Source organism: Pedobacter sp. AJM (assembly GCF_002197755.1).
Taxonomy (GTDB): domain Bacteria; phylum Bacteroidota; class Bacteroidia; order Sphingobacteriales; family Sphingobacteriaceae; genus Pedobacter.
The window spans coordinates 1-57,671 of record NZ_NHOT01000009.1 but is presented as its reverse complement, the minus strand read 5'-3'; the positions used below and the strand labels follow the sequence as shown (position 1 = coordinate 57,671).

The 57,671-nt window shown below is 39.7% G+C and carries 40 protein-coding genes and 1 tRNA gene (1 of these 41 running past the window's edge); 18 read left to right on the top strand and 23 right to left on the bottom strand.

Annotated elements, in window-relative coordinates; all coding sequences use genetic code 11:
• The 4 genes from CBW18_RS15970 to CBW18_RS15955 form a co-directional block, all read right to left on the bottom strand.
• On the bottom strand, positions 1–67 hold the 5' portion of the coding sequence (locus CBW18_RS15970) for a PleD family two-component system response regulator (RefSeq protein WP_088302320.1). 290 nt of this gene lie to the left of the window's left edge; the window shows 67 of its 357 coding nt (coding positions 1–67); it begins with the start codon at positions 65–67; the stop codon falls past the left edge of the window.
• Between the two features lie 174 nt (positions 68–241).
• Positions 242–823, bottom strand: coding sequence for a hypothetical protein (locus tag CBW18_RS15965; RefSeq protein ID WP_088302319.1), 582 nt, complete (start codon positions 821–823; stop codon positions 242–244).
• A gap of 250 nt (positions 824–1,073) precedes the next feature.
• Positions 1,074–1,673: a hypothetical protein gene (locus CBW18_RS15960; RefSeq protein ID WP_088302318.1), complete on the bottom strand. Its 600-nt coding sequence runs from the start codon at positions 1,671–1,673 to the stop codon at positions 1,074–1,076.
• Between the two features lie 199 nt (positions 1,674–1,872).
• Positions 1,873–2,937 carry a response regulator gene (locus CBW18_RS15955; RefSeq protein ID WP_088302317.1) on the bottom strand — a complete coding sequence of 355 codons (1,065 nt, stop codon included), beginning with the start codon at positions 2,935–2,937 and terminating at the stop codon, positions 1,873–1,875.
• A 1,096-nt stretch (positions 2,938–4,033) separates the two neighbouring features.
• On the opposite strand from CBW18_RS15955, the gene CBW18_RS15945 reads away from it, so the two are divergent.
• On the top strand, positions 4,034–5,152 hold the full coding sequence (locus CBW18_RS15945; RefSeq protein WP_088302315.1) for a Gfo/Idh/MocA family protein: 1,119 nt from the start codon (positions 4,034–4,036) through the stop codon (positions 5,150–5,152).
• Positions 5,153–5,212: 60 nt separating this feature from the next.
• Here CBW18_RS15945 and CBW18_RS15940 read toward each other — a convergent pair whose 3' ends face one another.
• Both CBW18_RS15940 and CBW18_RS15935 read right to left on the bottom strand, forming a co-directional pair.
• Positions 5,213–6,997 carry an ABC transporter ATP-binding protein gene (locus CBW18_RS15940; RefSeq protein WP_088302314.1) on the bottom strand — a complete coding sequence of 595 codons (1,785 nt, stop codon included), beginning with the start codon at positions 6,995–6,997 and terminating at the stop codon, positions 5,213–5,215.
• A gap of 561 nt (positions 6,998–7,558) precedes the next feature.
• Positions 7,559–7,632 (bottom strand) — tRNA-His (locus CBW18_RS15935).
• A 176-nt stretch (positions 7,633–7,808) separates the two neighbouring features.
• Between CBW18_RS15935 and rnhA the strand changes: the two genes are divergently transcribed.
• Positions 7,809–8,282 (top strand): ribonuclease HI, encoded by a 474-nt coding sequence (rnhA, locus tag CBW18_RS15930; RefSeq protein ID WP_088302313.1) that lies wholly within the window; start codon positions 7,809–7,811, stop codon positions 8,280–8,282.
• Here the strand turns inward: rnhA and fbp are convergent.
• The 4 genes from fbp to CBW18_RS15910 all read right to left on the bottom strand — a co-directional run bounded on the left by fbp (position 8,279) and on the right by CBW18_RS15910 (position 11,105).
• Positions 8,279–9,358 carry a class 1 fructose-bisphosphatase gene (gene fbp / locus CBW18_RS15925; protein WP_088302312.1) on the bottom strand — a complete coding sequence of 360 codons (1,080 nt, stop codon included), beginning with the start codon at positions 9,356–9,358 and terminating at the stop codon, positions 8,279–8,281. The genes rnhA and fbp overlap by 4 nt on opposite strands.
• A gap of 19 nt (positions 9,359–9,377) precedes the next feature.
• Positions 9,378–9,869 (bottom strand): metallophosphoesterase, encoded by a 492-nt coding sequence (locus CBW18_RS15920; RefSeq protein WP_088302311.1) that lies wholly within the window; start codon positions 9,867–9,869, stop codon positions 9,378–9,380.
• Positions 9,870–9,972: 103 nt separating this feature from the next.
• Complete coding sequence (locus tag CBW18_RS15915; protein ID WP_088302310.1) at positions 9,973–10,674, bottom strand: tRNA1(Val) (adenine(37)-N6)-methyltransferase; 702 nt, start codon at positions 10,672–10,674, stop codon at positions 9,973–9,975.
• Between the two features lie 47 nt (positions 10,675–10,721).
• Positions 10,722–11,105 carry a VOC family protein gene (locus CBW18_RS15910; RefSeq protein WP_088302309.1) on the bottom strand — a complete coding sequence of 128 codons (384 nt, stop codon included), beginning with the start codon at positions 11,103–11,105 and terminating at the stop codon, positions 10,722–10,724.
• A gap of 290 nt (positions 11,106–11,395) precedes the next feature.
• On the opposite strand from CBW18_RS15910, the gene purL reads away from it, so the two are divergent.
• A complete protein-coding gene (purL, locus tag CBW18_RS15905) occupies positions 11,396–15,106 on the top strand; it encodes a phosphoribosylformylglycinamidine synthase (RefSeq protein ID WP_256387669.1) in 3,711 nt (1,236 codons plus the stop codon).
• Between the two features lie 227 nt (positions 15,107–15,333).
• On the opposite strand, the gene CBW18_RS15900 is transcribed toward purL, so the two are convergent.
• Complete coding sequence (locus tag CBW18_RS15900; RefSeq protein WP_088302307.1) at positions 15,334–16,167, bottom strand: energy transducer TonB; 834 nt, start codon at positions 16,165–16,167, stop codon at positions 15,334–15,336.
• A gap of 202 nt (positions 16,168–16,369) precedes the next feature.
• Here CBW18_RS15900 and CBW18_RS15895 point away from each other — a divergent pair, with 202 nt between their 5' ends.
• The 3 genes from CBW18_RS15895 to CBW18_RS15885 all read left to right on the top strand — a co-directional run bounded on the left by CBW18_RS15895 (position 16,370) and on the right by CBW18_RS15885 (position 21,319).
• Positions 16,370–18,544: a glutamine synthetase III gene (locus CBW18_RS15895; protein ID WP_088302306.1), complete on the top strand. Its 2,175-nt coding sequence runs from the start codon at positions 16,370–16,372 to the stop codon at positions 18,542–18,544.
• Between the two features lie 675 nt (positions 18,545–19,219).
• A complete protein-coding gene (locus CBW18_RS15890; protein WP_088302305.1) occupies positions 19,220–20,401 on the top strand; it encodes an AIR synthase related protein in 1,182 nt (393 codons plus the stop codon).
• A gap of 123 nt (positions 20,402–20,524) precedes the next feature.
• On the top strand, positions 20,525–21,319 hold the full coding sequence (locus tag CBW18_RS15885; protein ID WP_088302304.1) for a S1/P1 nuclease: 795 nt from the start codon (positions 20,525–20,527) through the stop codon (positions 21,317–21,319).
• A 186-nt stretch (positions 21,320–21,505) separates the two neighbouring features.
• Here CBW18_RS15885 and CBW18_RS15880 read toward each other — a convergent pair whose 3' ends face one another.
• Positions 21,506–22,093, bottom strand: coding sequence for a hypothetical protein (locus tag CBW18_RS15880; RefSeq protein ID WP_140418699.1), 588 nt, complete (start codon positions 22,091–22,093; stop codon positions 21,506–21,508).
• Positions 22,094–22,118: 25 nt separating this feature from the next.
• Positions 22,119–25,463: a TonB-dependent receptor gene (locus CBW18_RS15875; protein ID WP_088302302.1), complete on the bottom strand. Its 3,345-nt coding sequence runs from the start codon at positions 25,461–25,463 to the stop codon at positions 22,119–22,121.
• Positions 25,464–26,263: 800 nt separating this feature from the next.
• On the opposite strand from CBW18_RS15875, the gene lpdA reads away from it, so the two are divergent.
• The 3 genes from lpdA to CBW18_RS15860 all read left to right on the top strand — a co-directional run bounded on the left by lpdA (position 26,264) and on the right by CBW18_RS15860 (position 29,171).
• Positions 26,264–27,652, top strand: coding sequence for a dihydrolipoyl dehydrogenase (gene lpdA / locus CBW18_RS15870; protein ID WP_088302301.1), 1,389 nt, complete (start codon positions 26,264–26,266; stop codon positions 27,650–27,652).
• A gap of 118 nt (positions 27,653–27,770) precedes the next feature.
• On the top strand, positions 27,771–28,610 hold the full coding sequence (locus CBW18_RS15865) for an MBL fold metallo-hydrolase (protein ID WP_088302300.1): 840 nt from the start codon (positions 27,771–27,773) through the stop codon (positions 28,608–28,610).
• Positions 28,611–29,171, top strand: coding sequence for a GNAT family N-acetyltransferase (locus CBW18_RS15860; RefSeq protein ID WP_088302299.1), 561 nt, complete (start codon positions 28,611–28,613; stop codon positions 29,169–29,171).
• Between the two features lie 111 nt (positions 29,172–29,282).
• Here the strand turns inward: CBW18_RS15860 and CBW18_RS15855 are convergent, their stop codons facing one another.
• The 8 genes from CBW18_RS15855 to CBW18_RS15820 form a co-directional block, all read right to left on the bottom strand.
• Positions 29,283–29,843, bottom strand: a complete 561-nt coding sequence (locus CBW18_RS15855; RefSeq protein WP_088302298.1) for a biliverdin-producing heme oxygenase — start codon at positions 29,841–29,843, stop codon at positions 29,283–29,285.
• A 34-nt stretch (positions 29,844–29,877) separates the two neighbouring features.
• Positions 29,878–32,241, bottom strand: a complete 2,364-nt coding sequence (locus CBW18_RS15850) for a TonB-dependent receptor (protein WP_088302297.1) — start codon at positions 32,239–32,241, stop codon at positions 29,878–29,880.
• A gap of 45 nt (positions 32,242–32,286) precedes the next feature.
• Positions 32,287–33,570, bottom strand: coding sequence for a S41 family peptidase (locus CBW18_RS15845; protein ID WP_088302296.1), 1,284 nt, complete (start codon positions 33,568–33,570; stop codon positions 32,287–32,289).
• Between the two features lie 3 nt (positions 33,571–33,573).
• On the bottom strand, positions 33,574–34,437 hold the full coding sequence (locus tag CBW18_RS15840) for a hypothetical protein (RefSeq protein ID WP_140418698.1): 864 nt from the start codon (positions 34,435–34,437) through the stop codon (positions 33,574–33,576).
• 277 nt (positions 34,438–34,714) lie between these two features.
• Positions 34,715–35,326 (bottom strand): hypothetical protein, encoded by a 612-nt coding sequence (locus CBW18_RS15835; RefSeq protein ID WP_088302294.1) that lies wholly within the window; start codon positions 35,324–35,326, stop codon positions 34,715–34,717.
• 269 nt (positions 35,327–35,595) lie between these two features.
• Positions 35,596–36,546, bottom strand: coding sequence for a hypothetical protein (locus tag CBW18_RS15830; RefSeq protein WP_140418697.1), 951 nt, complete (start codon positions 36,544–36,546; stop codon positions 35,596–35,598).
• Positions 36,547–36,556: 10 nt separating this feature from the next.
• Positions 36,557–37,351, bottom strand: a complete 795-nt coding sequence (locus tag CBW18_RS15825; RefSeq protein ID WP_140418696.1) for an HmuY family protein — start codon at positions 37,349–37,351, stop codon at positions 36,557–36,559.
• A 3-nt stretch (positions 37,352–37,354) separates the two neighbouring features.
• Positions 37,355–38,077 carry an HmuY family protein gene (locus CBW18_RS15820; RefSeq protein ID WP_088302375.1) on the bottom strand — a complete coding sequence of 241 codons (723 nt, stop codon included), beginning with the start codon at positions 38,075–38,077 and terminating at the stop codon, positions 37,355–37,357.
• A gap of 388 nt (positions 38,078–38,465) precedes the next feature.
• On the opposite strand from CBW18_RS15820, the gene CBW18_RS15815 reads away from it, so the two are divergent.
• Genes CBW18_RS15815 through CBW18_RS15805 form a run of 3 tightly spaced genes read left to right on the top strand, consistent with a single transcriptional unit; the run spans position 38,466 to position 41,245 of the window.
• On the top strand, positions 38,466–39,281 hold the full coding sequence (locus tag CBW18_RS15815; RefSeq protein ID WP_088302374.1) for a hemin ABC transporter substrate-binding protein: 816 nt from the start codon (positions 38,466–38,468) through the stop codon (positions 39,279–39,281).
• A 1-nt stretch (position 39,282) separates the two neighbouring features.
• Positions 39,283–40,323: an iron ABC transporter permease gene (locus tag CBW18_RS15810; protein ID WP_088302373.1), complete on the top strand. Its 1,041-nt coding sequence runs from the start codon at positions 39,283–39,285 to the stop codon at positions 40,321–40,323.
• Positions 40,324–40,327: 4 nt separating this feature from the next.
• Positions 40,328–41,245 (top strand): heme ABC transporter ATP-binding protein, encoded by a 918-nt coding sequence (locus CBW18_RS15805; protein ID WP_253249064.1) that lies wholly within the window; start codon positions 40,328–40,330, stop codon positions 41,243–41,245.
• 153 nt (positions 41,246–41,398) lie between these two features.
• On the opposite strand, the gene CBW18_RS15800 is transcribed toward CBW18_RS15805, so the two are convergent.
• Positions 41,399–42,376, bottom strand: coding sequence for a helix-turn-helix transcriptional regulator (locus CBW18_RS15800; protein WP_088302290.1), 978 nt, complete (start codon positions 42,374–42,376; stop codon positions 41,399–41,401).
• Positions 42,377–42,605: 229 nt separating this feature from the next.
• Between CBW18_RS15800 and CBW18_RS15795 the strand changes: the two genes are divergently transcribed.
• The 3 genes from CBW18_RS15795 (at position 42,606) to asnS (ending at position 46,030) form a co-directional block, all read left to right on the top strand.
• Positions 42,606–42,965: a hypothetical protein gene (locus CBW18_RS15795; protein ID WP_088302289.1), complete on the top strand. Its 360-nt coding sequence runs from the start codon at positions 42,606–42,608 to the stop codon at positions 42,963–42,965.
• Between the two features lie 278 nt (positions 42,966–43,243).
• Positions 43,244–43,771 carry a ferritin gene (locus tag CBW18_RS15790; RefSeq protein WP_029284960.1) on the top strand — a complete coding sequence of 176 codons (528 nt, stop codon included), beginning with the start codon at positions 43,244–43,246 and terminating at the stop codon, positions 43,769–43,771.
• Between the two features lie 810 nt (positions 43,772–44,581).
• Complete coding sequence (asnS, locus tag CBW18_RS15785; protein ID WP_088302288.1) at positions 44,582–46,030, top strand: asparagine--tRNA ligase; 1,449 nt, start codon at positions 44,582–44,584, stop codon at positions 46,028–46,030.
• A 786-nt stretch (positions 46,031–46,816) separates the two neighbouring features.
• Here asnS and CBW18_RS15780 read toward each other — a convergent pair.
• Positions 46,817–48,478 (bottom strand): FMN-binding glutamate synthase family protein, encoded by a 1,662-nt coding sequence (locus CBW18_RS15780; RefSeq protein ID WP_088302287.1) that lies wholly within the window; start codon positions 48,476–48,478, stop codon positions 46,817–46,819.
• 83 nt (positions 48,479–48,561) lie between these two features.
• On the opposite strand from CBW18_RS15780, the gene CBW18_RS15775 reads away from it, so the two are divergent.
• The 3 genes from CBW18_RS15775 to CBW18_RS15755 all read left to right on the top strand — a co-directional run bounded on the left by CBW18_RS15775 (position 48,562) and on the right by CBW18_RS15755 (position 56,553).
• A complete protein-coding gene (locus CBW18_RS15775; protein ID WP_088302286.1) occupies positions 48,562–49,182 on the top strand; it encodes an L-threonylcarbamoyladenylate synthase in 621 nt (206 codons plus the stop codon).
• A gap of 163 nt (positions 49,183–49,345) precedes the next feature.
• A complete protein-coding gene (locus tag CBW18_RS21575; protein WP_216359254.1) occupies positions 49,346–55,624 on the top strand; it encodes a lamin tail domain-containing protein in 6,279 nt (2,092 codons plus the stop codon).
• A gap of 8 nt (positions 55,625–55,632) precedes the next feature.
• Positions 55,633–56,553: a type IX secretion system membrane protein PorP/SprF gene (locus CBW18_RS15755; protein WP_088302285.1), complete on the top strand. Its 921-nt coding sequence runs from the start codon at positions 55,633–55,635 to the stop codon at positions 56,551–56,553.
• The last annotated feature ends 1,118 nt before the right edge of the window (positions 56,554–57,671 follow it).

The window sequence follows — 57,671 nt, the reverse complement described above, 5'->3', positions numbered from 1 at the left end:
CCAACAATAGTTCGAGTGAGTCCAGCACAGACTGATCATCATCAATAACCAAAATTTTATAAATCATTACTATCGTATATTAAGAGGTACCAAGGTATAAATTATGGATAAAGCACATCATAACAGTTCAAAATATGCTGTATTAATCAAGCACGAAGGCTTTAAATTATTGATTTTAAAATGATACAAAACAGCTATTTAAATATATCTATAAATCAGGAATTTCTTTTAACATTATGGCTTATTTCCGTTCTATGAGTGCCCTGTGGCTAAATGGATCATAATAAAAATTAAATTCGGCGCAATCACCGATATACAAGTCTGTTGAGTGACTTTCTGATACTGAATGAGGTGCTGAAGCTTGCCCTGAAACCAAACAACTTGCTACGTTTGAATCAACTCCTGTAAGCATCATAAAACCGGTAATAACACAGCTTATCCCAAAGAAGTGAAAACATAGATATCCTATTTCAAACCGACTGGTATGAAACACAACGATCCACAGCAATACACAAAGCAGCATAGTGATGAATACTATTGGCAATATAATTACAGGACGAATTGCATTAATGTTGAAAGCTAAGATTAAAAATGGTAAAATACCACTAAGAAATGACACAAACTGGAAAAAACTTTTTGACCTGGTTTCTTTAATCCAGTTAGCCATTATAAAGATGATACACACCAGAAGCGGAATGACTACTGCAATTATGGCCTGCTGCCAAAAAGTAAAATATCTTTGTGAAAACAACAACTCTTTTATTTCAGCAAGGCTAAATATTGCTATTCCGAACCTTTCAAAGTAATAGATTTCGCCATACATATTTAATAGCAGCAGGAAAATGATGGAAAATACAAAGTATATGGTATAACACTTAATCATCATGGTATAAAAAAAACCATATGCGCCATGCAGATCCTATTACGATCCGGCTTATGGCAGGGAAATAAAAAGTATAGTTTATTCATCCTTAAAACACACACCATTTTTTCTCTGAGAAGAAATGAGTGAATAAAATTTAATATGTTATGAGAAGTATGTAGAAAAAACATCAGCAGGAATAAAAATTAAATTAGAGCAACTGTCCGCTGGCATATGTATTATATATTCTTTTTGGAACACGTTCAAATAAGCCCGGGTATGCTTTCATAAAGTAGTTGAGTTTTTCACCTGTTGAATCTAACTTATTTAGTAAGGTATGATGATCAAGTCCCATAATGGCATTAGGAAAAATCAGGTGGGTAAAAAGCCGGTGCAGGAGTGGAAAATCCTGAGTAGCAGATTCCAGTTGCGCCTGAGAAATAAGCAACAGTATGGTAGGTTCTATAGCTTCTAAATTTATTAATGTTGGGTTTCCATTGACACTTTTGTAAATAAATACACCTTTATGCTCCGCCAGCCAGATATCACACCTGTGCCCCATCGGAGAAAGAATATAACCGCTTACCAATCCTTTCATGATAATAATAATATTATCTCCATTTCCCATAAGACTTGCTGCAGGTTGCTCATCCCTTTCCGAAAGTTGAATAAATTTCGAATGGTTGTAGAGATACCTTAAGCTCGCTTTATAATCGCCTTTTAAAATCGGAGCAAAGAGTTTAAGAAATGCTTTTCGCTCAGAAATGGTTCTATGACCAAGGCAATTTTGATCAATATGATTTAATTTCATAAATATCTGTTTTTAATTGAGCGATTATAAACCATGTCCAGGATCCCTACCTGAAAATATCTGTAAGAAAGAACGAGGTTAAATCGCTTTAAAATTCCCAATCCTCAAGCACAATAAATATAATTTCGGACAACATGTTTATTGATTTTTTTCAAAGCATACGCTTTAATCAAATTTCAAAAACGACTATATTAATTAACTAAGTTTCAGATGTAACAGTTTTCGTATGCTCAAGCTTTTTCAAAACAATGGCATTCCCGTCCTTTTCAATCAGATCTTCCTTGGCAAAATCACCCAAAATCCTACTTAATGTTTCGGCTGCAATGCCAATTAAACCGGCCAGGTCGTTTCTGGTGAGGTTAACACGCTTTTTTTCAGCAGGACTCTTCCCCTCTCCCGCCAGCCTGATTATAGTTTTAGATACTCTTTGTTTAACGGTACTGTATGCCAGCTCCAGTGCCTTGATATCCTTTTTATTCGCAGTATCAGCTAATTTTTTCACGAAAAAACCCAGGGTTTCGGGATGTTCAACTACTATTTTATTAACCTCATTTAAAGGAATGGCAATTATTTCGGAATCATCAATTGCTTTCACCGTATTAAATGCAGCGGTGCCAAGAGCGAAATCCTGTATTCCAAAATAATCTCCTGCGGTGTAGAGGTCGGTAATCAGTTCATGTCCGGACGTATTGGAAATGAATGATTTTACTTTGCCGGAGAGCACATAATAGAGTCCCCCCCGTGATTCTCCTTTGTAATAAACCACCTGGTTTTTTTTAAAAAACCTGGCTGTGAGCTTCGCACGGTGAACATCTAACCAAAATAATTCTCCTGAATGAGACGGAATTTTTTGCTGAAAATGTTGTTTTAAAAAAAATTCAACCTGGAGTCGTTTTTTCCTCAGGCGTACCTCTACCTGATTCAAAAGCTCTGCATCATCAAAATCCCCCATAAGATACCCTTCTGCCCCAATTTCCATGGTTCGCCGCACGCCATTGTGATCTCCTTTTTTTAGCAACATCACGATAGGAATATTTGCGGTATCAATAAATTTATTCACCATACGAAGCACACCATAACCATCAACGCCGTACAAATCAATTCCACAAATGATCAGATCTGGTGGATGGCCTCTAACAATTTCTATGGCTGTTTTGCCATTATCTGTAGACTCAACAACATATTTGCTGATGCGGAGTATATCGGAAATCTTTGACCTTGTCTCCGAATCCTTAAGTATAATCAAGATCTTGGATCCTTCCATTCAAATCGTATTTTGCCTCACCTTAAACGCCTCCTGCTTTAACCGGAAATTAATAAGTGCTTGAATAAAACAATTTCAGCAATCCATTATTATCTGATAAACAATTCTTTTAAGGAAGACGATATCATTCCGGTACTTATGAGATATGCAATTAATATAACGCCTAAAATAAGTAGGTGGTTGCCGGCTACTGCAGCCCGGATCCACCTATAAGTTTTATACAAATTCAGAAAAGTATCTTCCAGAAGAATTTTGATAACGCTCAGGATATGCTTCATTTTATTTTCTCCATTGCAGGATACTTAAATCTCCGGAGAATTATCATATAAGGTAACTCTATATCTTTTGGATATTTCATCCTATGTATACTTAATGGTTTGGAACAGACGTTTTTATTAAAGAATTCTAGATTCTCGAATCCGGCTTTAGATCACCTTTCCCAAAGGTTGTAAAAATAAGCAAAAAAGTGATTGACTTTTGTCAATCTAATATTTGACCATGATCAATAGGTGTTTGACGAGTTTAAAATCTACCATTTATCAAAACCATAAATCATTTCTATATTTATAAGATATAGAAATGCTATCCTTGAGAATAGAAATAAATAACTTACAACAAAAACCCCAAAATTGTATTATTGAATATACAAATATAGGATTTTTTGTTAACATTTAATAAGATTTATTACATCTCCCTACCCTGTAACGCTCCATAAATTTTAAAATCAGTTAAGCAAACTCTTCCTTTAAAAATCAGCTGACAATAGTTTAACTAAGGTTTACAATAACCAATACAAGCCGTTAGGCCCATCATCTAATAACCATATTACTTTCATCACGGCCATAAACTCAATTCGAAGCGTCCAGTGTTTTTGGAGCATATAGGCTGTCCTGAAAGCATCAGTACTAAAAAGAGTCGGGAAGTTTATTATGTAGTTATCAGGAAGTCAAGACCAGCTCCAAATATATTTTGAAAACCAAATGTAACAGGCCGGTGTTAAATTTATAGGGTAAATCTAGAAGTTAAGCGGTATAAATGCGTGATTAAATGTATTGCTTAATATTTTGTTGAACGGATACATAGCTATAGAACACATATGAATACTAGAAGAGATTTTCTACAAAAAATGGGCGCATCAGCATTGATGTTGCAATTGAGTTCAGTAATTACATTTGCAAACACTCCCAACCAAATCGAACAACCCTATGATGGTAAGGTACTCCGGGTTGCCATCATGGGTTTAGGTGGATATGCCACTCGTGTAGCAGAAGCAATGAAAGCCTGTACTAAAGCAAAGCTGGTAGGCGTAATTAGTGGTACGCCCTCAAAGGTTAAAGACTGGCAAATGAAGTACAAAATCGCTGAAAAGAACTGCTATAACTATGATACCTTCGATCAGGTAAAAAACAATCCTGATATTGATGCAATTTATGTGATTACGCCGAACGCACTTCACCACAGTCATGTTATCCGTGTAGCGAAAGCCGGGAAACATGTCATCTGCGAGAAACCAATGGCATTGAATACCAAAGAGGGACAAGAGATGATCGATGCCTGTAAAAAGGCAAAAGTCAGGCTACTGGTCGGCTATAGGATGCACTTCGAACCCCAAACGCTGGAGGTAATTCGAATGCGGAATGCAGGTGACTTTGGTAAGATCATGTTTTTTCAGGGACAATGTGGTTTTAAAATAGGCGATCCTAAGCAATGGCGATTAAACAAAGCACTTGCAGGCGGAGGATCAATGATGGATATTGGTATCTATGCCATCAACGGGGCAAGGTATATGGTTGGCGAAGAGCCGGTTTGGGTGACGGCTCAGGAAACCAAGACTAACCCGGCGATCTTTAAAGAAGGTGTAGATGAGACCATCCAATTTCAACTGGGTTTTCCAAGCGGTGCGGTCGCCTCCTGCTTGTCTAGTTATAATATCAATCACCTGGATAGGTTTTATGTGAGTGGCGACAAAGGATTTGCAGAAATGCAACCTTCTACCGGTTATGGTCCAATTAAGGGCAGAACGCACAAAGGTGAACTCACACAGCCCATAACCACTCACCAGACTACACAAATGGATAAAATGGCCACTATTATATTTGAAGATGACAAACCAGTGGTGCCTGTAGATGGTGAGGAAGGCTTGAAAGATCTTAGAATTATTGAGGCCATCTACCAGGCTGTAAAAACTGGAGAAAAGGTTAAGTTAACGGCTTAGCTAAACAAGGTTTAAAGCGGGATAACCCCGCTTTAAACCTTAAATTTTGAGCACACTTCATCAATTGAGTAACAATTCATCAAGTTTATTCATTTCTTCAACGAGTTTACGCCTGCCTATCTGCTGGCGCCACATGGCGTAATAAAGCCCTTTTTGCTCAATTAATTCTTCATGATTACCACTCTCGACAATTTCGCCATTTTCCAAAACATAAATTCGGTTAGCATGCATGATTGTTGATAAGCGGTGGGCGATGATCAGGGTAATATGATCTTTAAGTTCAGATAACTTATTTACCGTTTTGGTAATTTCTTCTTCTGTCAGGGAATCTAACGCCGAGGTGGCTTCGTCAAACAACAAAATATTGGGCTTTCTTAATAATGCCCTCGCTATGGATAACCTTTGCTTTTCGCCACCAGAAACTTTTACACCGCTCTCTCCAATCAGCGTATCAAGGCCATCTTCCGCTCTCGACAACAATGACTGGCAAGCAGCTTTTTTAAGTGCTTCCATACACTCCTCATCCGTCGCATCAGGCCTAACAAACCTAAGGTTGTCTCTGATATTGCCGGAAAACAGCTGTGTATCCTGAGTCACAAAACCGATCTTTCTTCTCAGCTCATCAAGATGGATTTCGTCTGTATGCGTCTTATTATAAAATACATCTCCTTTGAATGGTTTGTACAAGCCAACTAATAATTTAATCAATGTGGTTTTCCCTGATCCGGAAGGCCCTACAAATGCAACTGTTTCCCCTTCTTCAGCATGGAACGAGATGCCATTCAAGGCATTGCGATTGCTGTTTTTATATTTAAAGAACACGTTCTTAAATTCGATATGATCAATTTTATGCAATGAGGTTGGGTCCTCGGGTATGGCTTCCACAGGCATATCCATAATACGCTTGAAATTACCGAAAGATATCTGAGCTTCCCGCCAGGTTAAAGCCATATGTCCGAATTCCTGTAATGGCCCGAACAGGAAATAAGAGTATAATAAAAAACTAAAGTATTGGCCTGCTGAAAGTTCCTTGTCAAAAATCAGCATGAGCATCACTACAATCATTACACTCCTCACAATATTAACTGTACTACCCTGAATAAAACTCAGCATCCGCAAAATTTTGGTTTTTACAATTTCCAGGTTTAGAATCTTATAAGTTGCTGTATTTAAACGATTAATTTCCTGTTCGCCTAAGCCGTGACTTTTTACCAGTTCGATATTTCGAAGTGACTCTGTGGAACGTCCTGCCAAAACTGACGTCTTGGATATAATTGCCCGGTGAATAACCTTTACCTTCTCAGAGAGCTTCCAGCTTAAATAAGTGATAATCGGGACGGAAGCGACGAAAACCAGTGTAACTTTATAGCTGATTAAAGCAGAATATACGCTTACAAATATGATCCCAAACAAAGCCATAAAGGTGACATTGATGGAAGATTTTATAAAGTTCTCCGAGTCGCTTCTCACCCTGCCCAGCATGTCTAGCTTTGCTCCGCTTCTTTGCTCCTCAAAAACATAGTATGGCATATCCAAAGAATGTTTCATTCCGTCGGCATACATTTCAGCCCCGGTTTTCTGAGCAATGGTGATGGTAAAAAAATCCTGAAAATTATTGGCAATTCGAGATATTAGCGCTGCGCCTATCCCCAAACCAATTAAAGTCATAATTCCGGTAAAATATTCATGCCTGGTGAGTAAATCTCTTTTATTGATGTAATCATCAACAAGTTTTCCAGTGATTAATGGCTCAACGAGCGAAAAGCCCTGATTAATTGCTGTCATCAACAATGCCAATAAGACAATATACTTGTGTTTTTTAAGGTAACTTAACAAAATCTTCATAGGTTCGGCAAATTTAACGAGATATTTATAACGAAATAAAACTTATTTTATGATTTCATTTTAAAATTATCAAAAACTATTCTTTTTTTTAATCATCAATGGCCATATAAACAGTCTTATATCTTTTCTCGCCTTTCTACCACAATCAATTGGTATTTTTCAATAACGTTCTTGGCTTCTAGGGATAAGTATAGCCAATGCTGCGCAGATCAATGTGAACGGCATCTTCACGCTGATAAAAGCGGACTGGCTAATCTGATTTTCTTTTTCAGTTTGGAAATTCAGATTAACTGAGCTCAACAATCAAAAACAGAACAGTACTGAACATTTGCCAATGCAGGTACAGCAATTAAGAATTTAGCGAATCTTAATTTATTTTATGAAAACTCCAGTATAGAAGGCAAAAGATACCTGGTAAGCTGCCTTTTTCCTTAAAAAAATGGCATATGATATCAAACACTTTTGGTTAATGAAATCGCAGAATTCGTACCATATAATCGATTGCTATGCCTGGCACACAACAAAAAAAGCAGCTCTTTTCAGAACTGCTCTTAAAACCTGGGTGGCTGATGGGGCTCGAACCCACGACCCTCGGCACCACAAACCAATACTCTAACCAACTGAGCTACAGCCACCGTATTTTTTAGTGTCACAAAAGTACGACTTTTAATATTCCTTGCAAATATTTTTTCCAAAGTTTTCACAACTAATTTTTAATTCCTTAACATTCAATAATTTGAAATTGAAAAAAAAATTCACCAATAGATAAAACAAGCTATTTTAAACCTAAAAACATAACTTTACCCCGTTTATGATCGAGATTTACACAGACGGAGCAGCTAGCGGAAACCCCGGACCAGGGGGTTATGGTACAATTTTAAGGGCAGGCCAGCATTATAAAGAACTCAGCGGCGGCTTCAGGATGACCACCAACAATAGAATGGAATTATTGGCTGTTATTAAAGGACTGGAAGCTCTGAAAAGTTTAAATCAGCAGGTAACCGTTTATTCTGATTCAAAATATGTAGTAGATGCCGTTGAAAAAAAATGGGTTTTCGGCTGGGTAAGCAAAGGTTTTAAGGACAAAAAAAATAAAGACCTCTGGATGCGTTTCCTCGAATTGTATAAGCTTCACCAGGTAAAATTCATCTGGATTAAAGGCCACAACGACCATCCGGAGAATGAGCGTTGCGACCGTTTAGCTGTTTTCGCTTCTCAAGACAAGCAAAATCTGGCGATAGATACTTTTTTTGAAGCAGAAAGAAATAAAGCAAACCTGTTTTAATCAATCCCGCCAATTACATTTAGATCTTCCAGTTTCGCTGCTACATGAGCATCAATTGAAATCGATTTTGCCGTGTGGAGCAGCATCATTTCTTCTGCCTTTTCTACCATTTTTCTGGAACCAATAAAAATCGGCACCCTCTGGTGTAATTCGGCAGGGACAATATCCAGGATGCGCTCAAAACCGGTACTTGCCTTTCCACCGGCCTGCTCGATTATAAAAGCCATCGGGTTGCACTCATATAACAATCTCAATTTCCCGTTAGGAGAGCGCGAAGTGGTCGGATAAATATAAATCCCGCCTTTAATTAAATTACGGTGAATATCTCCTACCATCGAGCCGATATAGCGTGAGGTATAAGGCCTGTGGGTAGCTTCATCCTCTACCTGGCAATATTTGATGTATTTTTTTACGCCTTCAGGAAAGTGCACATAATTCCCTTCATTAACCGAGTACAGATAACCCTCTTCAGGGATTTTCATCTGCGGATGCGAAAGGCAAAACTCGCCTATGGATGGATCCAATGTAAATCCATTTACACCCTTTCCGGTGGTGTAAACCATCATGGTAGAAGAACCATAAATTACATAACCTGCGGCAACCTGTTCCGTCCCTTTCTGTAAAACATCTGTCAGACTTGCTTTTCCATTAGTCGACTTTCTCCTATAAATGGAAAATATAGTCCCAACCGCCACATTTACATCGGTGTTTGAAGAACCATCCAAAGGATCGATGCAAACAATATATTTAGCGTTATTGGAAACCGGAGATTCGATATGAATGATCTCGTCTTCCTCTTCAGTTGCCACCATACAGCATTCGCCACCACTGGTTAGTGCGGCAATAAACTGTTTATCGGCATAAACATCTAATTTTTTTTGTTCTTCTCCCTGGATATTGGTAGTACCCATATCACCAAGAATATCAACCAAACCAGCTTTATTGATTTCGCGGTTTACGATTTTTGCGGCAATGCCAATGTCTCTTAGCAGCCTGGAGAGTTCACCTTTGGCATAAGGGAAATCTGCCTGTTTTTCTATAATAAATTGTCCTAGTGTTTTAACGCCACAAACCATACTTAGTGTACATTTTACATTATCTACCCGATAACTCTATAACCTCTAAGGTATGAATATTTTCGTCAGTAATGCAAAACCTGATCAGTGTACGCACCTTGTGCCATCCGTGTTTTCCTGCCGCACCGGGGTTTATATGCAAACATTTTATTTTTTCATCAAACATTACTTTTAAAATATGCGAATGCCCGGTGATAAATAATTTAGGCGGGTTAGTGTAAATTTCAGACTTAACAGAAGCAGCATATTTCCCCGGATATCCTCCAATATGGGTCATCCATACATCTACCTTTTCACAGCTAAATCGATTTTTTTCCGGAAACTCAGCACGGATGGCAGCATCATCTATATTTCCATACACGCCACGCAATGGCTTGAACGCGGCTAAAGGAGCGGCAACATCCTGACCAAAATCACCCGCATGCCAGATTTCATCTACCTGATCAAAGTGTTTAAAAACAGCATCATCCAGGTAGCCATGCGTATCAGAAATCAAACCTATTTTTTTCATATTGTAATTGATGTGAGTGATAATTATACAACTTTCTCAGGGTTTTATTTTTTTATCAGAATTATTTACACGCATATCGATATCAATAAAGGGTATAATACACCTAGTAGGCCAGAAAAAAGTCGCTTAATAAAGCTTCGTATGATTCGGTATGTTTACCCCTTGATTGGTAGATATAAAAATGTGATTCGGTTAAGGGGTGTGCTATTCTCCCTAAACCAATAACCTGCCTGAAAGCAGCTTTGCTTTCATCAGAATGTATATAGATACGTTTAACAAGTGAGAGCTGACACTTTAAAGCTTCTAAAACGACTTCATTTGCCTGCTTTACCGGCAGTATGAGCCATAGCATTCCCGAATCACTGAGCAATTCATTGGATTTCTGAACGAGCATGTTAAAAAAATGATGATCGGCATGCCTGGCGATTCCTTTTCTGGCTTCTTCGTTTTTTAAGTCATTCACGAAAAAAGGCGGATTGGAAACGATCATGTCAAATTTCTCTTGATGGTGGTATTGTTCAATTGCGACATGATCAATGGTTAACCGATCATTAAAAACGGAGGCCTTAAAGTTTTTTCCGGCGGTTTCAGCAGCCTGCTGATCAATTTCTACCGCATGAACATGAGCTTCAGGAAAACGCTGGGCCAGCATCAAGGCAATAACTCCGGTACCTGATCCAATATCCAGAATGTTTTCAGCCTCCTCATGATTGGCCATTGCAGCAAGCAACACCCCATCGGTATTGATCTTCATGGCGCAACCTGCCTGATCTACTTCAAACTGTTTAAACTTAAAAATGCTCATAGCAATGCAATAACCAACTAACCATCTTTACAACTCCCCGACCGGCTTTATACCTCATACAATTCCAGCGGCAAACCATCCGGATCAGCAAAAAAGGTAAATTTCTTTCCTGTAAATTCATCTACCCGAACAGGTTCTGTTGTAATGCCCTGATGTTGTAGCCTGGCTATTTCGGCTTCTATATCATCTACTTCAAACGCCAGATGCCTTAGGCCCTGCGCCTCTGGCTTAGATGGCCTGGCTGGCGGATTTTCAAAGGAAAAAAGTTCAATCTGATATAAGCCGTTCACCGCCAGATCCAATTTATATGATTTCCGCTCTTCCCGATAAACCTCAGCAAGAATGGTAAAACCCAGCTTGTTTACATAGAAATCTTTTGATTTTTCGTAGTCAGCGCAAATAATGGCAATATGATGAATTCGGTTGAACATCTTGAAATGAGTGAATTTTGAATGATTGAATGATAGAATGTAGCAAAGTTGCAGAAAATGATTCAAATTTTTACCATAGCAACCTCAGGCGACAAAACACAGTTTTCTAATTTATTGCACCACACCTGATGATTTTACATTAGCCATTCCTAACTCTCTCATTCAATCATTTGATCATTCAATCCCTCATTCATTTCTGAGCGCTATTTCTCATTTCCTATTTAATATTTCCGCTACTCTCTCCACATTCACGTCATTATTTCCACATTCTCCCATTCTATGAAGTAATCATTCACGCATTAAATCTAAAAAACCTAAATTTGCAACTTCAAAAAAAAAGCATGATTCATTTCTTCCTTAATCAATCGCAGGCGGTTTTTGCACTACAAACAGACAAATCGCTTAGTATCAATGATATTACTAAACTCGAATGGTTGTTCGGCGGCGCCAAAATCTCACCAGAAACTGCGCTCAGCGGCTTTTTCGTCGGACCAAGGGCAGCCATGGTTACCCCCTGGAGCACCAATGCGGTAGAGATTACGCAGAACATGGACATACAGGGCATCATCAGGATCGAGGAGTTTAAAGCTGTTGCAGAAGATTTTGCAGATTATGACCCGATGCTTTTGCAAAAATACGGCAAACTTGACCAGGATGTATATACCATTGATATTAAGCCTGAACCTATTTTAGAAATTACAGACATTGCAGCCTATAATAAACAGGAAGGTTTATCTTTAAGTGATGAAGAAGTTGAATATTTAAATTCATTAGCTACCCGATTAGAAAGACCTTTAACGGATTCAGAAGTCTTTGGTTTCTCACAAGTAAATTCAGAACATTGCCGGCATAAAATATTCAACGGAAAATTTGTGATCGATGGCGTGGAGCAACCTACTTCATTATTTAAACTGATCCGTAAAACTTCAGAAGAAAACCCTAACGATATCGTTTCTGCCTATAAGGATAATGTGGCTTTTATAAAAGGTCCGACAGTGCAGCAATTTGCGCCAAAAAGAGCTGATATTCCAGATTATTACGGTACCAGTAATTTTGATTCGGTGATTTCATTAAAAGCAGAAACACATAACTTCCCAACCACTGTTGAACCTTTTAATGGTGCGGCAACAGGTTCTGGTGGCGAAATCAGAGATCGTTTAGCTGGCGGACAAGGCTCTTTACCTTTAGCCGGAACCGCAGTTTACATGACGGCACTTTCCAGGTTGGAAGAAAACCGTCCCTGGGAAAAAGGTGTGGAAGAAAGAGCTTGGCTGTATCAAACCCCAATGGATATTCTGATTAAAGCATCAAACGGCGCTACAGATTTTGGAAATAAATTTGGCCAGCCACTCATTACAGGTTCGGTTTTAACCTTTGAACACGAAGAGGACGCCCGCAAATTAGGTTTCGATAAAGTGATCATGCTTGCCGGAGGTATTGGTTACGGCAAAGCCAGTCAGGCGCAAAAACTGAAACCACAGGAAGGTGATAACATTGTGATCCTGGGTGGTGAAAATTATAGAATCGGCATGGGTGGTGCAGCAGTTTCATCGGCTGATACTGGTCAACACGGATCGGGTATTGAACTCAATGCGATTCAAAGATCAAATCCGGAAATGCAAAAACGTGCTGCCAACGCCGTTCGGGGCATGGTCGAGAGCGAACACAACTCAATCATCTCTATTCATGACCATGGTGCAGGAGGCCACCTAAACTGTTTATCAGAACTGGTAGAAGAAACAGGTGGATTAATCAATCTGGATAAATTACCTGTTGGCGATCCTACCCTTTCGGCAAAGGAAATTATCGGTAACGAATCTCAGGAAAGAATGGGATTGGTAATTGGCAACGAACACATCGAAACTTTACAAAAAATTGCTGATCGCGAACGCTCACCGATGTATACCGTTGGTAAGGTCACCGGCGATCATCGCTTTACTTTCAAATCTGAAACTTCGGGCATTAAGCCGATGGATTTAGAATTGAAAGACATGTTTGGTAGCTCGCCGAAAATTGTGATGGATGATCAAACCATCGACCGCAAATATGAAGCCGTAACTTATGATCAGGCAGAACTTCATACTTATTTAGAGCAGGTTTTACAACTTGAGGCTGTGGCATCAAAAGACTGGTTAACCAATAAGGTTGACCGTTGTGTGGGTGGCCGCGTAGCCAAACAGCAAACTGCTGGTCCATTGCAGTTGCCATTGAATAACTGTGGCGTAATGGCACTTGATTTTCAGGGAAAAGAAGGCATTGCCACTTCAGTAGGCCATTCACCACTTTCTGCTCTGATTGATCCGGCAGCCGGCAGCCGCAATGCCATTGCCGAATCTTTATCCAATATTGTTTGGGCACCATTAAAAGACGGACTGAAAAGCGTTTCACTTTCCGCAAACTGGATGTGGGCCTGTAAAAATGAAGGTGAAGATGCCCGTTTATATGCTGCTGTTAAAGCCTGTTCTGATTTTGCGATTGGTTTAGGCATCAACATCCCAACCGGAAAAGATTCGCTTTCCATGAAACAGAAATATAAAGATGGCGATGTGATTGCCCCCGGAACGGTGATTATTTCTGCAGGTGCCAATTGTAATGATATTACGAAAGTAATAGAGCCTGTATTGCAAAAAAACCGTGGTTCGATCTATTACATCAATCTTTCAAACGATACCTATAAATTAGGTGGTTCATCTTTTGCACAGATTCTAAATAAAATCGGAACGGAAACACCTGATGTTAAAGATGCGGATCTGTTCTCAAAAGCATTCAACACGATACAACAGTTAATAAAAGAAGATAAAATTCAGGCCGGACATGATATCGGTAGCGGTGGTTTAATTACAACCTTACTGGAAATGTGTTTTGCTGATCGTGATTTAGGTGCATCAATTGATCTTTCTGCCTTAGGTGAAAAAGATATTGTTAAATTATTATTTGCTGAAAATATTGCCCTGGTTTTCCAGGCCGACGCATCAGTAGAAGATACGTTAACCCATGCCGGTGTTAATTTTCACAAAATTGGAAAGGTCACATCTTCAGCTGCTCTTGAGGTGAAGAATGGAACAGATCATTTCAATTTTGAAATCAATCATTTACGTGATGTCTGGTTTAAAACATCATACTTATTAGACAGCAAGCAAACCGGTAACGGATTAGCAAAAGAACGTTACGACAATTATAAGAATCAGGTATTAAAATATAATTTCCCGCCACAGTTTGACGGAAAAAAACCGGCTATTGATGCTTCAAAACCTCGTCCTAAAGCCGCGATTATCCGTGAAAAAGGAAGTAACTCTGAGCGTGAACTGGCGAACGCCATGTATCTGGCAGGCTTTGACGTGAAAGATGTACACATGACCGACTTAATCACAGGTCGCGAAACCCTGGAAGATATTCAATTTATCGGTGCCGTTGGTGGTTTCTCCAACTCTGATGTTTTAGGATCAGCCAAAGGCTGGGCTGGTGCCTTTTTATACAATGAAAAAGCAAGAGTGGCTTTAGAGAAATTCTTTGCCCGCCCCGATACTTTATCTGTAGGTATCTGTAATGGCTGTCAGTTATTTATAGAACTGGGTCTGATTAACAAGCAGCATGAAGACAAACCAAAAATGCTGCATAACAAGAGTGGCAAGCACGAAAGTATTTTCACTTCACTAACCTTACAGGAAAATAATTCAGTAATGCTTTCTACCCTGGCCGGTAGTACGTTAGGTGTTTGGGTATCACATGGAGAAGGAAGATTCTCATTACCATATGCCGAAGATCAGTATAAAATCGTGGCCAAATATGCTTACGAAGGTTATCCTGCAAGTCCGAATGGTTCTGATTATAATACGGCGATGATGTGTGACGAAACTGGCCGCCATTTGGTCATGATGCCACACATTGAGCGTTCCTTATTCCAATGGCACTGGGCCAACTACCCTGCCGGCAGAAAAGATGAAGTATCGCCTTGGATCGAAGCATTTGTAAATGCCAGAAAATGGGTAGAAGAAAATTAGAGGCTTAATTGCTACATCACTTTAAATAGATTGAAATAACATGACAAAGGCTTGAGTTTTACTCAAGCCTTTTGTTATCTTCACACCATTTTTAAATGTGCAATTGGCGATATTTTCGTATTGCATTATCCTGAATCAAGTTAAGGAAGACAAACATTCCATTAAATCCAACATCTTCCCAACTAACCGTCTACACCATTAACCAACGCCCCACCTAACCCTTCCTGCTACATCAAATTAAAATTAATCGGCATATTATACCTTACCCTTACCGGAATTCCTTTATTTTTTCCGGGTTTCCAGAGTGGGGATTTTTTAATCACTTTCATGGCTTCCTCATCGCAGCCATAACCTATGCCTCTTAATACTTTAACATCAGTGATCGAACCATCCCTTTCCACAACAAAACTGACAAATACCTTACCTTGAATGCCATCTTCCTGTGCCTGGGAAGGATAGCGTAAATTGCGCTCCATATATTTTGCAAAGGCCTTCATTCCGCCTGTAAATTCTGGATATTCATCCACACCCATGCCCTCTATAATTGCATTCGAATCGCCATTATCTCCTTTAGCCAATCCATCACCGTTACCAGTGGCTACAGCAGTATTGACGACCAGGTTTGGCTTAACTTCACCCGCCTGGGTTTTATCACTGATTACAGCATCCTGCATGTCTTTAATACTGGGCGGTTCAGGAAGTTCTTTTTTGTCTACAACCACAATTTTAGAGGATACCGCTACGGTTTTCACTTTCACCGGATCTGATTTTACAGGCTCAGCCTCTTTTTCAGGTTCAGTCTTTTTCATCTGGTGGATCACATTATCCAGTTCCACTACCTTTGGAGCATCAGCAACTTCAACGACAGAAGGAAACATTTTGCTGTAAACTAAAGGCGCAAAGCCGGCAAAAAGAAATAAACCTGCAGACACCAGCAGGGCTTTAGTCATGATCTTAGCAGATTTAGACCTTAATTCATAGGCGCCATAAGTTTTGTTGCGGTTAGCAAATACAAGATCGAGCCACTCGGTTTTGTACACATTGATTGATGAATTGAACATAGCTTTTTAGTTTTAAGCATGATGTAGCAAAATCAACAATTCCATAAAACAGTTAAAAAATCTGCTTTCTTTACCAAAAATGAAATTTTTGGTCGCTGAAACATTTTTTTATTTCATATTCAATAAAATTCATATATTTCTTGCGATTGTTTTATAAAAATTAATAAAATATCCTATTTTTGACAAAAAACATAACAAATTAATGAAAAGCTTAAGAACCATCGCATTAAAAGAGGCTCAAAACAGAATTTCACCAGAAGTTAAATCACCATCTTCAAAAATTTCTGATTTTTTTGGCGCTAATGTATTTGATAAGAAAAAAATGAGAGATTTCTTATCTAAGGACGTGTATGAAAAATTAATCTCATCCATTAACCAGGGCGAGTTAATTAATTCTGACGATGCTAACCAGATTGCTACGGCCATGAAAGCTTGGGCAATGAGTGCTGGTGCAACGCATTACACGCACTGGTTTCAACCACTAACCGGTACAACAGCAGAAAAGCATGATTCATTTTTTGAGCCAAGTGGCGATGGTGCTATCGAAAAATTTGCCGGTAGTGCATTGGTTCAGCAAGAGCCTGATGCATCCAGTTTCCCTAACGGCGGTATCCGTAATACTTTCGAAGCACGTGGTTATACCGCATGGGATCCTTCTTCTCCAGCCTTCATTATGGAAAGCAAAGCAGGTAAAACACTTTGTATCCCAACTGTTTTTGTATCCTATACCGGTGAAGCATTAGATTATAAAGCACCATTATTAAAAGCATTAGCAGCACTTGATAAAGCAGCTGTAGATGTTTGCCAATATTTCGATAAAAGCATTACTAAAGTGAATGCATCTTTAGGTATCGAACAAGAATATTTCCTGGTTGATGAGTCTTTATTCAACGCCCGTCCGGATTTATTGTTAACCGGCCGTGCTTTATTCGGACACATGTCTGCCAAAGGTCAGCAATTAGAAGATCACTATTTCGGATCAATTCCTGAGCGTGTATTCACGTATATGGTTGACTTCGAAAATGAAGCTTTAAAATTAGGTATTCCGTTAAAAACCCGTCACAATGAAGTGGCACCATCTCAATTTGAATGTGCGCCTATTTATGAGGAAATCAATTTAGCGATTGACCACAATCAGTTGTTAATGGATTTGATGGAAAAAGTGGCCCGCCGTCACCATTTCCGTGTTTTATTACATGAAAAACCATATGCAGGAATCAACGGTTCAGGTAAACATAATAACTGGTCGTTAATTACAGATACCGGTAAAAACTTATTGGCACCAGGTAAAACGCCTAAAAATAATTTAATGTTCCTGGCTTTCTTTGTGAATACCATCAAAGCCGTTAGCGAGCATGCTGATTTATTACGTGCCAGTATTGCATCAGTAAGTAATGATCACCGTTTAGGTGCTAACGAAGCACCACCGGCAATCATTTCCATCTTCCTGGGTTCGCAACTGAACGATGTGTTAGATGAAATTGAGCACTCACGCATCAGCAAAAAAATCAAAGAAGATAATGCCCTTTGGTTAGGTATCCCTAAAATTCCACAAATTTTATTGGATAATACTGACCGTAACCGTACCTCTCCTTTTGCCTTTACAGGAAATAAATTTGAGTTAAGGGCAGTAGGTTCTTCGGCTAACTCTTCAGCACCAATGACGATTTTAAATGCAATCATGGCTGAGCAGTTAACCAAATTCAAAGTGGAAGTAGATAAACTGATCAAAAAAGGGGATAAAAAAGATATCGCTTTATTAACAGTAATTAAAAAATATATCAAAGAATCTAAAGCTATCCGTTTTGAAGGAAATGGTTATAGCCAGGAGTGGGAAGATGAAGCGGCAACACGCGGTTTATCAAACATCAAAACGACGCCTAAAGCCCTTGATGCTTATTTAACGGAAAAATCTGCTGAATTATTTGCTACAACAGGTATTTACAGCGCCCGTGAGATTCATGCCCGTCATGAAATCATGTTAGAGAATTTCTACAAAAAATTACAGATTGAAGCCCGTGTAATGGGTGAAGTAGCCAATACGGCCATTATTCCGGCTGCAATTGCTTACCAGAACTCATTAATCGAGAATGTAAAAGGATTGAAAGACTTGGGTATTGAAAGCAAATCTTCTCTTGATATTGTAAAAAAACTATCTGAGCATTTAGATATCGTCAAAACCAATATCGATGCCATGTTGGAAGAGCGTAAAGTAACCAACAAAATCGAAGATACACGTGAGAAAGCAATTGCTTACGATGAAAAAGTGAAGTCTTACTTTGATACGATCCGTTACCATGCAGATAAATTGGAGCAGATTGTTGATGATAGTGTTTGGCCTTTACCAAAATTCAGAGAATTATTATTCATGAAATAAGAAAGGCATAAGCTAAAAGGTATAGGGCGTAAGGTGAAAACTTTACGCCCTTTTTTATTAGATCATTAATCATTGGTTCGTTGGTGATTGGTTGCCTTTGCAAGTAAACTGTAAACTAATTAATCGATTAATTATTAAAACTGGTTACTGTTATCCCACATTATAACGTCCTCCTGAACTTGGTTTAGAAGCTGATTGAAAAGTGGTTTACGTTGGTAAAGTTTTTTTTGGAAAGCAATACCTGTGCTCATCCGTTAAAACAGTCCTGCTTTCCTTTCTGCTGTAAATTTTTCACCATCTTTTTTAATATTCGTTGTTTACAGCATCCATACAATCAGGTTTATTTAACATAGGCCAGGGCAGGGAAAAAATCGTCACAATGAACGAACCCCGGTAAACTAAGCCCGATTGTACGGAAGCTGTTTTAACCGACAGTTTTTAATACACGACATTTAAAACGGCAGGCGGAAAAGCGGGGCTGCAGGCTCCTATGAAAAACTACCTTTCACTTCCAAAACCTTTTTCAATTATATTGTTAAGAAAAGCCGTGCAGGTAAAAGCCTCTACTCCACACCGATATTTGATCTATTAACTCCAGACCTCTGACGCCCGACTTCAGACTTTCTATCTTCTACCCTTTTACCTTCCACCTTAAAAAACTATCTTTGCCGCAACATGAGTGATAACAGGTACAATCAGCGCGGCGTTTCTGCCTCAAAAGAAGATGTGCATAATGCCATCAAAAATATCGACAAAGGAATTTTCCCAAAAGCATTCTGCAAAATCATTCCTGATATTTTAGGTGGTGATGAGGCTTTCTGCAATATCATGCATGCAGATGGTGCAGGTACGAAATCATCACTGGCTTATGTTTACTGGAAAGAAACAGGTGATATGTCAGTCTGGAAAGGTATTGCTCAGGATGCCATTATCATGAATCTTGACGACCTGATTTGTGTGGGTGCTACAGATAATATCCTTTTGTCTTCAACCATCGGAAGGAATAAAAATCTAATTCCAGGAGACTTGATTGCTGCGGTGATTAACGGAACTGAAGAAATTCTGGCTGATCTCCGCGGGCAGGGAATTTCCATCTACTCAACAGGTGGCGAAACAGCTGATGTTGGCGACCTGGTCAGAACCATTATTGTAGATTCTACCGTTACCTGCAGGATGAAACGTGACGAGGTGATCAGCGATGACAACATTAAAGCTGGAGATATTATCGTGGCTTTGGCTTCATCCGGACAAGCCACCTACGAAACGGAATACAATGGTGGAATGGGATCAAACGGATTAACCTCTGCCCGTCACGATGTTTTTGAGAAATCAGTAGCAGACAATTATCCGGAAAGCTTTGACCCAGCGGTACCCTTTGATTTGATCTTCTCTGGTCAAAAGAAATTAACGGATGAAATCGAAATTGAAGGTTTTGGTAAAATTACCGTAGGAAAGCTGGTTTTATCCCCTACCCGTACGTATGCGCCGGTGATTAAAAAAATATTAGCCAAACATCGCCAACAAATTAATGGTATCGTTCATTGCAGTGGTGGTGCACAGACCAAAGTATTACACTTCATCAATGAGGATATCCATGTCATCAAGAATAACCTGTTCCCTGTTCCGCCGCTATTTAAACTGATACAGGAACAATCAGGCACAGATTGGAAGGAAATGTATAAGGTATTTAATATGGGCCACCGCATGGAGCTTTATGTACCACAAGAGATTGCTGAAAGTATTATCGAGATCTCAAAAAGCTTTAACATTGATGCACAGGTGATCGGCCGTGTAGAAAAAGGTGACCGGAAACAGGTAACCATCGAAAGCGACAAGGGGACTTTTATTTATCATTAAGATTTTACATTTAAATATCGGATAGGCTTTGGATAAAACCCAAAGCCTATTTTTTATTGGAGGAGAATTGTAATATTTCTAAGTCAGGAAAAACCCGTCGGTACAGATTAATATCTTCGTAGCATGAAAAGAATAATTGTTGGATGCGTACTGATATGTACAGCCATCTTTTTGAGCTCCTGGGGATTTTTCGGACACAAAACTGTAGCTTCCATTGCAGAAAAACACCTGAATGATGGGGCTAAGCAAGCTGTTAAAGAACTGCTTGGCCAAGAAACATTAGCAGATGTTGCCTCCTGGGCTGACGAGGTTCGCAATCAACCAGAATACAAGAATACAGCCGGATGGCATTTTGTGAATCTTCCATTGGGTTTAAGCCGTCGAAAATTCAAAGACGCTATTGAAAGCTTAAAAAATGAAAACTTGTTGACAGCGCTGACATTGAATGAATCTGTCATCAAAAATCCAAACGCCACTAAAGATCAAAAAATAATTGCTTTAAAATTCATTGTGCATTTAGTTGGAGATGCCCATCAGCCCATGCATGTGAGCCGTGCCGAAGATAAAGGTGGTAATACCATCCAGGTGCAGTTTGATGGAAAAGGAACTAACCTTCATTCCCTTTGGGATAGTCGGTTATTAGATCACCAGGGGCTTAGCATGACACAGCTTGTGGCAAAAGATGATGTGGGTAAATCCAGAATAAGAAAATGGCAAAGGGCCACCCCTACCGACTGGTTATTTGAAAGTTACAAAATCAGTTCTAAGCTTTATCAGGAAGTGGAGAAAAATAATAAATTAGACGATGCTTATTACCAATCGCATATTGCTATTGCAAATAAAAGAATAGAGATGGGCGGGATCCGTTTGGCTGGGGTATTGAATGAACTGTTTAAAAATGGAGTTAGCTATAAATAGAACACTATATTAACCTAAAAGCTTCCTTCTGGAAGCTTTTTTAATTTGGATATCATTAAGGTATCACTGAAATACTTTAAGATACAAAAAAGGAGCAGAAATGATTAATTCCTACTCCTTTTTCTCCCATATTTTAATAGAGACTTTTTCAGTGCTCTAGGCAGTTAGGGCTTTAAATATTTAAACTTACAAAGCAGCTCTTAATCCAAATTCAGAAAGAGCGAAAGTATACTCTGCAAGGGTTGTATTTGATGCATCCTGAGCTACAATAATAATACTTGTACCTCTTGATTGAGACGCAACGTTATTACTTACTGTAAATAAACCTTTCCCTATATCACCTAATTTAAATGTGTAGGTAAGCCCCCAAGTAATGTTATTAGCATTACCATAAGCACCAATTGCCGTTACAACTGGAGCACCTGTAACCGGAGTTGCTGTTGCTGCAAGCGAAACATTAGTTGCTGAGTAAAGCTGAGTTCTTACAGAACTACTTACCGCAGATGCACTTGTTTGAGTATTCGTTAAATAATACACCGTTAATTTTGGAATTACTTTAGCAGGGAAAAGTTTTTCACCAACAATGTAATTTAAAGTTACAACACTTGTTCCAACTGTACCGGTCGCAGATATAGCATTGCCTTTAGCTAACTCAATCGTTGTTGCTCCAGTACCTGAAACTTCTTTTTCAGCGTTAGGGTCTTTTTTACAAGCGCTCATTGAGAAAACAATGACACTTGCAGCGACCATAACTTTTGATAATATATTTTTCATTTTGATCAATTTAAAATTTTACAGCCTAGTTGAAGTTATAACGTACACCAAACTGCATGTAATAGGTTGAAGAGGTGGTTTGTGAAGTACCAAATGATTCTCTTACAATATCACCTTGAGTATTCGCTAATCTAAATGTTGGTTTAGTTGTCGCATTGATTGATGATACGTTTTGAGGAACTAAGATTGCAGCATTATTTGCAAAGTTCACATTACCCCACTTACGGTTTAATAAGTTACCTACATTAAAGATATCAACTGTAAATTGGAACGAGTTTTTAGTATTGCCAAAGTTTTTGAAAACTTCCTGCGTTAATCTTAAATCAAACTGATTTCTCCAAGGTAATAATGCACCATTACGCTCTGCATACTGACCTTTATGTTTACTTAAATAAGGATCATTTTCAATGTAGTTCGCAAAAATATCACTTTGCTCTTGTGCAGAATAAGCTCTGGCATAACCCGTTGTTCCACTAGGAATATTGGTGAATGTAATCTCAGAAGCATCACGTGGAATATAGATCAAATCGTTGGTTTGTCCATCGCGGTTGAAATCAGCACTATAGTAGTAAGAATATCTTCCTTGTTGTGAACCTTGATAGAACAATGAGAATGAAGTCGCTAAATTCTTAATGTATTCTTTTCTGTATGAAATACTTGCAATGACACGATCAGGCGTTAAATTCTGAGAATAACTTAATGTTGGGTTATTAGAATTTGTTGAAGTGTATGGAATAGACCATAAGTTTAACAATTGATCACCACTACCATCGCCAAAGTTACGTTGATCAGAACGGGTATATGCAATCATGGCAGATAAACCACTATTAAACTGTTTTGTTAATTGTGCTGTTGCTTGCCAATTGTAACCACCTTTAGCATTTGTCATTTGAACAACGTTCAGTGCAGATGTACCAGTTGTACTTGGAAGACCAGCACCAGTAATATTTACCACCTGTCTTGAATTAACAGAACTTCCGTAGAATGGTCTGTTATCTGGATAACCAGCGATAGTTAAATTTGTTGGATCCTGTAAGTTTACGTTCTTAGCAACCGCAACATTTAGGTCCTTACCGTAAATCCCTTCTAAAGTGGCCACTATTCCGCCTGGCAATTTGAAATCTATAGCTAAGCTTGATTTCCAGGTTTGAGGAAATTTAAGATCTGTAGCCATTGAACTGATTGTTCCGGGAATACTTGTTCCGGCTGCCGGAGCAGCGGTAGTTAAGTTAGGTGCACTGCTAGGATTAAAGAATGGCGTTGAGGCACCTGAATAAACCTGAGTATATTGAAGTAAGCCAGCATCACCTGATTGAGAAACAATCCATACAAAAGGCACACGACCAGTAAAGATACCTGAACCACCACGAACTTGTAAAGAGCGATCACCCAATACATCCCAATTGAAACCAAAACGAGGAGAATAAGTTAATTTAGCATCTGGTAAAACTCCAGTATCTACTTTTTGGCCATTGGCGAATGTTTGAGCAGCTACTAAAGGATGAGTTCTGATTTCGGAAACATCTGGATAAGTTGCTTGCTCAAAGCGAATACCTGCTGTAACTTTTAAACGATCAGAGATTGTAAACTCATCTTGTAAATAAGCAGAATATTGCGCGAATTTAAAACTAGGGAAAGCCTGAGATCCATCTGATGTTAAAGGATAAGTAACTGAATATTGTAATGGTCTGGCATTGTTATAAAAATCAGCATAAGAAGCAAAAGTATAAAAACCGGTACCAAAACGTTGGAAACCATTTTTAGTTGTACTGAATTCTGCCTGAGCACCCAAGGTAATGTTGTGTTTACCTAAAGCTAATGTTAAATCATCGCTATAAGTAAAACCTTTAACATCTCTTAGGTTACCATAAGTAAATGGTTCATAACCAAAAGTTGTTAATACGTTACCTGCAGATGTACCTGTTTGCGTATTATTTAAAATATCAACCAAAGGGAAAGGAGAACTATCTGAAGTTCTAGGGTCATTTTGGTGAGAATAAGTTGCACGGGCTACGTTTGTTATTTTGCTACCAAAATTGGAGTTTAATTCCGCTACAGCAGAATATAAGTTAGCTGCCTGGTAGTAATTAGAATTTGAAAAATTTAAACCGGCATTTGTATTAGAACCAGATCTAACGTTACCGTAACCTAAGTTACCTGTTACACCGGAACCGGTAACTGAAGTACTTGCTGAACTTGGTGATTTACTTTCTACCTGATTATAACGAACACTGAAACGATGATTTTTTGAAATATTCCAATCTAAACGCGCAAACATCTTTTCATTATCACTGATGTTCGAATATCCCTGGTAAACACCCGGATCATAACCATATCTAGAAATAAGAAAAGATTTTAACCGATCTAAATCAGTTGAAGTTGCCGGAGCAACAGTTGATACGCCGCTATTGTATGGTAAACTGGAAGTTGCAGCGATTCTGTTATTTCCCGGCTCAATAGTATGTTTCTTTTCGTAGTTAACGAAAAAGAATAATTTATCTTTAACAATTGGACCACCTAAGCTAAAACCATAATTTTTCTCATCTAATTTTTGTAAATTAGGGATTCGATAAGATTCACCAATTCTTTTTCCTTGATTGTCCTCATTTCTCATGGTATAAAATGCATTACCAGAAAAAGTATTTGTTCCTGAACGTGTAACTGCAGTTACTGAACCACCTGTAAATCCAGATTGACGAACATCATACGGAGTTACATTAATCGAAATTTGTTCTAACGCATCAATTGAAATCGGAGAACCACCGGCAGGGATGTTCTGACCGATACCAAATTGGTTATTAAAGTTTGCCCCATCTACGGTAAAGTTATTTGAACGATAATTACCACCACCAATTGATGTACCATTTGCTTGAGGCGTTAAACGTGTTAAATCATTAACACTACGGGTAATAGTTGGCAGTGATTGAATTTGTTGTCTGGTTACAACAGTGTTAGCGCCACTTTTATTTGAATTCATAATGGCGTTATTACTTTGACCAACAACTTTAACTTCTGCAAGAGTAGAACTGTTGTCAACTAAAGTTACATTTTCCAAATAAGGCTCACCTAATTTTAAATAAACCTCAGTTTGTTTTTCTGGTCTGTACCCTACGAAGCTTATTTCAATAGTGTAAGGCCCGCCTACACGCATACCACCTATAGTAAAACGACCATCATTATTGGTCGATACAGTATAAACTGTACCTGTTGGGGTATGTGTAGCTTTTACGCTTGCTCCAGGTAAGGTGCCTTTTGCATCCCTGATAGTACCCGTCATTGATGATGTAGTTACCTGCGCATTGGAGACAGATACAAAACCTACAAAAGCAAGAACAATTACTACAATTTTTAATAGTAAAGTTTTTTTCATCCTTTGTTTTTTAATGTTTTTGTTGTTGAATAATAAATTGGGGTGATTTTATTGCTGCAAATGTATGTATTAAAATTTAACACATTTTAACATCCAATGTTAAATTTACGTTAACAAACACAAAACTTTTCAACAATTCAGCTCTTCATTTAACACCATAACTTTCACTTTATCAAAGGATTGCTTAAACAACTAAATAATTAACATAAAACTGAATTAAAACTTAAAAATAATGCAGCAAATCCTAAATAAATCTGACAGTTCCCTAATAATCGTTCTTAACGATCGTGATGCTTAAGAATTTTACCAGATAATACATGCATCAGGCGTAATTTCTTAAAATAAGAAGTCATACTCAGGTATTCTAACCTAATTGGTATTAATTTAATAACGTAAGCAAATTTCCTGGAAGACTTTTGAATAAGCAGCCAAATAATATAACTTCATACCCGTAAACTGTTAATAAAACTTCATTGTAAATTTTTTAGTTTTTACCTGACTATCGAAAGAATCACCCTATCAATTAACATTTTTTTTTTAGTTTTGGGCTGTTGTTGCGTAAATGAAAAAGCGCAGTCATGTAATATCCGAACATTTAAAGATGTCAAAAGTAGATCAATCTGTTCGATTAGCGACTTTTTCATCAGGATATTACAGCAAGAAAAGAAACAATTAAAAAGAAATCTCTATACAGATAGATATGAACCGTCCATAATTAACTGCAACCATTCTTAATGGAAATGATAATTTTAATGATGGTACGCTCCATCTGACAGATATAAAAAAACAAAAAAAAACAGATGAATTACGATGTTATTGTTTTAGGCAGCGGCCCGGGTGGTTATGTAGCTGCAATCAGAGCTTCTCAGCTAGGAATGAAAGTTGCTATTGTAGAGCGCGAATCACTTGGCGGTATTTGTTTAAACTGGGGCTGTATCCCAACTAAGGCACTGTTGAAAAGTGCACAGGTTTTTGAATATATTAATCATGCAGCAGATTATGGCATCACCACTGCAGAAGCCACTGCTGATTTTGCCGCTGTGGTAAAACGCAGTCGTGGTGTAGCCGATGGCATGAGTAAAGGCGTTCAGTTTTTGATGAAGAAAAACAAGATCGACGTGATCATGGGCACGGGTAAAGTAAAGCCAGGTAATAAGCTGGAAGTTAAAGGCACTGATGGTTCTCAAAAAGAATTGACGGCCAAAAACATCATCATTGCTACAGGTGCCCGTTCAAGGGAATTGCCGAACCTGAAACAGGATGGTAAAAAAATTATCGGCTATCGCCAGGCCATGGTATTGCCTGAATTGCCTAAAAGCATGGTTGTAGTGGGTTCTGGCGCGATAGGTGTTGAATTTGCCTATTTCTATGCCACCATGGGTACGAAAGTGACCATTGTGGAGTTTATGGAAAACGTTGTTCCGGTAGAGGATGAAGATGTTTCCAAACAATTATTAAGAAGCCTGAAAAAAGTAGGTATCGATGTGATGACTTCTGCTTCGGTAGAAGCAGTAGATACCAGTGGTGCGGGCTGCAAAGTTTCGGTGAAAACGGCTTCAGGTATGCAAACGATAGAAGCCGATATCGTGCTTTCGGCGGCAGGTATTGTGGCGAATATCGAAAATATTGGCTTAGAAGAAACAGGCATTAAAACGGAAAAAGGCAAAATCGTTACAGATGAATTCTATAACACTTCAGTAAAAGGTTATTATGCCATTGGTGATGTGGTGAGCGGACAAGCGCTTGCCCACGTCGCTTCTGCGGAAGGTATTATCTGTGTGGAGAAAATCGCCGGTCAGCATGCTGAACCTTTAGATTATAACAACATCCCGGGATGTACCTATTGCACACCAGAGATTGCCTCTGTTGGGTATACCGAAAAAGCAGCGAAAGCCGCAGGTTATGAATTGAAAATTGGTAAGTTCCCTTTCTCAGCTTCGGGTAAAGCAAGTGCGGCCGGTGCAAAAGATGGTTTCGTTAAACTTATTTTTGATGCTAAATATGGTGAATTATTAGGCGCACACATGATTGGTACCAACGTAACTGAAATGATCGCTGAAATTGTAGTTGCCCGTAAACTGGAAACTACCGGACATGAAATGATCAAATCTGTTCACCCGCACCCAACCATGAGCGAAGCCATTATGGAAGCAGCAGCTGATGCATACGGCGAGGTGATTCATTTGTAGTCATTAGTCATTAGTCATTAGTCATTAGTCATTAGTCATTAGTAAAAATTACAAACCCTTTAGATTGTTCTAAAGGGTTTTGTAATTTTACCTGTGTATTTCCTAACCACCTCATTCCATGAAACTCCACACCATCAACACAGGCTTATTTAAATTAGACGGCGGTGCCATGTTTGGCGTTGTGCCTAAAGCCATCTGGCAAAAAACCAATCCGGCAGATGCCAACAACTTATGTACCTGGGCCATGCGGTGTTTGCTGATCGAGGAAGGCAATCAACTGATTTTGGTGGATACAGGGATCGGAAGTAAACAGGATGAAAAGTTTTTCAGCCATTATTACCTGCACGGTGATGATACTATGGAAAAATCACTGGCACAATTGGGTTTCGGCATGGCGGATATTACTGATGTCTTTCTTACCCACCTGCACTTTGATCACGTGGGTGGGGCAATTGTAAGCAAAAATCAAAAACTAATCCCTGCTTTTAAAAATGCAACTTACTGGAGTAACGAAAAACACTGGCAATGGGCAATTGAACCCAACGCAAGGGAAAAGGCTTCCTTTCTGAAAGAAAACATTTTACCTATACAGGAAAGCGGACAACTCAAATTTATAGCTGAAAAAGAGAACATCGAATGGCAACCAAACATCAACATCAGCTTTGCTTACGGCCATACTGATGCCATGATGCTACCAAAGATCTATTATAAAGGAAGAACAATCGTTTATGTGGCCGATCTTTTACCTTCTGTCGGACATTTGCCACTACCATATGTGATGGCTTATGATATGTTTCCATTGAAAACACTAACTGAAAAAAACGCTTTCCTCGAAGAAGCGGTAGATCAGAACTACATCTTATTCTTAGAACATGATCCTATTCATGAATGCTGTACCCTTCAGAGAACCGAAAAAGGCGTAAGATTAGCAGAAACCTTTAATCTGAGCGACATTTAAATGATCCGGCCAGCAGCACCTTCCGATTCGAAATTTGTTGTTCCACTAATCATTCAGGCCATGGGTGAATTGGCTGGTAAATTTGCAAACTCCAGTGATCCCAAAATCATTGAGCAATTATTTGAACATTTTTTTAAACAGAAACATAACCAATATAGCTACGAGAACACTTTAGTATTTATAGAAAATGATCAGGTATTGGGCTCAATTAATGCTTATGATGGAGGCAAACTCCTTGAATTAAGAAAAATTTTCCTAAATCACCTGACCAAAAATGATAATCTTCTAAATTTCTATCCAGAACCAGAAACCGAGGCAGGTGAATTTTACCTCGATACCATTAGTGTTCATCCCAAAGCACAGGGAAAAGGAATTGGAAAGGCTTTAATTAAAGCCGGCATTGAATGGGGAAAAAGCATGGGACATAACCGCATCGGCTTATTAGTGGAAGTAGAGAACCAAAAAGCTTTAAAACTCTATCAGAATAAAGGATTCAGCATACAAAATCAAAAATTATTTATAGGCGGCTTATATTATCACATGGTCTATACCATTCAGTAACCTGTTCTTATTTTACATCACTTTTTTAAAAGCAACGGGATTTTAAACATTAATAGCCTCTGACTGAGTTAATCGTGAACTCAATCAGAAACCATATGCTCAAAATAAATGCTAAACGACGTCTACAGTAGCGAATACATCAGAAAAATGAGTAAAGGTAGCATTAGCAGTTTTAATGGCTAAATCTTCGTCAGCAGTTGTTTTTGCAGCATTGTTTAACGCGGCTATAAATTTACCCCACATTTGCCCCGTTTCAGAACCATAACCAGAAAAGAATGAAATACCTTTAGTAATGCCACCTTTAGCAAGCATCTGAACGATGATACTCCCACCCATAATAGATCCCTCCATCACATACAGTGCAGCCAGGGCTTCCAGTACATTCGAAATTTCAGGAACAGTAGTTGAAGGCAAATCTTTAATAGTAAACCCTAATGCTTCAATATCACTTTTTAAATACCCCGAATTTCTCCGATCACGGTAATCTGGTAATATCTCAACATTCAGGTAAGGCAGAATTTGACGCTCCAAATGACTAAAATAGGCATAAAAGTGTTTCAGGAAATCTGCATATTCTGCCTCACTCCGAATAGCCTTGAGTTTTTTAATTACTTTAACTTCTAATTGTTGATGGGCAGTTTTAGTTGCCTCTTTAATGTTTGTGCTTAGCATAATGTTATGTATTTATGGTTGTTAAGTTGAAGATTTAATCCTTGAATAAACTATAGGTGATTCCGGCTAAAATTACCCTTCCAGGTTGCCCTGGCATTAGTCTATCAGTATAACCTAAAATATTATCGGCCGTTAACCTAATACTTAGATGTTGTTTTAAAATTTTCTTTTCCAGGGCAGCATTTAATATCCAGAAACCGTTTACGAAAGTATCATAACGATCAATAAACTGATTTCCATTTCGATCTCCAAAGGGATATTTGCCCCTATAATTTAACCTAACATTCATGCTGGTATCCCAGGGGCGATAATTATAAAATGACTTTATGTTTAGCATGTGCCGGGAGCGGTTTTCTATCCCCCAATAATCAGCAGCACTTGCCGGATAGGACTGGCCTGTTTCCGGATTATGAATATTCTGGTTGTATGGCCAATTCCCTTTTTTAATACTATCCATTACACTTAAATCCTTAGCAATCAAATACTGATAACCTGCACCAATTTCCAGATCTTTAAAAATATTAATAGCTAAAGAAGCGTCTATTCCCTTATTTACCGCTTTAGGCAGATTTTGATACGTAAAAATATTTCTGTTTCCACTGCCTGTGGCCACTTGTATACTGTTAATCTGGTTACGCAGCTGATGATGAAAAACCCCTGCCTCCACTTTTATATTTGGTTTAGGTTTCCATTCCAAACTTAAATTAACAGAAGTACTCCGCTCAGCCTGTAAATTGCGATCCAGTTGATTGAGCAAATACTGTCTGATTTCACTAATTTCACCTTGTTGCTGCAACTGATTTAAGGTTTGCCTTAATACCTCATTTCCAATCACCAGATAATTAGCCGTTGGATTATAAAAAACCAGGTATCTCGATTTAAAATCTGGCGCTTTAAAGCCTGTACCAGCGCCCGCCTTAAAAGTTAAAGCAGGCAGAATATGGTATTGCAAACCCAAACTAGGGTTAACCTTACTTGCGTATGCATTGGTATAATCATATCGAAGTCCGCCAACCAAACCAATTTTTTCACTCAGCTGCCAATCACCTTGCAAGAAGGCGAAGGCCGTGCTCACCGTGCCCGGATTAATCAGCGCCCCATTTTTCATGTTTTCCAAACTACCACCTAAACCAGTAGTAAATTTTAAATCATCAGATAAGCTGTAAGCAAACTGCTGTTCAAAGCGGTGCAGGTTCTGTACGAAAACATCTCGTGTTATAGTCGTATTATTTTGTTGCCAGTTTACACTTTGGTCTGATCGGAAATTGGTAAAGTAATAGCGACTCATACTTCTTAAACCCGAATTAAAGTTATAATCGAAAGTGCTGGACAGGTTGAGGTCTTGTTCATCCTGGCTATCACCAGATATTGCGCCCAAGCCAAAATCCTTGCTCATGAAAGATTTTCGCAGACCATAACGCCCACTAATCCCAAGAGTGCCTTTCGAGGTTAAGCGATAACGGACACGTCCCTGCAAGGCATAATTATCATATGGTGGTGCGGTTGTACCCAGCTGGATATATCTCGGGTTAGTATTAAAGCCATCAGTGCGGTAATAGTTTGCAGAAATATTAGCCGATCCTCTTTGTGAGGCGAATGGTGTTTCGCCTTCCAATGTTAAATCTGCAATATTTAAACTTCCATATTGTAGCGATGCTGATGCCTGTGGTTGCAGCGCGCCATAACGGGTAATGACATTAATTGCGCCACCCAGGGCCTCACTACCGTATAAACAAGATGAAGCACCTTTTATGATCTCAATCCTTTCAATATTAGAAACACTGATCCTGGAAAGATCAAAATTTCCGCTGTTTCGACCTACCATAGGCTGGCCATCTATTAAAATCATAATATACTCACTGCTAAATCCTTGCATCTGCACCCCTACTGATCTGGCACCACCACCAATATTATTGACAATGGCCACTCCGGTTTGTTCTTTAAGTACTTCATCTAACCGGCGGCTACCCATTTGCTCAATCGTTTTTCTCGTAATTACGGTTATGGGCATGGCACTTCGTTCTACCTGGATTAAATTATCAGGTGCATTTAATTTAGCGGTAACAGCTACATCATTCAGACTTTCTGTTTTGGTGATTAATTTAACTTCAATATTGCTGGTTTCTTTATCTTTAATTTCGATGGTGGTCTGGTAATTCCCGTACCCCATCATACTCACCGCAATGGTATATTCTCCGATATAAATCTGCTGAAACTTAAATTTACCTTTACCATCTGTTTCAGTGATGTGGCCATCCGGTTCCAGGCGGATGGTAGCTCCTGGTAAGATTTTACCTGTAACATCCTTTACTTCTCCCCTTACACTTCCACGATATTGCGCCGGCAGTGCAGTATGCACAAGCATTAACAAGAAAAGTATAAACGAGGGTTTTAACATGATTGAGTTTAAATATTATTGTATTTTTTGAAGCAACCTTAATTATCATTTTAATTTCAATCTCGTTTCCCGCATACCAGCATCTGTTGAAATTTCATTGCTGATTAAAATTGATGATGTAGGAACAGACATCACTTTTGCTGCTGTTTTAATTGCCGCCTCTCTTTTAGTTCCACCATTAATTGCGGTAATGGCAGCTTTCAAATATGGTTCTTCAGGATTTCCCAATTCTGGATTGGCTACCCCCTGAACGGTAATATCGGGTGTCATGCCTGAGAAATAATCAGACCAGCCCGCCGCATTTCGAATCAGAAAACTACTGAGGTAAATACTATACTGATCGATGTTGATACCAAAGAAGCCTACAGGTTTTCCATATGTTTTTTCGCCGATTAGTTTTACATGTAGATAAGGTTTTAAACAACTGATGAGCAATTCGCTCGCAGATGCTGTTTTACCCGACACAATAAAATAAACCTCCTCAATTGAAGTTAAGTTACCTTTTTTATTAAATCTATAGGTATTTCCGCCTTCGCTATAATCAACATCGGCCATGGTAGCTTTACGCCCCTGATAGCTAACCATTTTGCCATCTGCATCTAAATAAGGTTGGTTTTTTAATATACTCGCCTGGCCAGCTTGCATTTTAGCATTGAATTGCTCGCTGTACATCAATTTTCCGGTAAGGGAGCCTGGTACAACAAGGTTGGCTATGTATTCTGCTGTTTCTATATAGCCTCCCGCATTGCTGCGCAGATCAATAATGATATACCTTGGATTTCCACTAGCCAAATCAGAAAAGGCCTGATCCAGATTTGACTGTACCTCATTTAATTTGGGAAAAGAACCTAAAGCAATGTAGGCGATGTGAAGAGCACCTGATGAAATAAGTTTACTACTAAGCAGCACATTTGCAGAGCGAACAATGCCTGCCGTTGCTCCTGTAGTCGTTCGTCCTGCTTCGAGGTACGAATATTTGGCACTTCCTGAATTAACAGGTAGCTCATAGGGCGTATTGGTAACACTATTCAGCTTAAATTGTGAAATATCAAAAAGTTCTTGTCTAAAAGCAACCAAATCAGGGCTAATGCTTTCATATTTTAATCTTGGATTAAAATTCGCATAGGAAGGCAAAGCATCATGCCACAAATAAACCTGACTGGCATACAAAAAAATAGAATCTAGTGTAAACTCGGTACGTGTCCCCGTAACAGGTGAAATAATTTCTCCCGCTTCAGCAGATAAGGTTTTATCCTTTTTACAAGCGTATGCACTAAAAAGAATGAATATTACCAGACCACTTACACTAAATATATTTCTATTTTTCATTTACTATGGTATAAGGGTTGTGGTTGCTGCCGTCGTGGTATTCCAGGTATACATAGAATATCCAAGTGATGCCAGTTTATCGGGTGCAGAATACAATTCAATGCTTCGGATGGCACCTGTGCTAATGGTAGCAGGCAATGTGAACTTTAATAAAGTATTTGATTGCGAAGCGATGGGTGCAATATGGGTTTTACCACCTGGATCTCCGGTAACTGTAATGATTGCATGTGTGTAATTTCCATAATAATACTTGGAAGCAGGGGCTTGTAAGGAATAGGTAAAAGAAATCTGATCACCTTTTTTAATACTTTTTCCAGCCTGATCGAATTGGTAAGCACCCTTGGCCGATGCCGGAGATGGCTTACCAATGGCAAATGAACCTTTAACCAGGGTATTGGTACCACTGATCAGTTTAATCTGGAAATTACCTGTATCTAGTTTTCCGTCTAAAGGTACTGTCGATTGAATTTTATTCGACCATAAAGCATCCGTTGCTGAAAAGTGAATCTGATATTCTTTGTTTTGTTTATCAATCAGAAATACTTTGGTTTGATTGGAATCAGGAATGAAATATTCTCCGATAATCAGCAAACTCTGACCTAACCTGGTTAGTGCAATTCTATTGATTATAGGTATGGGTTGGTTGAGGGCTAATTTTAGAACGTATTTCTTAATGCTGCCATCTTGTGCAGTCACCACATAAGAAGTCCCTGTTTTCAGATTAATCTCTTGTCCGGAAGATGGGTTAACTGAAGCACCTGAAGATACCTTAATCTCCGGTGTTACCTTATCCTTTACATCTTGAAATGGCGGCCAGTATACAATAATACTATCTCCCTTCAGCGAGGCTTTTAATTCATTATTCAAGGCATCTTTTATGATAAAGCTTTCAACATCTTTATATGGTGTATTAAGATATTCCTTTTGACAAGATGAAAACAACAATAGCGTGAACAGGCCAAATAGGAAGAATAATTTAGATAAGTAACGACAACACATATTTTTATATTTTATGGGTAAAAGGAGATTGTAATCGATTTTTAATGTTGAATTGGTAATGAGCGGTTATGTATAAAGTGAACGATATAATCTCCGTAAATAACTGACAATCTGATATGGCATCAGATTGTCAGTTAATGATTAATTACAATACCGTTCCGCGATCAAAGTAATAAACACCTCTGTTATGAGTAGAAGTACCTTCACCAACCGCACTGCTGAATTTAAGCGCATAAGTGGTAGATCCATCACTCACAAATACAACCAGGTTTTGAACAGCAGCAACAGTACCTCCGGTTGAATAGATTAACCAACCATTAGCTGTTAAGCTCGTATTTGCAGCATTGGAAGTTGTTGCAATCCCCAGAGATGAAACTGTTGTCGCTGATGCAACATCAGACGCATCAATGGCAGATAATGCTTTAGTGGTATTTAAATAACTTAAAGTGTAGCCGCTTGCCGGGCTAATGGTGGAGTTATTGTGACTGGAAAATAATAACTGATGCGCAATGCTCCCCACCGTATCTTGTGCGCCGGTAATTACATTGGCGTAAACCGTACCAAATGCCGCACCACCAGATCTTGGGTTACCCCAACGGCCAACAATGGTATCGGCAACAGATGATACAGAGGCTTTAGCGCCTTTAAGGCTCAAAGGACCTGTAGTATCATTTTCTTTTTTACAAGAAGTAAATACTAAAGTAAATAAGGCAAGGGCAAAAACTGCTTTGGAGATATTTTTTATTGAATTTTTCATGTTATGATTTAATAAAATGGTTAATGATTATTTTTAATAAACTAGAGGTAATTAACTAATTGTGACTATCGTTGCCGGTGTAAAGACTGATGTTATTACCCGGGATTTGCATTTCGTCTTTCACATTTATCGATAGCATGAAGCGTTAATATTAATTCTACGCCTGTGCGCAGGCATTTTTTGATGCGTTTTTTTTCATAGATTATAATTAAGGTTGAAGAAAGGGTTTGTTATACTGAATGCTTCTGTACACAAAGCAGACAATTTCTTTATTTAGGATTTACCGTAATGCTCATAGAGCGAAGAACAGGTGTCCATTTACCAAAATTGAATTCAAATCTTCCATATGCATCGTTAATGACAGGAAAATTATCTGGTATTTTTAAAGTTGCGCTTAATCTGTTATAGCTTACCACTGGTAATTCTATACTTTTACCGTTTACCTCCACAAAAACCGATTTCAAATCTACAAATACAGTATTTTGCGCAGGCTGAACGGTGATGGTTTCACCCTGTTTTACCACATGCGATTTTGCCAGCACAACAGGCTTTATATAAACCAGATGTAATGGCTTATCCATTCTCACCTTATTGCCAAGAAAACTAATGTCAACCTGGTAGTAACCACTATCCAGATCTGCAGGTAAAAGTCCAATATTTAGGATGTAAGTATCCAAAGATACAGGCAGAGTAGACGCCGCTCCAATCAGATCGGGCTTAAAAGTCTTATTTGTAGCCTGTTGGGTAAGGGTTACATCAAGTGTAGCTACACTGGTACTTCTTAAGTTTCCATAAAAAACCTGTGTGGCATTAGGTGATCCTTCATTATTGCCCAGCGGCCAGGATAAACTCAAACCAGGAGGATTCTGCTGAATAACTTTAAGGCTATAGGTACGTACTTCACCGGTTGATGACTTGACCGAATAAGTTTGTTTATCATCAGTTACATTTACAGGCTGGATTGGGGAGGTAAGTGTGGCACCTTCATCTACAGCAATTTTAGGTTCAACAACAGTTAATGAATAGTAATAAGGTACATATACGGTAATGCTATTCTTGATATTATCAATGGCTCCATAAATAACGGTATCCTTTATATTAACCACGGTAAACGAAGTAATTCTATTTTGAACAATATGTTCATAATCAACTGTTTTTTTACAGGCAAAAAAATGGATGGCCGTGAAAGCCATTAATACATATGGGTATAGTCGTTTCATAAAAAATTAATTATTTAATCTCAAATTTGGTGCTGCCTGCCGGAACGATTACGTATTCGAATGTGAAAAACATGTGGGGTGTATTACGCATCATCTTATCCGTAGTGAAAACATCTTTATAGCAACTAATCATTTTGATTTTAGCAAAATCACCTTTGGCCGTACGCACAATAATTGTCCTTGGTTGTGTCTTTTGGCCGTTAGCCAATGTAAAGGCATTGCCCAGCGCATAAGCCACATGTTTCTTATCATAGCTGCCATCACCAACTATACTCCCGTTAAAATCATATAGGTACCATCCAATCCCTACACCGAATTCACCCATGTCATCAGTTCCTATTAATGCTCTTGCTGTTTTAAATGCTGAAGCAACGGGTATATCCGTTAAATCTTCAAATGATTTGGCCAAAATGGTTATCCCACCGGCACCTGGACCGGTATAACCTGCATTATCGCTGTTAGATCCGTTGTTCCCACCTATAAAACTGTTGTATAACCCACTAAAAGAGATATCCCAAAAAGAAGTTTTACCATATGTTGCAGGCTGCATTTTTTTATAATCCAGGCTAAACAACACTTCAGGTTTAGGCGCTGTGGGGTTGCTATCGTCTGTTTCAACCTGAAGATTTTCTACCCGCTGTACCTTATAGTAAGGCACCATATCCAGGGAACGGGTTGATGTAACAGGTTCTTTTTCTGTTGCCACAGGCTTATCCTTTTTGCATGATGCAAAAAAAGTTATAAGCATTAGCCCTACAGAAAGTTGTTTAAAAACCCTGGTTGCTGTTTTCGATATATTCATCATTAATTATTTTGTTTTTAAATTCTTACTGCCGTTTTGCTGTACGTAATATTTAAAAGTGAAATAGGGTGCCGGCCAATTCAGGTCAGTAACACTTGGTGGATTTCCTTTATAAGCATTAATGAGTTGTAATTTGGCGTATTTACCATCTGGTAATCTGATGGCATAGGTTCTGTTTGGAATTGCCTGCATAATGTGCGTACTCAGGCTATAGAAAAACCAGCCATTGGCACTTGCCGATGATGCCCAGCCGATTTTAGTAATCGTACTCGCATCAAAAACCTGATCTGAAGGTGCCTGATCAACCAGATCGTATTGCTGCTCCAGCATCACTACTGCACTTTCTGCATTTCCTTCAAAACCTGGATTATAGCGGTATTTTTTATCGTTCACATAAACCTCACTGTTATAAGGGCCGGTAAAAGCCAGGTCCCAGTCTTTCCCTTTAAGCCATTGTGCCGAATCTGTCGCATTACGAATCCAGATTTGTTTCTGATCCTTGAGTCGGAATAAAAAAATATAAAAGGGACGAGCTTCTTTCCCCGGTGTAGCACTTCCCATTGCGGCCTGGGTATCTCCAGCCAAATCGGTAATCACGGTACTATTTCCATCCTGTAATTGCTCATTTGGGTCAGATTCCTCCTTTTTGCATGATGAAATCAGTATAAGAAAGGTGAAGCATAACATACTTAATGGCTTCAACTTAAAAATTGATAAGTGTTTTTTCATTTTATTTATTTTGATTTCCGGATGCGAGCTGCTTAATACGATATTATTATTTTTAATCATTCTAAATAAGGACTATGCAAACATCTGCATTCGTTGTCATAAACGATTTGTTCAATCCGTATTTTCTTTTGTGCTATCCGTATTTTCTTTTGTGCAATCCGTATTGTTTTCACCTATGTTTTTAAATAAGCATCACTTACAACCTCTTCAAAAAACCAACAAACACCTTTAAATCAGAAACTTGAAACAAAATAACAGATAAATTGATACTCAAAATCGCACATGCAGGCTTCTAGTGTCTACTTGCATTTGGAAAAATTAAAGACTTGTTTTGTGCATACAGAAAAAAGAAGAAATGTATAATAAGCACAGTAAGAATATTTTTTTGATGACCGCAATATTTTTATTTGTGGTTGCCGCCAATGCTATTGCACAGCCCAAAAGAATAGTAAGCCTGGGTGGTGCAATCAGTGAAACCGTAAATGCCCTGGGGCTTGGTAAACATATAGTAGCAGTTGATGTAACCAGTGTTTACCCTGAATTGATTAATCAGTTACCTAAGGTGAGCAGAAACAGGGCATTGTCTGCAGAATCAATTCTGTCCTTTCATCCCGACCTGATTCTTGTTCCGGAGGGCGATCTTCTAAAAGCGCATTTATCACAATTTAAATCAATGGGTATTCGCGTGGTACAGGTGCGGCAGGAATATTCAGTTTCTGGCGCATTAAAATTCATCAGGCAGATTGCCGCAGCAGTTTCCATGCCTGAGCAGGGAGAAATAATGGCTCGAAATACTGAATTGCAAATTAAAAAAGCCCAATCCGAATTAAAGAAAGGTCCTCAACTGCAGAAAGTACTCTTTATTTATGCCAGAGGTGTAGGAACAATGAACGTAGCTGGTAAAGGCAGTAGCATTGATGCCATCATTCAACTTGCCGGAGGAAAAAATGCGATACAGGAATTTAATGAATTTAAACCCTACACTACAGAAGCATTGATTAAAAGTAATCCGGATGCAATCCTCATGTTTAATTTTGGTGTGAGCAGCCTGGGCGGTAAAGAGGCCATTTTAAAAATGCCGGGTGTTAAATATACCAATGCAGGAAAAAATAAAAAAATCATTGAAATGGACGGATCATTATTGATCAACTTCAGCACCAGACTTGCAGACGCCATCAGGGCATTGAATGCCAGAATCTATTAACATGAAAAGATTATTGATTTACCTTACACTCGGTTTTGCACTTCTTGCTTCTGTTGGGTGTTCACTTTCTTTTGGTGCCATGAATATCCCCTTTCAGGAAATTTTTATGGTGTTACTTAAATCTATAGGATTTTATGGAAAGCCTTTAACAGATCCTTTAAATGAAGGTATTATCATGATGATCAGAATGCCAAGGGTAATTTTAGGTATATTAGTTGGTGCAGCCTTAGGTATTTCTGGAGCCGCTATTCAAGGCATTTTCAGAAATCCCCTTGCTGAGCCTGGTTTGATTGGCATTTCTTCAGGTGCATCTTTAATGGCTGTATTAATTATAGCGTTTGAAACACTTTTATTTTCCGGACTTTCCGAAATTTTAGGGAATTACGTACTGGCATTTGGGGCATTTGCAGGTGCTGGTATTGCAGCTTTACTTGTTTATCATCTTTCTAAAACGGATGGACAAGCCAATGTTGTTACCATGTTATTAGTTGGTATTGCCATTAATGCCATGGCTGGTGCGCTTACCGGCCTGATCAGTTACCTTGCAAATGAACAGCAACTTAGAAGCATTACTTTTTGGATGTTAGGCAGCCTTGGAGGTGCTACCTGGCAAAATGTTCGCTGCCTGTCACCATTTGTCATCATTCCGGTGTTGGCACTTCCATTTTTTTCAAAAGGATTAAATGCCTTTGCTATCGGAGAAAAACAAGCAGAAATGATAGGTTTAAATCCTGGTTCGATAAAATCAATGGTGGTCTTATTATCAACCATGGCCGTTGGTGCATCCGTATCTTTTTCTGGAATTATTGGTTTTGTAGGTTTGTTGATACCACACCTCGTTAGGTTGATTGGTGGAGTAGATCATAAGTTTGTATTACCCGCCTCTGCCCTGCTTGGCGCATTGGTACTTACCTTTTCAGATCTTGTAGCCAGGTTAATTATTCAACCAATAGAACTTCCTATAGGTGTAGTAACCGCTTTAACTGGCACACCGGTATTTCTTTATATACTTATCCGTGATAAAAAAAAATTAGCCCGTTAAAATCATGATGTTAAGAATTGAATCCATTGGCTATAAGTTAAATCAGCGTGATCTGATCAAAGACGTTTCCTTAAGTGCCAAATCTGGCGAAGTCATTACCATTCTGGGCGCAAATGGTGCTGGTAAATCTACTTTATTAAGCATGATTTCAGGAGAAAGAAAACCATCTTCAGGCAGAATAATGATTGATGGAAAAGAGATTTCTAGCTTTAGCCGAAAGGAACTTGCTGTTAAAAGAGCGGTGCTCCAACAGCATAACCCTATAAGCATTGGCTTTTCTGCCTGGGAAGTGGTAATGATGGGCAGATATGGAAGATTTCGCAATCAACCTGGTAAGGTAGACAGAATAGCAGTTGAAGAAAGTATTGCCATTTGCGGAATTGATGATTTTGCTGATCGATCGATGTTAACTTTATCTGGTGGCGAACAACAGCGGGTACATCTGGCCAGAACATTAGCACAAATATGGGACTGTGATGATTCATTATTATTACTTGATGAGCCTATTAATAACATGGATATGCAATACCAGCATCAAACCATGGCGATTGCAAAAGCATTCGCAAAAAAAGGATTTATCGTCATCATGGTGCTGCATGATGTTAATTTAGCCGCTCAATACTCCAATCGAATTATCATGATGAAAGATGGGCGTAAATGGTGGGATGGATCGCCAGCAGAAGTACTTACACCACAACATATGTTCACTGCTTTTTCGGTTCATGCCTTAACGCATACTGATTTGAGCAGCTTAAAGACCATTGTAGTTCCCAAAGAAATTATTTTGGAGGCCAGTACCTTTAATTCGAACTTTCTAAAAACAGGAGAAAGGGAATCAGGTTCAGAAAAACTAATAGAGATGCATGTAAATAAAAACCTCCTCTTTAATGAGCAACTCAAGAAATTAACTTACAAATCTTAAAAGGCTGATAAGTCAAATCTTCAACTTGCGAAATTCCAAAGGACTGAGCGCAGCAGAATTCGTCAGTTTAATAAGCAAACCAACGAGACCGGCGAAGTTTCCTCATTACACTATCCTGCTAAACTGCGCAGGTCAATGTTAAATTGGCCGACATCAAAACCTGATATCGCTGGGAAGTATGCCATAGTATTTTTTAAAAGCATTGGTAAAGCTAGCCTGATGTTTAAATCCAACATGTATACCAACCTCATACATATTTTTCCTTTCTTCTATGATCATTCGTTTTGCATTTTCCATTCTTAGCCGGGTAATGTAATCATATATAGTGCTGCCAAAATACTTTTTAAAGCCATTTCGAAGTTTAAACTCATTCAATAATACCATTTTAGAAAGCTGCTTATGAGTTGGAGGGGCCATATATTGTTGCTCTAAAATTTCCCTGGCCTCTTCTAATCTCGGAATATCACGTTCAATCAAGTCATCCTTGCCTGTTTCCATGAACAGACTAAACTGCTCAAGCTGGTACAAAATCAATTCTGTTATCCTCGCATCAGTAAAAAGCCTTTTCAGCTCTCCTTCCTGCTTTGATGATCGGATGGCTTCAATGGTATGGCGCATTTCAGGCGTGGCATATAAATCTTGCTTACCAAAAGATGTGGTTTTTCCCTTCTGCATCTCCTGAACAAAATGCTCATGAAGAGGAGAATACAGATCAACCAGGTTTAAGTAATAATCTTTAGAGAGTACAATCATAAAATAAATAAAATCGATATCCTTTTTTATTTCATATGCCTGTTTTGATGAAGGTATATATCTAATGTTGTGCCTGCTATGTCCGTATCTGCTTGCTTGTTTCCTATTTAAGCCATTTGTTTCCTTACTTAATATAAACTGACTGGTAACCGCTTCTCCATTAATCTCGGTTAATATCCTGGTGGGTTTTTCAAATCGCATTTCAGAATAAATAAGAAAAAGGCCATTGGTAGATAGCTGGTAATTTTGAATGTCTGCCGGAGTTTCCTTAATTGATAAAACTTTTTCTGATAATCGGTGATCCGGTATATACTTATCGGGTATTTCCTCTTTAAAAAGATAATCTTGATGGTGTTCTATTCTGGCACTAACAATCATGATGATTTGGATTAGCTGATTAATTTAATCATCAAATATAGGCATAATTTATAATCATTCTAAATAATACTCATAGTAGTATGGATATCATAAATAAATGCTTGTCAGCTTTTATAAACTGATATATAAAAACCTACCTGAGTTTTTTGATCATCATGATCAATCTCAAATTTGATTTTTTTTATATTTTATTTGTATTTAATCTAAATAATAGGCAGTTTTGCAATAGATGGAAAAAGCGTGTATCGATATTAATCAACTAATTAACGTATTCTCAAACTACGAAGGAGCTGTTTATCAATCTGATAAGTTAAACTGCTTTTACGTAGATTTTGGTGGTAAATTTGCCCGTTACAATTGCCTGTCACTTCAAAAATTAAAGAAAGTTGTAGAAGAAATCGATATTGAGGCACTCCTACTGAATACTCATAAAGCTGATTTCGAATTGGTTACCTTTAATGGATGTGAGCATATCTACCTATTAAATGCACTGGAAATTATTGCCTTAAAAGATTTATTACACGGTACTTTTACCATGTTTAACTTAAATCATATGGTAAACGACTGCCTTTACAGGTTGGTTTATTAACCCATTATTTCATCGGTAAAAGATTGAGTTTTCATTTGAAAGATACTGTTCAATAAAAACTGCAGCTTGATAAGGCTGGCTATCCCCCTGTCTTCCAATTAGTATCCGTTTGGCGTTATCGTCTTCTGTCTTCAATTTATTTTATATCTCGCTATCACTATTTAAACTCATTATAAATACTTACTTATCAGCAATTTAGACTAATTTCATATAGTAAATAATTTACAATTGTGAACAATTCTGTGTTACATTTGTATTGTTATTAAAGCACAGAAATTATGAAAGATTTAATGCGTATTAAATGTTTAATATCTGAGGATATTGAAACACTTTTAAATCAGCAGATTAAAAAAGAGGCACACTCTTCATCACTATATTTATCAATGGCATCATGGTGTAACCAAAATGGCTACGACTTCTCTTCAGATTATTTCACTAAACAATCTGAAGAAGAAAGAATGCACCAATTGAAATTATTCAAGTATGTTTTAGATATGGGCGGAAATGCGATCTCTCCGGAAGTTACCGGAATTAAAACTGACTTTGCTGGATTCAGAGAAGTTTTTGAAGATGCCCTGGAAGCTGAAATTGCCATTACCCAGAGTTTCAAAAACCTAGCTTCAAGATGTTTGAAGGAACAGGATTTTGTAACCATGGAATTTTTAAACTGGTTCCTGAAAGAGCAACGTGAAGAAGAATATAAAGCACGCCGTGCACTCGAATTATTTGAAGTTATTGGCGAAGAAGGAACAGGAAGATGGGAAATTGACAAACATGTTAATGACATCACCTACTCGGAAGATTAATTCACGACTAACAAAACATATAGCCGAAGCCATCTTAATTAAAATTGAGATGGCTTTTTTTTATATATAACAGTTTCAAATGCTGTTCTTTCCTATTCTTATCTAAGGATTTATAATTGAAGAAAAGCTTAAAAAAAAGAAAGCTTTCAGCGGTTATCCTGAAAGCTTCTCTTGGTTTAGGTTGTTTAGTTTATGTTGATTATGAATAAGTCTATTGAAATCTGTAAAAAAAGCGCCGTTGCCAGCGCTTTTTTTAAACCAAATATATAATAATAATTAACGAGCATTACAAAAGTAGCAATTTTCTTAAAAAAAACAATAATTTTCAATTAAAAAAATATAAAATCTATATAAAAATCATAAAAACAATACATTAAAAGAAAACAAAATCAATTAATTCAATAAAAAATGATTTTAATCATAAAATAAATTTAAAACAACACTTAAAAACTACTTAAAAATTAAATTTTTGATTAAAAACACCAAAAATAAGACTCAAATACCTCCTCCTAACCTCTTTTTCAACACAACCATTTAAAAAATTCAAGACATAAGTACAATATTAAAGGGATATCTTAAATTTCATTCACAATAAAAAAATAAATATACTGCCAATGTTAAACAGGAAACTACACCTATTTTCTTAAATAAAGATCCGGCATCCAGAGGCAAGGGGAAATAAATCATTAAGCGATTTATTTTTTAATGAATGATTTAGCTACTGCTTTTAAAAGAAACTGAAAATTGGAAACCGCCAACAGGCAATAGATATACTTTTTTTTCTAAATTTGCGCCTTTAGAAATAACAAGATGATTAAGAGACAGCAAATTAAAGATTTATTAAAATCAACTGCATTTGGCACTGAAGTAACGGTTATGGGATGGGTAAGAACTTTCCGCAATAATCAGTTTATCGCTTTAAATGACGGAAGTTGCATGGGCAATATCCAGGTCGTGATTGATTTTAATAATTTACCTGATGAGCTGTTGAAAAGAATCACCACCGGTGCGGCCATTTCCGCTACCGGAAATTTAGTAGAATCACTGGGTAAAGGTCAGTCAGTAGAAATTAAAGCCACTACCGTATCGATTTTAGGCGACAGTGATCCTGAAAAATTTCCTCTACAACCTAAAAAGCACAGTTTAGAGTTTTTACGTGAAATAGCCCACCTGCGTTTCCGTACCAATACCTTCAACGCGGTTTTCAAGGTTCGTCATGCGCTGGCTTTTGCCATTCACCAGTTTTATAATGAGCGGGGTTTTGTATACATGCATACACCTGTAATTACGGCCAGTGATGCGGAAGGCGCTGGTGAAATGTTTAAAGTGACCACTTTAGATTTCGACAATACGCCACGTACGGAAGATGGCAAAGTAGATTTCTCGCAGGATTTTTTCGCCCGGGCAACCAACCTGACCGTCTCCGGACAACTGGAAGGTGAACTGGCGGCCATGGCTTTTGGAAAGATTTATACTTTCGGACCCACATTCCGGGCAGAAAACTCCAATACCACCCGTCACTTAGCGGAATTCTGGATGGTTGAACCGGAATTTGCTTTTGCCGACCTGGAAGACAACATGCAGCTGGCAGAAGACATGATGAAGTATGTGATTAAATATGCTTTAGATCACTGCAAGGAAGAACTGGAATTTTTAAATACCCGCCTGGCAGAGGAAGATAAACAGAAACCGCAAAACGAGCGCAGCGAGTTTACTTTATTAGAGAAATTAGATTTCTGTCTGGCAAATGATTTTGAGCGTTTAACCTATACCGAAGCGATCAAGATTTTAAAATCATCCAAACCAAATCAGAAAAAACAATTCAAATACCTGATTGACGAATGGGGGGCAGATTTACAGAGCGAGCATGAGCGTTTCCTGGTTGAAAAGCACTTTAAAAAACCAGTAATATTAACAGATTACCCAGCTGATATTAAATCATTCTATATGCGCCAGAATGAACCGGATGCCGAAGGCAGACAAACCGTAGCCGCAATGGACATCCTGTTCCCTGGAATTGGCGAAATGATTGGTGGTTCGCAACGTGAAGAACGCCTGGATCGTTTAACCAAAAGGATGGAAGATCTGAATATCCCTCAGGACGAGCTATGGTGGTATCTGGATACCCGCCGTTTCGGCACCGCACCACACTCGGGTTTTGGACTGGGTTTCGAACGTTTAGTTTTGTTCGTTACCGGCATGACCAATATCCGTGATGTCATTGCCTTCCCTAGGTTCCCGAAAAACGCAGAGTTTTAGGGTTTAGGGTTTAGGAAAAAAAATTGTTAAATTAAAAGTGTCAGTTTTTAAAAAACTGACACTTTTTTTGTGATGAGTAGCCTAAGATGAGTAATTCCAGGGATTAACATAGAGAAAAAAGGCTATTTCAGCCGACGAAGCCATCTATTTAGCGAATTAGATTGCTTCACCCTAACGCTGAACCCGCCCTTCAGTTCGCAATGACGTTAACACTTTATCGGTTGGTGTCTCATCAACCGAAACAATTATAGCTGTTCCAGAAGAGATTGCTTCACCCTAACGCTGAACCCGCCCTTCAGTTCGCAATGACATCAACACTTTACCTATCGGTTGGTGTCTCACCAACCGAAACAATTATAGCTGTTCCAGGAGAGATTGCTTCACCCTAACACTGAGCCCGCCCTTCAGTTCGCAATGACGTCAACACTTTTACCTATCGGTTGGTGTCTCACCAACCGAAACAATTATATCTGTTCCAGGAGAGATTGCTTCACCCTAAAGCTGAACCCTTCCATTCAGTTCGCAATGACGTCAACACTTTACCTATCGGTTGGTGTCTCAACAACCAAAACAACTATATCTGTTCCGGGAGAGATTGCTTCACTCTAACACTGAGCCCGCCCTTCAGTTCGCAATGACGTCAACACTTTATCGGTTGGTGAGACACCAACCGAAACAATTATAGCTGTTCCAGGAGAGATTGCTTCATCCTAAAGCTGAACCCTGCCTTTTAGTTCGCAAATGACGTTAACACTTTATCGGTTGGTGTCTCACCAACCGAAACAACTATCTTCCATCATCATGCATGGTATCGCTGTAAGGATTGGCATGCGCATAATCTACTGCTGAAACCTTATAATCTGTGGGGGCAAAACTCTGGGCGGTACTGAGTGCCATCCCCAGCTCAAAACGGGTTGGATAAGGCGTTTGCAATAAACTTCCTGCCGGGATATAAGGAAAACTCTCCAGGTAACTCTGCATCACACTGGAACTTACGCGGCGATTAATATAAGCACGGCTTAACTGATGTGGCTCACGTAAACCCGCAGCACCCAATAATTCAACCGCACTGGCAACAGTAAGGTTGTGGAAATTTTTCACCCGAACTGTTTTATCCTCTACCACCAAGCCTTTCATCAGGCTCTGATCCTGCGTGGCTACGCCTGTTGGACAGGTATTACTGTTGCACTCCAATGCCTGTATACAACCTAAAGCGAACATCATTCCCCGGGCTGCATTACATAAATCTGCACCTAAAGCAATATTCTTAACCAAATCAAATCCTGTTGCCACCTTACCCGAAGCAATAATTTTAATGTGTTTTTTTAGATCAAAACCGTTCAGTACGTCATAAACAAAAGCAACGCCTTCACGCAAAGGCATCCCAACAGAGTTGGAAAACTCCTGAGGCGCAGCACCGGTGCCGCCCTCGCCCCCATCTACGGTAATAAAATCAGGATAAATGCCGGTTTCAATCATGGCTTTGCAAATCGCATAAAATTCGCTTTTACGGCCGATGCAAAGTTTAAACCCGACCGGCTTTCCGCCCGATAAATCCCGAAGTTTCTGTACAAACTCCAGCAGGCCTATTGGTGTATTAAAAGCCGAATGCGCTGGCGGCGACAATACATCCTTGCCCTCCGGCACCAAACGGATCCGTGCTACCTCAGCTGTTACCTTTTTCGCCGGCAACATCCCGCCGTGACCTGGCTTGGCGCCCTGGGAAAGTTTAATTTCAATCATTTTTACCTGGTCTGCATGGGCACGCTCTGCATAGGCATCATAATTAAAGCTGCCGTCAGCATTCCGGCAACCAAAATAACCGGTCCCGATCTGCCAGATTAAATCGCCTCCCGGCTTACGATGATAGTCACTGATGCCACCCTCACCGGTATTATGGGCAAAGTTTCCCATTTTGGCACCTCCATTTAAGGCCAGAATGGCATTCTGACTTAAAGAGCCAAAACTCATGGCTGAAATATTATATATACTGGCAGAATATGGCTTTTTACAATCCGGTCCGCCGATAAGCACCCTGGGATCTAAATTTAATTCATGATGAGAAATGGCTGCGATGCTGTGGCTTAACCATTCATAACCATTTTCATACACGTTCAACTGCGTACCAAAGGGAATGGTATCATTATCTGTTTTGGCCCTTTGATAAATTAACGAACGGTTCAGCCGGTTATATGGCGTTCCATTGGTATCGCTTTCCACAAAATACTGGTAAACTTTTGGCCTTAACTCTTCCATAAAATACCGCAAGCGACCGAAAACCGGATAATTTCTGACGATACTGTGCTTAGGCTGATACAAATCGTAAACGCCTAAAAGAACGAAAGGGCCTGTAAACAGGAATGTCCACCACAAAAACGGATGGTACAAGCCCAGCATGATGGTGAGGGCAACTAAAAATGCGGCAATCGCGACGAATGCTTTTCTCATAATGATAGATTAGCGTATGTTTTGTTCATACAAAGATTAAGATTATTAAACAACCAACACCATTAAATTGTTATTTTTACGCTATGCTTATTAAAATCTATCCTGAAAACCCAAATGAAAAAGCCATCCAGCAGGTGGTTGAAGTGTTAAAGAAAGGCGGCTTGATTATTTACCCTACGGATACCATTTATGGTTTGGGCTGCGACATCACCAATCCAAAAGCCATTGAAAAGATTGCCCGCCTGCGGGGAATTAAACCCGAAAAGGCAAACTTCTCGTTTATCTGTCATGATTTGAAGCATATTTCTGATTATATCAAACCCATAGACAATACTGAGTTCAGGGTATTAAAAAAGGCCTTGCCAGGTCCCTTTACCTTCATCTTTAATGCGAACAACAATGTACCCAAACTACTTAGTTCCAACAAAAAAACTGTAGGTATCCGTGTTCCGGATAATAATATTGCCAGGGCGATAGTAAAGGAACTGGGGAACCCCATCCTGTCTACCTCCATCAAAGATGATGATGACGTTATTGAATATTCTACCGACCCGGAATTGATTCATGAAAAATATGAGCACCTGGTTGATCTTGTGATTGATGGTGGTTATGGAGACAATGAAGCTTCTACTGTAGTAGACTGCACAAACGGGGAGTTTGAAGTGATTCGTGAAGGTAAAGGCGATATTGAGGAGTTTTTATAGTTATTGAAGACTCAAGTGAGCAGATAGGAATTGAACGCAACGTTGGTGATACAGAAAAATTACCTTCCTTAAAATTTATTTTTCCACAATCGTACTATTTAACATTAAGTTAATCTGATTATAAGGCTTTTGCATATACATTTGTTTTAAACCAACAAACTATATGAAAAGACTTTTACTCGTCTCTTTTTTTCTCGTTTGCCAATTTGCAAAAGCGCAAACACCAGTACCAATGGCAAGTCAGCCGGGCAATACCTACACTGAAAATTTCTCATCCATTGCAAGCTGGACAAATGGTTTTGGCAGCGGAACGGGTGCTTCAGCCTTTAAGGCTGTTCCGGTTAATCCCTCAGGTACTATTCCAGATGGTGTAAGAACCACTGCTTCTTCTGCCACCTTTACCACCGGATCAAGCGGGGGCGTGCAAAAGGGAACGCAAAATATTCAACTCCTTAGCACAGGGGCTACAGATAATACTTCTGCTACTGCCATTGATTTCCTGGTTAATTTTTCAGGAGTTAATGCGGGGAATTTAAGTTTTAAATGGGAGCAGGTCAGTAACTCAACAGGAAACCGCAATGGTTCTTTAAGGATATATACCTCAACAGACGGAACAAACTTTACCGAATTAACAGCTGCACAGGTTTTAAATTTCACCAACAATGTGGCCAGCTCCGGAAATGTAAATGTAATCCTTCCGGCAACATTGAATAATGCCTCCAGCGTCACGTTCAGATTTTATTATCACAATGGTTCAGGCGGAACTACCGGCTCAAGACCGAAAATTTCGATTGACGACCTCACTGTTACAGCGACCGCAGCATTGGTACCATCCCTGTCCGCCAGTAAATCAACCCTCGATTTTGGAACGCAGCTAATCAATAGTACACCTGCCGAGCAAAATTATAGCTTAAGTTCAGCTAACCTTAACGGAAGCAACGTTACTTTAACTACTGCTGCACCTTATGCTCTATCCAAAACATCAGGAGCGGGTTTCAGCTCTTCATTAACGTATAACAACAGTGAACTATCTGCCGGCAGCAACACGGTATATGTGCGCTTTACACCTGTAACTACAGGTACTTCGGCAGGCAGCATCACAACAGCGGGTGGCGGGGTGGCCAATCCGCCGGTGGTATCATTAACCGGCATGGGGCAATCTGCAACCTTAACCGTTGATCAAACCGCACTGGATTTTGGAACCGTGACTACAGGCACCAATTCAACAGCTCAAACCTATACTTTAAGTGCCAGCGGATTAACGGATGCCGTTAACCTGACTTCAGTTGCCCCTTTTTATATTTCTAAAGATAATGTAACATACAGCACTTCAATTACCTACACCGCTACGGAACTGGCATCAGCGAAAACCGTTTATGCCCGCTTCTCGCCAACGGCTGCAACCAGTTCTATGGAGCGCATCAGCATAGCCAGCACAGGTGCCACCACACAAAATATTACAGTAAGCGGAATTGGTGCTGCACCACCGGTAGCGGCTACGCATGTGGTGATTTCAGAAGTTTATGGCGGAGGCGGAAATTCAGGTGCCACTTATAAAAATGATTTTATTGAATTATACAATCCGGGTAATGCGGCTGTAGATTTAACCGGATGGAGCGTACAATATGGCGCGGCAACCGGCACATCCTGGCAGGTTACGCCCTTAACGGGCAGCATTCCTGCAAAAGGATTCTTTTTAATTCAGGAAGCTGCCGGCAGCGGCGGAACACAAAACCTCCCGGCACCGGATGTAACCGGAACCATTAATATGGCTGGCACCGCGTTTAAAATCGTGCTCAGCAATAGCATCACAGCTTTAAGTGGTGCCAACCCTGCTGGTGCAGCCATCGTCGACAAAGTAGGCGTTGGTCCTACCGCGAATGGCTTTGAAGGAAGCGGTGCCGCGGCCGTACTAACCAGTTCTACATCAGCCGAACGGAAGGCTACAGCAAGCTCAACCGTGGCAAGCCTTTCTGCCGGCGGGTCTGAAGAATTTGAAGGAAACGGTTATGATACAGACAATAATAACACCGATTTTGTAAGTAATGCTCCTAATCCTCAAAACAGCAGCATAAAAGAACCAACCGGTGCCAGTCATGTGGTGATCTCTGAAATTTACGGCGGTGGCGGCAATTCGGGCTCGACATACAAGAATGATTTTATAGAATTGTATAACCCGACATCTTCCGCCGTAAGCCTCAATGGCTGGTCAGTACAGTATGCCAGTGCAACAGGAACATCCTGGCAGGTTACAACCCTTTCCGGAAGTATTGCACCCAAAGGTTTTTACCTCATCCAGCAGGCAGCAGGTACAGGTGGTACCACGAATTTGCCTACGCCCGACCGGATCGGTACAATTAACATGGCTGGTGCGGCAGGAAAAGTTTTGTTAAGCAATGCAGCCACCGCACAAACCGGCGCCACCCCTACCGGTGCATCAATAATAGATTTTGTAGGTTTTGGTACTGCCAATGGCTTTGAAGGTACTGGTCCTGCCCCTGCTCCTTCTAGTACTTTTTCCATTGAACGCAAGGCATCTGCCACTTCTGATGTTACTACACTGGGCACGGGCGGAACAGAAGAGTTTTCAGGAAACGGCTTTGACAGTGACGACAATGCATTTGACTTTTTGGCCAAAGCAGTAAATCCCCAAAACACCACGATGAGCGAACCTGTTTCTACCACAGGCCCTTACCTTTCTGTTAGCCCCAAAAGCCTGACCTTTATCAATCAGGCCATCAATACCACATCTGCGGCGCAACGTTATGTATTATCGGCAGGAAATTTAACCGGAGCCACTACCTTAACCACAACGGCACCTTATTCCCTTTCAAAAGATAACATAAACTTCTCTGCTACGATCAGTTACAGTGCGACAGATTTAACCGGCAATCAAACGGTATATGTAAGGTTCAGTCCAACGACTGTTGGAAACGCAACAGGTGCTGTTTTACATGCCAGTGCCGGTGCACCTTCCATTTCCCTTTCTTTAAGCGGAGCCGCTATTGATCCCAATCAAACGGTATTCAATTTTGAAAACTGCACCACGGCAGGCAGCCCGGCCTTAGCCGACGGCTTTTACCAGTACAGTGTAGCCGGACCGCAAACATGGGGTTGTACCACCAGTTTTGGTCATGATGCCAATGATGATGCCGGTACGGCAAGCGCAGGAAATGCCCTGCAAATCAATGGTTATTCTGGTGGAAATATTTTAAACGAAGATTGGCTGATCTCTCCTGCCCTAAATTTATCCTCCATGAACTATGCCGTACTTTCCTTCTGGACCAGATCTGCATTTGCAGGTGATAAGCTCCAGTTGAAAGTTTCAACCGATTATACCGGCAGTGGTAATCCGGCATTGGCTACCTGGGTGAACCTGGATGGTAAATTCCCGGAAAGTGGTTCAGATGTATGGACAAAATCCGGTAATATTGATTTAACAGCATATAAAGCCACCCCGGTTTATGTGGCCATTGTTTACAACTCCAGTACAACAGCGGCCAGTAGGTGGACGGTAGATGATTTCGCCGTTTTAAACTCTGCAACACCACCTCCGGTAGACATTAGCACGTCTACCACCGGTGTTAATTTTGGTTATCAGGCAAACGGTACCACTTCGGCAGAAAAGTCTTTTTCTTTCTCTGCAGGTAACCTTACGGGAGATGTGACGGTAACTGCGCCAGCAAATTTCACCATTTCCAGCACCAGTGGCGGAACATTTGGAACAAGCCTGAATTACACCAGGGCTGCCATTAACAATACTTCGCCAACTATTTATGCCAAATTTTCACCAACAGCTGTAAATACCACCTATGCTGCAGATGTCAGTATTGCCACCGCCGGTTCGGCCAATAAAACGGTGAATTTATCCGGAAATACCTTTGATGCAGCCAATACTTTAGAAGTGGTCAACTGGAACATAGAATGGTTTGGCAGTCCTGCGCAGGACCCGTCAAACGATGTACAACAGGCTGCAAATGTTAAAACCATCGTCAATAATATCAATGCTGATGTATACGGTTTTGCGGAAGTGGTAGACACGACCTTATTCAGAAACACCGTTCTACCTGCCGAATACAATGTCATCTTCAGCTCATTCGGATCTTATGCCGATAATAAAGCAGATGCAGATTATCCGCTGGCACAAAAACTGGCTTTCATGTACCGGACGGATTTGCTGAAACCCATCAGAACCTTTGGTATACTGGAAGATACTTATAATCCGGCTGTAGCCGCAACAAGTGCTGATGGAACACCGTATAAAAACTGGTCATCCGGCCGTTTTCCTTTTGCCATGGAGGCGGAAGTAACCATCAACGGGAAGAAAGAAAGCCTGTATTTTATTGAAATTCATGCAAAGGCCAACACCGGAACAACAGCCGATCAGATTGATGCCTATAACAGAAGAAAAGGGGGCAATAAGCAACTTAAAGATTGGATTGATGCTAATCTTGCAGGTAAAAAGGTGATCATCCTTGGCGATTTTAATGATGTGCTTAATCCGGATAAAACCATTGCACCTATGCCCGCCGGAACGGGAACATCCTATGTTGATTTCACCCAGGATGCCGCCAATTATTTCCCGATTACACTTCCTTTAAGTCTGGCCGGTAAACAATCTACCGCCGGCTTTAACACCGTAATTGACAATGTCATTTTAACCAAAAGTTTAAATCTGAATTATATTCAGGGTACTGCAGAAGTGTTAGATGCAGTAAAAACGCTGGTCACCAATTACAGTTCAACCACAACCGATCATTATCCCATCAAATCAAGATATTTATTTGGAAATGGGGCACCAACGGTCAATGCTGTTTCCAATCAGGCCGTTTGTTATGCTCCGTCAAACCAAACCATTGCCGTAACCGGCATTTCTGCAGGTCCGGAAGCGGCACAAACCACTACCCTCTCTGTCACATCTGATCAGGCGAATGTATTTGAAGTTTTATCCATCGCGGCAAACGGCGCAGATCAAGGAACCATCACTTACCGGTTAAAAAATAATACAGCAGCTGAGGCCAATATTACCGTAACTGTTACGGATAACGGAGGAACTGATTTCGGAGGTGTAAATCAAATCAGCAAAACTTTCAAATTAACCGCTATCCCCGCTGCTACAGGAACCATTACCGGCACTACGGCGGTTTGCTTAAACGGTGATGCACCTGCCATCACTTTTACAGGGGCAAACGGAACAGCACCATATACTTTTACGTACAACATAAATGGCGGAACAAGCCAAATGGTTACCACGGCAGGAACAAGCAATACCGTTACTGTAAATGCTCCTGCTAACCTTGCCGGAACGTTTACCTATAACCTGTTAAATGTGAAGGATGCAAATTGCGGCCAGGCGCAAACAGGTATGGCAACAGTAACTGTCAGAACGCTGGCAACGGCAGGCATATCCGGTTCATCGGCAATTCCGCAAAACAGCACCGCACCAGTCATTACTTTTACCGGCGCAAACGGAACGGCTCCTTACACATTTACCTATACCATCAATGGAGGCACGAACAGAACAGTAACGTCAACAGGAAATACGGCTACCATTGCAGTGCCTACGGCTGCAGCAGGTACCTTTGTGTACAATCTGGTCAGCGTAGCTGATGTAAACTGCGGGCAGCCACAATCAGGTACGGCAACGGTATTGGTTCGTCCACTTCCGGTAGCAAACCTCAGCGGAACTACTGCCGTTTGTCATTTCAGCACATCCCCGGTAGTTATCTTTACGGGTTCAGGCGGAACAGCACCATATACCTTTACTTATACGGTAAATGGTGGCAGCAACAGAACCGTTAACGCAAATGAGGCTACGGCTACTGTAAGTGTACCAACCAGCAGTACAGGCACATTTATATATGCCCTGGTGAGTGTGGCAGATACTTATGCCACCCAACTGCAAACCGGAAATGTAAGTGTTGTTGTCAATCCGCTCCCGGTTATTACGATCAGCAGCAACAAAGGCTTTTCGATTTCAAAAGGCGATGATATTATTTTAACGGCCAGCGGTGGTTCGCAATACAGCTGGACTGGTGCCGAAATCAGCAATGGCCGGAATGCAGCATCCGTAACCATCAGACCAAAACAAAGCGGAACTTATCAGATTACCGTAACCAATGCAAATGGCTGCACAGCTGAGCAAAGCATTTCAATTACAGTGATAGATGATTACAAACTGGAAGCCAGCACAGTCGTTACGCCAAATGGAGATGGTTATAACGACCGGTTTATCGTTAAAAACATCGATTACTATCCCAAAAATACCCTGAAGATTTTTGATAAGGCCGGCCGGGTGTTATACACCAGGCAAGCTTATGCCAATGATTGGGATGGAACCGTAAACGGAAGTCCCCTTGCTGAAGGAACCTATTACTACATCATTGATTTAGGAACAGGTATCCGCACATTTAAAGGTTATATCAATATCATCAGAGACTAATTACAGACATGAAAGCAATTACACAACACCTCAGGCAGATCAGTCGGTTAACGTTTCTATCTGCCGCGGGCATTTTATTTTACCATACAGTCAGTGCACAAATCCTTCCCTTAAATGCCCAGTATTTCCAGAACAAATACCTGGTGGATCCATCAATGGCGGGGATTAACGAAGGCTTTAACATCAATGGCAGCTTCCGTAAACAATGGTCAAACATTCCCGGTGCCCCCATTACCCAAAGTGTAACTTTAGATCAGCAGGTAAATAAGGTTGGCTGGGGCGTGAATATTTATAATGAAAAATCAGGTGGCATCCAACGTACCAAAGCCGTTGGAACCTTTGCCTACCATTTACCCTTAAGTAATAACGACCAGCAATTAAATTTCGGGGTATCATTTGGTGCCAGTCAAGATAAACTGGATTTAAGCAGCGTGCGGAACAGCGACATCAATGATCCTGCCATTGCCCGTTTCAATGATCGCGGTTATGAATTAGATGGCGATTTTGGTGTTTCCTACACCTCAAAAAGCCTGACCATAGAAGGTGCCCTTCCAAATATGCGTTCGGTATTTAGAAATGATGATTTAAATTATGCCAACAAGCCTACCTTTTATTCGGCCGTAGGCTATAAATTTAACTTTGGCAGTGGCATCAACGCCATCAGCCTGGAGCCGAAAGGCGTTTTCAGGGGCATTAAAAATTACAAAAATTTATGGGATGCCGGTGTCAATGCCAATTTTGCCAATGATAAATTGTATGTCATGGCGATGTACCACAACACTAAAAATGCCACAGTTGGTTTCGGCATGAATTATAAATCAACGCTATATTTCATGGCCTATTACAACACCGCAACTTCAGCCATCAGCGGTTATACCAATGGTGATTTTGAAGTGAATATCCGGGTAAATATTGGCAAGAAGCCATAATGCGCCAGGCTGCATAAACCCTGAAACAAGTTCAGAATGACGACCGAATAAAGCCGCAGATCTAAGTATCTGTGGCTTTTTGTTTTATATCAATACCACAATATAACCCCTATCCGCACCTTTCTCACCAGAACCAATTATCGCACCTGCAATATGCTCTACACAATCTGCACCCCGCTACCGGCCTGGGAGATGATGGAAGGAGAAGCCGTTGAAATTTTTGCACCTCCGTTCAAATGACCCCACTGCCCAAGGTAGCGCACACGGCTCCCTCGAAATTAATCTTTATGACAAAACAAAATCGAGTCCTTGTGCTACCGCCATTAAAATTTCGACGCGCTAATCCGACATCAGGTCCAAGCCTTGATTGTTTGCTTCTTTGTTATCAAGAACAAAGAAGAAGAGGCCACGGCGGCCAGCCGAGGCAAGCCAGAGCTTAGGGCAAAATAAAAAAGTACAGCAGAATAGTGAAAGCATTAAGGTTCCCGCCTGCGTGGGAATGACGGCCGTGTTAGAAATATTTTTAAAGGTTAAGTACAAAGATCTCTCCACTGCGGTCGAGATGACGATTGATCTCAAGTGAAATTAAGCGTAATATCCCTCTACACCCTGCTACCGGCCTGGGAGATGATGGAAGGAGAAGCCGTTGAAATTTTTGCACCTCCGTTCAAATTTCCCCACTGCCCAAGGTAGCGCACACGGCTCCCTCGAAATTAATCTTTATGACAAAACAAAATCGAGTCCTTGTGCTACCGCTTTTTAAATTTCGACGCGCTAATCCAACATCAGGTCCAAGCCTTGATTGTTTGCTTCTTTGTTATCAAGAACAAAGAAGAAGAGCCCCTCGGCGGCGGTGAGCCGAAGCAAGCCAGAGCTTAGGGCAAAATAAAAAAGTACAGCAGAATAGTGAAAGCATTAAGGTTCCCGCCTGCGTGGGAATGACGGCCGTGTTAGAAATATTTTTAAAGGTTAAGTACAAAGATCTCTCCACTGCGGTCGAGATGACGATTGATCTCAAGTGAAATTAAGCGTAATATCCTTCTGCACCCTGCTATCCGGCCTGGGAGATGATGGAAGGAGAAGCCGTTGAAATTTTTGCACCTCCGTTCAAATGACCC

Coding starts and splice junctions, on each gene's coding strand:
- CBW18_RS15965 (WP_088302319.1), bottom strand. CDS start 823: ATGTATGGCGAAATCTATTACTTTGAAAGGTTCGGAATAGCAATATTT.
- CBW18_RS15960 (WP_088302318.1), bottom strand. CDS start 1,673: ATGAAATTAAATCATATTGATCAAAATTGCCTTGGTCATAGAACCATT.
- CBW18_RS15955 (WP_088302317.1), bottom strand. CDS start 2,937: ATGGAAGGATCCAAGATCTTGATTATACTTAAGGATTCGGAGACAAGG.
- CBW18_RS15945 (WP_088302315.1), top strand. CDS start 4,034: ATGAATACTAGAAGAGATTTTCTACAAAAAATGGGCGCATCAGCATTG.
- CBW18_RS15940 (WP_088302314.1), bottom strand. CDS start 6,997: ATGAAGATTTTGTTAAGTTACCTTAAAAAACACAAGTATATTGTCTTA.
- rnhA (WP_088302313.1), top strand. CDS start 7,809: ATGATCGAGATTTACACAGACGGAGCAGCTAGCGGAAACCCCGGACCA.
- fbp (WP_088302312.1), bottom strand. CDS start 9,358: ATGGTTTGTGGCGTTAAAACACTAGGACAATTTATTATAGAAAAACAG.
- CBW18_RS15920 (WP_088302311.1), bottom strand. CDS start 9,869: ATGAAAAAAATAGGTTTGATTTCTGATACGCATGGCTACCTGGATGAT.
- CBW18_RS15915 (WP_088302310.1), bottom strand. CDS start 10,674: ATGAGCATTTTTAAGTTTAAACAGTTTGAAGTAGATCAGGCAGGTTGC.
- CBW18_RS15910 (WP_088302309.1), bottom strand. CDS start 11,105: ATGTTCAACCGAATTCATCATATTGCCATTATTTGCGCTGACTACGAA.
- CBW18_RS15900 (WP_088302307.1), bottom strand. CDS start 16,167: ATGTTCAATTCATCAATCAATGTGTACAAAACCGAGTGGCTCGATCTT.
- CBW18_RS15895 (WP_088302306.1), top strand. CDS start 16,370: ATGAAAAGCTTAAGAACCATCGCATTAAAAGAGGCTCAAAACAGAATT.
- CBW18_RS15890 (WP_088302305.1), top strand. CDS start 19,220: ATGAGTGATAACAGGTACAATCAGCGCGGCGTTTCTGCCTCAAAAGAA.
- CBW18_RS15885 (WP_088302304.1), top strand. CDS start 20,525: ATGAAAAGAATAATTGTTGGATGCGTACTGATATGTACAGCCATCTTT.
- CBW18_RS15880 (WP_140418699.1), bottom strand. CDS start 22,093: ATGAAAAATATATTATCAAAAGTTATGGTCGCTGCAAGTGTCATTGTT.
- CBW18_RS15875 (WP_088302302.1), bottom strand. CDS start 25,463: ATGAAAAAAACTTTACTATTAAAAATTGTAGTAATTGTTCTTGCTTTT.
- lpdA (WP_088302301.1), top strand. CDS start 26,264: ATGAATTACGATGTTATTGTTTTAGGCAGCGGCCCGGGTGGTTATGTA.
- CBW18_RS15865 (WP_088302300.1), top strand. CDS start 27,771: ATGAAACTCCACACCATCAACACAGGCTTATTTAAATTAGACGGCGGT.
- CBW18_RS15860 (WP_088302299.1), top strand. CDS start 28,611: ATGATCCGGCCAGCAGCACCTTCCGATTCGAAATTTGTTGTTCCACTA.
- CBW18_RS15855 (WP_088302298.1), bottom strand. CDS start 29,843: ATGCTAAGCACAAACATTAAAGAGGCAACTAAAACTGCCCATCAACAA.
- CBW18_RS15850 (WP_088302297.1), bottom strand. CDS start 32,241: ATGTTAAAACCCTCGTTTATACTTTTCTTGTTAATGCTTGTGCATACT.
- CBW18_RS15845 (WP_088302296.1), bottom strand. CDS start 33,570: ATGAAAAATAGAAATATATTTAGTGTAAGTGGTCTGGTAATATTCATT.
- CBW18_RS15835 (WP_088302294.1), bottom strand. CDS start 35,326: ATGAAAAATTCAATAAAAAATATCTCCAAAGCAGTTTTTGCCCTTGCC.
- CBW18_RS15830 (WP_140418697.1), bottom strand. CDS start 36,546: ATGAAACGACTATACCCATATGTATTAATGGCTTTCACGGCCATCCAT.
- CBW18_RS15825 (WP_140418696.1), bottom strand. CDS start 37,351: ATGATGAATATATCGAAAACAGCAACCAGGGTTTTTAAACAACTTTCT.
- CBW18_RS15820 (WP_088302375.1), bottom strand. CDS start 38,077: ATGAAAAAACACTTATCAATTTTTAAGTTGAAGCCATTAAGTATGTTA.
- CBW18_RS15815 (WP_088302374.1), top strand. CDS start 38,466: ATGACCGCAATATTTTTATTTGTGGTTGCCGCCAATGCTATTGCACAG.
- CBW18_RS15810 (WP_088302373.1), top strand. CDS start 39,283: ATGAAAAGATTATTGATTTACCTTACACTCGGTTTTGCACTTCTTGCT.
- CBW18_RS15805 (WP_253249064.1), top strand. CDS start 40,328: ATGATGTTAAGAATTGAATCCATTGGCTATAAGTTAAATCAGCGTGAT.
- CBW18_RS15800 (WP_088302290.1), bottom strand. CDS start 42,376: ATGATTGTTAGTGCCAGAATAGAACACCATCAAGATTATCTTTTTAAA.
- CBW18_RS15795 (WP_088302289.1), top strand. CDS start 42,606: ATGGAAAAAGCGTGTATCGATATTAATCAACTAATTAACGTATTCTCA.
- CBW18_RS15790 (WP_029284960.1), top strand. CDS start 43,244: ATGAAAGATTTAATGCGTATTAAATGTTTAATATCTGAGGATATTGAA.
- asnS (WP_088302288.1), top strand. CDS start 44,582: ATGATTAAGAGACAGCAAATTAAAGATTTATTAAAATCAACTGCATTT.
- CBW18_RS15780 (WP_088302287.1), bottom strand. CDS start 48,478: ATGAGAAAAGCATTCGTCGCGATTGCCGCATTTTTAGTTGCCCTCACC.
- CBW18_RS15775 (WP_088302286.1), top strand. CDS start 48,562: ATGCTTATTAAAATCTATCCTGAAAACCCAAATGAAAAAGCCATCCAG.
- CBW18_RS21575 (WP_216359254.1), top strand. CDS start 49,346: ATGAAAAGACTTTTACTCGTCTCTTTTTTTCTCGTTTGCCAATTTGCA.
- CBW18_RS15755 (WP_088302285.1), top strand. CDS start 55,633: ATGAAAGCAATTACACAACACCTCAGGCAGATCAGTCGGTTAACGTTT.